The sequence below is a fragment of the Pseudomonas sp. Irchel 3E20 genome (genome assembly GCF_900187645.1).
GTDB lineage: Bacteria > Pseudomonadota > Gammaproteobacteria > Pseudomonadales > Pseudomonadaceae > Aquipseudomonas.
Window position 1 is genome coordinate 1 of record NZ_FYEE01000009.1, and the last position, 57,671, is coordinate 57,671.

A 57,671-nucleotide genomic window follows, 5' to 3' on the forward strand; every position below is an offset into this window, starting at 1 on the left:
GTCACCCAGGCCCTGGACTTGCCACTGCCGGTACTCATCAACGCCACCGGCACCGGCGCCAACGTCACCTATGCGCCACTGCAAGGCGTAAACGGGGCCAAGGTGCGGGTGAGCTACCCGGACATGAGCACCAGCGACAGCATCCGCCTCGTCATGGCCGGCACACCCGGCGCGGGAAGCCCGACCATCGCCCCTAAACCAGGCGAAACCGACAAGACCGTCGAGTTCGATATCCCCGCCAGCGCCATCGCCGCCAACATCGGCAATGCCAACCGTACCTTTACCCTCACGTACGAAGTGACCCGCAGTGGGGAGATAAAACCCTCTGAGATGGTGACCGTGACCGTAACACCGATTCCCACCGACGAACTGTTCAAAACTCTCATCCAAATCAACCAAGCCAGCGGCAATATTCTCGAACTCTCGACCATCACAAAAGGGGCCACCGTGCGCATTGGTGTGTGGCCGTTCATCACCACGGCTTGCCCGGTGTGGCTGGAACTCAAAGGCACGAAGACCGATGGTACGGCCGCCAGCCTGACTCTATGGAATGGCGGGAGCGCGCAGACCAACCCCACTTGGATCAGCGCCGGCCATTACCAGGAGACACATTCTTCCCCGTTCTTCGCCAGCCTCAAGGATGGCTCCACCTTGGAGATTCACTTCAAGGCATCCTTGACGACAAACAACACGGTGACAGAGGCGATTGTCTTCCCGGTCAAGACCTACACCGTAAAAGCGGCTCTGAGCTTACCGCGGCCGGTGCTGGTGCAAGCCACGGGGTCAGGCGCCAATGTCACCTACGCTGCGCTGTTGGGTACCAACGGCGCCAAGGTGCGTGTCACCTACCCCGACATGAACACCAGCGACAGCATCCGCCTCATCATGGTGGGTACATCCGGCGCGGGAAGCCCGACCATCGCCCCTAAACCAGGCGAAACCGACAAGACCGTCGAATTCAATATCCCCGCCAGAGCCATTGCCGCCAACATCGGCAATGCCAACCGTACCTTTACCCTCAAGTACGAAGTGACCCGCAGTGGGGAGATAAAACCCTCTGAGATGGTGACCGTGACCGTAACACCGATTCCCGCCGACGAACTGGTCAAAACTCTCATCCAAATCAACAACACCAACGGCAATATTCTCGATCTCTCGACCATCACAGGAGGGGCCACCGTGCGCATTGGCGTGTGGCCGTTTATCACCACCGGTTGCCCGGTGTGGCTGGAACTCAAAGGCACGAAGACCGATGGTACGGCCGCCAGCCTGACTCTATGGAATGGCGGGGGCGCGCAGACCAACCCCAGCTGGATCAGCATCGGGTACTTCGATCAACCAGCAGCGTACTCACCGTTCTTCGCCAGCCTGAGGGACAACTCCACCCTGGAAATTCACCTCAAAGCATCCTTGACGACCAACAACACGGTCGGCCGGGCGATTGTCTTCCCAGTCAAGACCTACACCGTAAAGGCGGTCCTGGACCTGCCGCTGCCGGTATTGCTGAACGCCACGGGGTCAGGCGCCAATGTCACCTATGCGCCGCTGCAAGGCGTAAGCGGGGCCAAGGTGCAGGTGACCTACCCCGACATGAACACCGGCGACAGCATCCGCCTCATCATGGTGGGTACATCCGGCGCAGGAAGCCCGACCATCGCCCCTAAACCGGGCGAAACCGACAAGACCGTCGAGTTCGATATCCCCGCCAGCGCCATTGCCGCCAACATCGGCAATGCCAACCGTACCTTTACCCTCAAGTACGAAGTGACCCGCAGTGGGGGCATGAAACCCTCTGGGATGGTGACCGTGACCGTGACACCGATCCCCCAGACCAGCCTGCCAAGGCCGCTCATCAATAACCTTCCCCACAACGCAAATCTGGACCTGAGCACCTTCACCGGCAACGCCAAGGCGGCTGTCGCCAAATGGTCATTGAGCAATACCGGGCAACGGGTATGGATGAGCTGTACAAGCCCGGGTGCGTCTAACTTGGTGGTACTTAGCGCCTATTCCATCAGTGCGAGCGAGGCGAACAGTGGTGTGGCAAACAAAGATGTGCTGCGCACTTGGCTGCAGGGGTTGAACAATAACAGCCAGGTCACCATAAGTTGCAAGGTGACGTTTGATGGCAGTACCAGTGAAGCACAGGCTGTGTTGTTTCAATCGACCAACTACACACTGACGGCAAGACCGGCGCTGAACATTGATACTTCGACGGTCATTCGCAACCAGACCTTGTATCTGTGGAAAGATAAAACCCATGAAGTAAGGCCCAGCAATGGTGCCGACCAATTCCAGCGCCAGGCCACTGGAGGGTTACCACCCTACGTCTATACCTCGAGCAATACGGCTTGCGCTGTCGTGGATAACAACGGCGTCGTGGTCATACGCAACAACGGTTCAACCACCATTACCGTGCAGGACTCGGAACACAAGCAAGTGTACTACTCCGTCTCGGTTTCCAACGTCAGGTTCTTCCAAGATACGTTCTACGGAGGCAGCTATAAAACGTGCGCAAGCATGGCAAGTAACCGGGGCGGCCGGCTGCCCAATATGAATGAACTAAGGGCGATCTACGATACGTACAGAGGTAATTGGCCAGGGCAAGCCCACAGCTACTTCTGGTCAACGGACAAAGCCGGAGGCCTGTTACCGCAGTACTGGGGCAAACACTTTCGTGACGGTAACGAAGCATATACCACAGAACACAACACCAGCTTTCTTTGCCTAGTGGTGTTCTAGGCCATGTAAAAGCACCGGAATGGATTTAGCCCTTCATAAATCCATTCCGGCCACCGCTCGCGCTACAGCATCCGCCGCAACCCCACCTGTAGAGGCGGGAAAGCTCGCTTCTACAGGGTCAGGTTGCCTCGTTCCTCCTCAGTCAATTGCAACTGCGCCTGGTCGCTCAAGGGGCCTGCGCCAAGCACTTGCACCGGGCTTTGCCGGTTGTAGGCCGGGGCACGGCTGGCGCCTTCACGGGGGGCGGCCAAGGGTTCCTGGCCGTAGCCCAGCACCTTGACGGTCACCACCGAGGGCAGGTTCTGCCGCGCCGCGGCCTTTTGCTGGCGTGCCACGTCTTCGGCGGCCTGGGTGGCCGAGGTGGCGGCGGAACTGGCCGAGGTGATGGCCCCGGTGTTCACGGCCGCCACCACCGGCATGCCGGAAGCCTTGCCCTGCACTTGGATGTTCGCCGCGTTGACCACTTGCAGGGCATAGAGGTTGATGTTGCCCGACACCCGGATCCCCGCCTCGCCCGCATCGATGGTGCCCAGGGGTGCCAGCAGGTCGATGTCCCCCGCCGGTACTTCGGCAATCGGGGCCAGGGTGGCGATGCCCGCGCCGGAACTGGGCACGCTCGGCGCCAGGGCGACGTTGCCCCATTGGTCGTAGACCCGCTTGGGCGGCGTGTAGACCACCGTGGTTTTCGAGCCACGCCCGGCGTTGATGTCGCCCTGGTCCGACCAGCCGAAGATATCGCCGCCGAAGGTGGTCATGATGCGGCTCTGGCCCAGCAGGATGCTGCCCTGGGCATACAGCCCGATATTGCCGGCGCCCTGGGTGATGACCCCCGAGGTGGACGGTGGCGCCTCCCCTTCGACACCGAACACCTGCTGCCCGCCCGGGGTGAGCAGGTGGATGTCGCCGCCGAACAGGGTGTGGATCCCGGCGCCGCCATACAGGGTGATGTCGCCGTCGTAGACAATCGGGTTGCCCGCCACGTCGGTCTTGGGCAACAGGCTGGCGATAGCGTTGCGGCTGCGCAGGAAGCTGCCAAAACGCGGCCCGTCCACGTCGTTGTACTCGCGCCCACCGGCCCGCAGTTCGGCGAAGTACACATCACGGGCAAACACCCGCTGCTGCTCCGGCGCCAGGCTGGCGAAGTAGGTCGGGGCCTCCTGCGCTGTGCCGGCGTAGGCAAAGCGCGCCTGCAGCCAGGCCAGCAGTTCGGCCTCGTAAGTCTTGGCCACTTTGCCCGGTTGGCTGGCCAGGGCCTGGTCGCTGTGGGCGCGGCTGGCCGGGTCCAGGTAAGGCCGCACGAACTTGAGGTAATCCAGCCCCCCGGCGCCGACACCGGCCTCCATCACAATGCTCGCCCCCTGCCGCGTATCCCCCGGCACCACCGCCCCCAGGCTGGTCACCGAGGCGCGGTCTTCCATCAGGATATTGCGTCCGGCCTGGAGTTCCAGGGTGCCAGGGCCGGCGATGTTGAAGCTGCTGTAGCGGATGTCACGCCCCGCCGAAACCACCGAGATATCGCTGGCGTTGCCATGCACGAAGAGGTTGCCACTGCTGGTACCCGAACCCGAGATATTGCTCGTGGTAGCAGCGATTTTCGTTGGCATCTGGGTCGGCATATTAAGCGCCGTACCCGAGCCGACGATGTCGCGCCCGGCCTTCATCCACACCGGGCCGGCACCCTCATAGCGGGTCTGGCCAATGCGGTCGCCGATGGTGAAGTTCAGTAGTTCACCGCTGCGCAGGCCGACGATGTCACCCGTGGCGGCGTAGAACCGCGCCGGTGTAGCCGAGAACGCGGCCCGCGCGCTGGCGGTGTTGGCACCGAAGGCGAACAGGGAGAACTCGATCTTGTTGGCGGGCACTGATTCGCGGCTCAGGTTATTGACCACCTGCTCAAGGCCATTCCAGCCGACAAAGGCCGGGGCAAACGGCGTTGGCAGGGTATCCAGGCTGGCACCCGACTGGCTGACGGCATAACCGCCGGCATAGATCGAGTTACCCGCCAGCAAAGCCAGGCGCCCGCTGTTGGACGGTGCCAGCAACAGGGAATAGGCAGAGTTGTTAAAGGCACCGTTGGCGCCCAGGGCCGAAGTCCCAAGGAAGATGCTGCCACTGGCGGCTACCGCACTCAATTTCGAGGGAAACAGGAAGCGCCCGTCCGTGGTGGAGTGGTTTTTGCTACCCTCAGGTGTCAACGTAGAGCCACGTACTACGGCACCGCTCTGCACGCTGGGGGTCATGCTGCCGCCGGCCGAGAACAGGTTGATGGCGGTGTGTTCGGTCCACAGGGAGAACCAGCTCTGCCCCTCGCCATACGCCTGGCCGTTGTAGCGGTAGGCCGAGGCATGTTCGGTCTTGATCCGCCCCGGATCGCCGGCCCCCGCCAGCACCAGGTCGCCACGGGTGGAGAGGTTCGCCGTGGCGTCCCCCAGCATCAGGGTCACACCGCCGGTGGCGGCGCCCCGGGTCGCGGTGTACGGCGAATAGGCGCGGCTCTCTTTGTCGTCATGCTGCCCCTCAAAACGGCCATAACTGAGGGCGATACCACCCAGGCTGCCCGCTTGCAGGTTGAGGGCGCCGCGCAGGTTGCTCAGCACACCGTTGAGGCTCAGGAGCTGTTGTGTGTAATCGCCAGGAGCGCCGGATACGTCGGTCCCTGGCAAGGCCGCACGGGCCTTGAGGTCCGGGTTGAGGTCGCCGCCCATGCGCACGTCCAGGTCACCGCCGCCGGTGAGCAGCAGCTCGCCGCCCGGGGTCACGCGCCCGGTGCTGCCCACCGCCAGCGCCAAACCGGCGCTGCGCGGTGCTTTCAAGCCGCGGCTGTCACCGCGACGAGCAAGCATGCCCGCATCGCTGCCCAGGTCCAGGGTCAGGTTGCCGCCGCCCAGGGTGCCGACACCAGTGAAGCCCACCAGCCGCGGCATTGCCTCGATCTCGCTTCTTTCAAGGAGTGGGTAGGCCGTGTTGCCGCCGCCGGATCCCTTGATATAGGTGCCAAAGTTGATCCACCAACTGGTGGGGGTTTCGTCCACGCCCTGGGTGTGCCCGCTGCCCTGGCGCCATAGCCAGTTGCCCAGGTTGGCACTGTCCAGTTGGGTGCGCCCATCGCCGATATACGGCACCACGCCGGTGTTCGGGCTGAGGATGTCGCCACTGAGGCTGCCACCGGCCCGCAGCAGCACGTTACCGCCCTGGTCGGGGTACCAGGCCGCATACAGGCTGTTGGGGTTTTCATTGACCAGGCCTTCATAGGCCTTGCCCGCACTGCCCAGGAGGGTGCCGTCGCTGGCGTTGCTGCGCGGGCGGTCGAAGGCCGGCGCCGCGCTGCCGGCGCGCGAGGCACTGGACACCCCGGCCGTGTAGATGCCGTACAGCGATTGCATCGCCACGTTGCCGGCCGCCACCAGGTCGAGGTCGCCGGTGCCGGTGCGCAGCACACTGAAATGCTGGGTAATCGGGTTGACCCGTTTGAGCGCACCGATAATCACCTGCTCAGGCACTTCAGGGGTGGGCAGGCCGACCACCACGCAGTCGCCCTGCTCCAGGCACATGTCCTCGTCTGGGCCGGAGACCGCCGGGGTGCCGGGCGTGTAGCCGAACTGCGCTCCCGAATCGCCCCACACATAGGTCGTCGTAACGCAGGCGCCCGGCATGTCCGTGCACACGCCCTCGTCGTCCTCGGACACCGGGGTGCCGGATACATAACCGAACTCGGCCCCCAGGTCCGTCCAATACAGGGCACCGCCCGGCTTGGCCGGTTTACCCGGGATGATGGTTTTCTCGTACACCTCGTACAGGCCGTAGTGGGTATCGGCCAGGGTCAGGTCGCCGGCATAGGTGGGTTTGATCGCCCGGCTATCGGCGGCCGTGGTGTCGGCGCCCGACACCAGGCGCAGCGACCAGGATTGCGAGCCTTCGGCCAGCATCGTCGCCACCGCCCAGTTGCTGCGGGTGCTGGCGCCGGTGACGCTGCGCAGCGGCACCGACAGCACGCCGGCTGGCAGTTTGATATCCGTCAGGGACGGGATCAACGCGCCCACCTTGAGCGCCAGGCTACCGGCCAGCCGCACGCCGTCCGGCTCATCGTTGCTGAACTGGGCCCGGCCCGGCAGTGGCACACCGGCCGGCCAGGTCATCGGCCCCAGGCTGGCGGGGCCGGGCAACAGGGTGCCGGCATCGAGCAAGGTGCCCGTGGCCAGCACCAGCGGTTGCTGCAACAGGGTGCCGGCGGCGTACAGCACCTGGCCGTTGCTGTCGCGCACGGCGGCGCTGAGCACGGTGTTGGCCGGCAGGGTCAGCGGCGCTTGCAAGCTGCCCTGCACCGCCAGCACGGTGCCGGAGGCCAGGGTGGTGGCCTTGAAGGGCAACGCATAGTTGAGGGTCTTGCCGGCCGGGAACAGGCTGCCGTCCTCCAACACCACCCCAGGGCCGGGCACGATAACGTCGGCGCCGAAGCCCTGCATACCCGGGGTGAGTACCCAGCCCTTGTCGTCCGGGGTGGCCGGCGGCGGCGCGAAGCCGTCGTTGATGCTGCCGTAGATATCCAGGTTGCCACCAGCACGGATCACCAGGCTGCCCGGTTCGCCTGAACCGTAAACCGAGGTCTGTTGGGTATGGGGGTTGACGCTGGCGTAGCGGTAGCCGGAGAGGTCGAGGTCGCCACTGACCACCAGGTCGCCTTCGGTGAGGATCTGCACTCCGGGGCGCAGGTGGAAGGCCTCGCGGTATGCCGCGTTGTTGAGGCCCGCGAGCTGGCCGTGCATCAGCCCGTTGTTGGCCAGTGCGTGGTCGATGAACTGTTGGCTGCTCAGGTGCTTGGCATTGAGGTACGCCTGGTCGATCATCTGATACGGCCGCCCGCTGGCCGCCGGCACCGGGCCGACCGGGGCGTCGGTGTAGCGCGCCACGGCGTTGAGGCCAATGGAACGCGCACCGAAAATGCCCAAGCGGCCGCTGGCGTCGATGGCGATGTCGCCCTGGGTCGGGTCGCCCGCATTCAGCCGCGGGGCGTTGAGTTCCAGGGTGCCACGGGCCTGGCCGTCGTGTTGGCCGGGGCCGCTGCCCACGGCCGCCGCAGTGCCGTGGCGCAGGTCGATGCGTGCGCCATCGGCCAGGGTCAGGGTGCCCAGGCCACTGTTGAGTTCAACGATGGCGCGGTTCGGCGAGTCGATGATCTTGCCGTAGCTATCGACCCGCAACTGCGTGCCATGGGCGTCGAGCAAGGCACTGCCGGCGAGGGTCAGGCCATGCTGGCCGGCCAGGCGAATGCTGCCGACCCGCTCGCCGCTGGCGTCGAGGGTGCCCAGCACCGTGAGGCTGCCGTTGTCCACCGAGACGTTGATCTGGCTGGCCTTGAGTTCGTTGCCGATCACCAGGTTGCCCTGTTTGAGGGTAAAGCTGCGCGCACCAAATACCTGGCCGTCGTTCAGGCGCTGGTTCAAGGCCACAAAATCGCCCAGGTATTGGCCGCGGATATCCACCCCCCCGGCCTTGTACGGCACCAGGGTGCCACCGGCGTCGTAATAGCCGCTGCTGCCCGCGAGAATGCGGCCCTGCAGATCGATCACACCGGCGCCCGCCTCGACCGCCACGGCCTTGAGCAGGCCACCCTGGTTGTTGTGCGCCGACAGGTCGATCACCGCACCCGCCCCCTGGCGGATATTGCCGTGGCGGCTCTGCAGGGTGACGTCGCCGCCCCAGCTATATTGTTTCTCGTCCAGCAGGCCCACGGTACGCCCGGCCAGGTCCAGCCGTGCGGCGTCGCCCAGGTGGATGTCCTGTTCAGCGCTGAGGGTCAACTTGCCGCTGGGCAGAACCACGGCAGTGTCCAGCCCGATGCTGCGGGCCGCCAGCAGCAGTTCGCCGCCCAAGGCCTGCACCGCCACGCCATTGGCCGCGCCGTTGCCATTGACGCGCAGGTCGCCGCCCACGGTGATGCGGTTCACCGAACCCGCTTCGCCGGTCAACAGCGGTGTGCTGATGGTCAGGTTGCCGCCGCTGTGGGCGTAGCCCTTGCCCGCTTCATAGGCGCCACGGGCCTGGTACACCGCCAGGCTGCCCTTGTGGTTGGCGGTGATGCGCTCGCTGGCCGTGAGGTTGACGTTGGCAAAACCCAGGGTGCTGCGCCCGTAATCCCCCAGGCTGTCGGCCTGGGTGTCGGGGCCGTGGCCGAACTCGATGCGCCGCGCCTGGACCTGCAGGGTGCCGCTGCCGGTTCCGGCCCCCTGGGCGATCACCGGCGCAGCCGCGTTCGGTGCCCCGCTCCAGATCAGGTTGCCGGTCTGGATCAGCGCCACGTCGTCAGCATTGCCCGCGCCGTAGATCGCCGGGGTGCTGAGGACCAGTTTGTCCAGCAGCGACTTGCCGTTGCTGTCCAGGGTACTCAGGGTGCTGCTGCCAAAGAAGTTCAGCGATTGCCCGGCGGTCAGCCCCAGGCTTTCCAGAGCCGGCGCGCCGCGTGAGGTGTCGCCGCGCAGCAGGCGTTCCATCACCTGCTGGTCCAGGGTCAGGCCCAGGGGCAAGGTGTTGCGCTCGGCCGCAGCGGCCAGGGCCTGCGGGGTGCCGACGTTGATGGCGCCCACCGCCAGCGCCAAGTGGCGGGTGCCGTAGCGCACCGCATCGTCGAGGGTGAAGGTGTGGTTAGTGGCAAAGGCGATCGTGCCTTCGGAGTACAGCCGCGTTTCATTGCCGCAGGCCGCCAGCGCACACTGGCCGACGAGGATACTGCCCGGCGCGCGGTCGCTGGTGGCCAGCGGGGCCAACATCTGCAAGCGACCATTGGAGACAGCCACCACCGTGTTGACGCCCGGTTGGTAGATGAAACCGTCGCCGGAGTCGTAGGCAGCCTTGCCACGCCCCAGGGTATTGATCGACGCACCCTGCTCGATGTGGATGCCGCCGTTCTCCATCCCAAGCGGCGCGTTGGCGATCAGGAACACCTCCGGTGCCACCAGGGTCGCGCCTTCACGCAGGGCCACCGACCACGCTCTTTGCGCCCGGTCAAAGTCGACGAAGTTGCCGCCCTGGCCATACGTCACCGTGGTCGCGCCGCCCAGGGTCAGGCGGGCCGCGCCCAGGGCATTGAGGGTGTCGGCGTACAACGAAACCGTTTGCGGGTTGCTGCTGACGGGCGCGCCGCTGGCGAGGATCTCTAACCCCTGACTGGCGGTGACGGCAACGGTGGCGCCAAAACCGCCCTCGGCAGGTTTGAAGCGCGCCTCGCCCGCGAAGTTCAGGGCGTTTTGCGCCTGCACGCCCCGCGACAGCTCCAGGCGCAGGTTCTTGGCATCGGCCTCAAGCGCGGCACGGGGCACGCCGACCCGCACCTGGTCGGCGCGCACGAAGTCGGCATAGGAGGTTTCGTTGTACTGGGAATAGCGGCGCAACACAGCCGCCGGGGTGACGATCACCTGGCTGGCCTGGCTGTCGCGGATGCCGGTATGGGCAATCGACAGTTGCCCAGCCGTGGCCCAGGAACCATTGCGCAGGGCCACCGCACCCGGTACCGCGCCGGCGCTCAAGGCCTGGGCCAAGCCATTGACCTCCACCCGGAAGGCCCCCGGCAGCAAGGCATAGGTGGACGGCAACAGGGTGTAGGTGCCCGCCGGCAGGCCCGGCACGCCGCTGCCGATGCTGATCTGCTGGCCCGCCAGCGGCTGGCTCGCGCCACGCTCGCCATCGCTGGGCGCCACGTTGGCCTGCACCCCGGGGACGATAGCGTACACCGGGTTGGTGGCCAGCCCCGGCAGGGTGAAATGGCCGTCGGCGCTGATCTGCACCAGGGGGTTGTAGCGCGCATCGGTAGAGCCACCCCGCCCGGAAACAAAAGCCGCACCGAGCAAAGCGCCGCCGCCGGACAGGTCCAGGACCGCCCCCTGCTGCACGTCCAGGGTTTGCCCCAGCAACCGGGTTCCTACCTTCAGGTTGCCGGCGATGTCGGTGCCGCCCACGCCGAGCAATTGCACCTGCTCGCCGTTGTAGCGCCAGGTCACGCCGTCCAGCGTGCCGCCATAGGGCAGGGTCAGGCCGCCGGCGCTGACCGAGGTCAGGCTGCCGGGCAGTAGGTTGACCGAACGCGTCGCCCGCTGCACGCCTGAATCAAAGCCCAGGGTCAGGTTGCCCATGGGCGCGCGCAGCACCCCTCCCTGCTCGATATGGGCCGCCGCCAGCGACAGGCTGCCGAACACCGAATAGGGTTGCGCCGGGTCAAGGGGGCTGACACGGCCAATGCTCAGGGTGCGCTGCACATCGAAATCGACGTTGGGCCCCAGATAGCCTGCCCGCACCCGCGCAGATGCGCCGGTGGCCGGATAGATTTGCGCGGCGGCCAGGTGCAGGTCGCCCGGGGTGGTCAGTTCAGTGAGGGCCGTTTTGCTGGTGCCGGCCAAAAAGCGCAAATCGCCCTGGCTGACCCACTGCGTCTGAGCGAAGCCACGGCGGTCGAACACACCCGCCACGTGCTCATGCTGGCCGGCGTGGCCACCGAGGGTGACTCTATCGCGCACCTCCAGCAGCGTAGCAGCCGCCACCGACAGGTTGCCCGCCGCGGCCTGCTGGGAAACCGTGTCCTGGACCGTGGGGCGAATCTCGTTCGCCGGCCCCCCTCCAACATTGCCGACACCCGCCAGACGCACGTGTGGCGCCGCTAGGCTGACACGGGCCTGGCCCGCCGCGTTCTCACCCAGGGCCAGCACGTTGGCATACAAGCTCAGGCTCTGGCCCAGGCGCAGGGACATATCGCCGTCGAAGCTGATAGCGCCATTGCTCAGCAGGTTGAGGTTATCGAAACCACCCTGCTCGACCTGGGCCACCGTCAACCGCCCTTGGCCGTACACCAGGGTATCGGCCACCTGCGCCGCCGTCGCGCCGGCCAAGGCCGGGGCCTGGGTCGTGCTCAGCAGCAGTTCCCGGGCCTGGCGCACCCGTTGCGCGGCATCGGGCAGATAGAGGGGCGTTTCCAGGGCCATGCTCAAGGTGCCGCCCGCCGCACCACTGCCACCGGCACTGGCCTTCAAATCCCCCGCCAGGTACAGGCCATTGCTGGAGGCCAGGGAGATGCTACCGCCGTCGCTGGCCATCAGGGTTGGCCCGCCGCCCGCCAGGTCCACCCGCGCCTGGGTGCCGGACGCATCCAGCCGGGCGCCTTCGCGCACCACCACAAACAGCTTGGCCGCATCGGCCTTGCCGGTGGCCGGGTCGATGGTACCACCCACCACTATGCTGCCGCCCTTGGCCACCGTGCCATAGTGCCGGCCCCGGGCATCCACCGCCGTGCTGGCGCGTGCGGCCACATCCAGCAACGCATGCTCGCCAATCCAGATGGAGCGGCCATGCCCCACCGCTTCTACCGGTTCGGTCACCGAGGCACTCGGTGCAATAGCGCCCAGGGTGATCTGCCCGCCCCAGGCGCTGAGGGTGCCGTCCACCGTCAACTGGCCAATGCTGCGCACCTTGATGGCCTGTCCTGGGTCGACACGGATCAGCGCACCCTGGCCGATCTCGGCCTGCACCCTGGCCATCTGCGCCGCATTGGAGATCAGAGTGCCCGCCTGCAAGCTCAGGCTGGCGCCCTGGCGCTGGGTGAGCCGGCCCTTGATCGGGTCCGCCAGGGCCAGGGGCGGGGTCCACAGCTCCAGCGCCGCCCCTGGCGCCGAACCTACGGCCAGGCCCTGGGCCGATTCCTTGAAGCGATACACCGGCGTCGTCACCTCGACCTGGGTGCCGTCGGCCACCCGCAGGCCCTCGTTGCCGGTGATGTCGTAGGCGGAGAAACCCTTGTTGAAAAAGCCACCGCCCAGGTGCAGGGCGGTAGACGCCGGGTCGCGGGCCTGGTCGCTGATAAGCACTTCGCCGGCCTGCACACTCATGCGCCCGCCCCCCTTCACGCCGTAGCCCTGCAACTGGCCATCGAGGGTCAGGACGCCGCTGGCGCCTGCAGTGTTGGCGTTGGCGGCCAGGCTCAGGTCGCCGCCCTTGCCACCGAGCAACTGGCCCTTGACCCCCAGGCCCGCGCCCGAGGACACATCCACCGAGGTGCCCGCCGCCAGCGTGACATCGCCACTGCTGCGCAGCGCCACGCTGCCACCGTTGAGGTAGGGCAAGCGGCTGATGTCGCCCGGGGCGAGCACTTGGTTGCTCCACAGCCCGCTGGCATCCAGCCGCGCCGCGTTCTGCACCAGCAGGGTGCCGCGCCCGCCGAGGGTAAAGTCCTGCTTGCCTTGGTCACCGAGGGTGGTGACCTGGGGCTGTACGTTGCCCAGTTGCAGGCGCCCGCCATGGGCGGTCAGGTTGGCGTTGACCTCGATATCCGGGCCATACAGGGTGATTTCCCCGCCGCTCGCCACCTGCAGGGCGGCGTCTACCTGGATCGCGCCCGTGGCCGCGACCTTGAGCGTGCCCAGGCCCATGGCGTTGAGCCGGTCGCTGTCCAGGTGCAAGGTGCCACGGCGCTCTTCGGGCAATACGCTGGCCAGGTCGAGGCCGGCGGCGATGGCCTGGGGGCTGTGGCCCAAGACGACGTTCTTGAGCGTGCCGGCGTTGGCCCCGAGGGCATATTCCAAGGCGCCGCGGTCCTTGATGTACCAGGGCACATAACTGCCCACCACCAACTCGGCGCCGCGGGCCACGGCGGTCTGCGTCTGCCGGTAGCCTTCGAGCCCGGCCTGGGCGGCCTGCACTTGGCGGTCCCCCTGGAAGGTGTCGCCGATGACCTGGCCTTCGAGCACCGCGTTGGTGGTGCCGATGACCAGGCGCCCGGCATCGCGCCCGACGGTGTAGCCGGCCTCTGCCCGCTCACGCGGGGCAATCAGCGGGTTGTAGTAGTAATCGGTCACGCCCCAGCGCGGGCTGTGGTCTTCATAGCCTTTGTAGAGGCCGCTGTAGAGGATGTCGCCAGGGGCGCGGGACACCTCGAACAGGCGCCCGTTCGCCGCCCGCAGCCAGCTCTGTTTAAGTTTGCCGCTCTGCACATCGAGGGTGCCGCCAGACAGGTTGATCTGCGAGCCTTGCTGGGTTACCACGTCGGCGCCGCTGAAATTCACGCTGCCGCCCTGGGCCATCCACTCGCCCACGCTGTGGTTGCGGGTGCCCAGGTAGCCGCCCACTTCCAGCAGGCCACCGGCGGTGTACCAGCGGTCGGTGGCGTAGCCGTTAGTACCTGCGGGCACGCGCACCAGCTCACGCACATCCACCCACACATCGGTGCTGTTGAGCTGCTTGCTGTCGCGGTTGACCGAAGCGTCGCGCTGCTCGTTGCCCTGGATATTGACCTTGACGCTGTTGGCCTCCATCGCCACTTTGACGCCCACGGCGCCGGAGACGTCGATCACCGCGCCGTCGCGCAGCAACGCGCGCTGGCCGGCCTTGACCGCCACCTGCCCGCCGGTGGCCAGGGTCACGGAACCTGCACGAAAGTCCACGGTACCGGCGCTGTTGATCTCCACGAGGGACTGGTCGCGACGGTAGGTGTCGGCCGACACCACGTTGCCTTCCTGGTTCAAGACCGGGGTTATCAACCCCGCGCGCTGGCTGTCCAAGGCGTTGCTGCTGTCCAGCAGGATGGCGCTGGTGCTGCCCTCCCCCAGGCTCACACTGGCGTCGCTGCCTGTGGCGTTGAGGTGCAGGGTGCCACGGGCGTCCACCGAGGAGCTGGACAGCAGCACACCGTTTTGCCGCACCTGGCGCCCGGCCAGGGTGATATCGCCGGTGGCCGCCTGGATGCTGCCGCTGTTGCTCACCTGGCCGGCGCCGCTGACGCTGACTTCATTGCCGCGGGTGGTGGAGCTGGCGTTGCCGTCCGTGCCGTAGCCCTTTTTGATAATGAAACTGTCGCCCGCCGCCAGGGTGGTCTGGCCCCGCGCCGTGTTGATGGCACCGGCGTTTTCCACGTCCTTGCCCAGCAACAGCACGTAGCCACCGCCGGCCGTGGAGGTGGCCGGCGCGTGGGTCTGGATCTGCGCGCCCTGCTCCACCAACACCTTGCCAGCGGCCTGGGTGAAACTGGGGCTGGTCGTGTTGGTGCTGTACAGGCCACGCTGGGTGAACTGCTCGGCAGTGAAATCGGTGGCGGCGGCCACCAGGTTGCGCACGTTGACCTGGCTGCTGCCGCTGAACACGATGCCGTTGTTGTTGACGATCAACACCGTGCCATTGGCCTTGAGCGCGCCCTGCACCTGGCTGGGCGCGGTGCTGTTGTTGACCCGGTTCAACGCCGCCCAGTCGGCCTGCTGTTGCAGTTCCAGGGTGGTGTTGCGGCCAATGTTGAAGGTGTCCCAGTTGAGCACGGCCTTGTCTGCCGTCTGTTTGATGGTCACCAGGGTCTTGCCATTGGCATCGGTCTGCACCGGCCCCTCGGCATTGACGAACAGCGGCTTGCCGTCGGCGCCGATGACCACATTCAGGCCATTGCCACCCAAGCCGTTGTGAATGGTCTCCAGCCCCGCCTTGGCCCCCGCCCGCCCGGCCGCTTGCGCCGCCTGTTGCGCGGCAATCGCTGCCACCGTGTTGTTCAGCGTGCTCAAGGAACGCTGCAACTGGGTGTTGGCCCGTTGCTGCTGGGACAGCGGTGGCGGCGTGCCCGGCAAGCCGGCCCCCGGGCGCGCCACACCGGCCGCCTTGGCCGCGCCCTTGGCCGCGAACCAACCCGAACTGAACGCCTGGGGCTGCGCCCCATAGGCCGAGCCCGCGAGCATCAGCAAGGCAATGGCATGGGCCAGCGGCTTGAGCCGCAACACCGGCTGCGCGGCAGCTTCACGGCGGTGGGCAACAGGAGAGGCAGTCGGTTTGGGCTGGGAACGCATCACTTACAGGTCCTTTTCACGGGTCTGGCGAACGACGGGCGCACGGCGGGGCCGCGGGCACGCGCTGGGGTTACTACCTAGGCGGTTGGGCAGCGGCGCGACCGAACTCTTGTCATGCAATGTTCATGTGCCGGGCGTGCGCCTGAAACGAAAAAGCCGGCAATGGCTTGCGCCATTGCCGACCCTGGAACCCAACCTGCCCAACGGCAGGTTTTTACAACGGACGGCCCAAACCGGCGCACAGGCTGGTGTTGCCCACGCGCAGCGGGCTGGCAGCCTTGTAGAACGTGTCGTGGACGGCTTGCTGCCAAGTGCTGGACAGCGGGATGAAGGAGTGATCGACCACAGCGGCATTGTTCAAACCGGTGTAGTGACGGTTGATGAAGTTGCGGATGCGCAGGTTATCGCCGCTGTCCTTGTAGCACTGGCTGAACACCAGGTTGGTGGTGCCCACGATGGGGTAACCGGCAAATGGGTTGGCAAACGTCGGTACCCAGTCCAGTGGGTTGGCGACGTTTCTGGAGGAGTCCAGTGTTGGTGGCAGAACGCTGTCCAAACCCCCTAGATTGACCTCGCTGGGCAGGTAGCCGTTGATGAGCGCGACGGCCTGGGGGTTGTCATAGTCGGAGAAGTCCGGACTGTTGTAACCGATGGAACCGTTGTTGGCCACGATCGCGGCGGCAACGCCGTCACTGCCGGTCACGCCGATGTAGGTCGAGCCCACTGGCGCGCCGGTGGCTGGGTTAAAGCCCACGGCGGCGCTGAAGTTGTTGCTGGCGCCAGGCACCGACACCGGTTTTACCGCTTTGAGGTGAGTGGTGAAGATCTCGGTGGTACCGCTGTTTTCGGTGCGGTAGATCACTTTGATCGGCAGGTTTGGACCGGCGGTGCCGTTGAAGGTCACTTGGTTCCAGTTGGTGGTTTTACCGGCGAAGATATCGGCCAGTTGAGCGCTGGTCAGTTTCAGCGAAGTCTTGCCGTCCAGGTGAAAAGGCACGGTGACCGAGGTAGCAGCGATAGGCACTTGGATCAGCGCGCCGAAGCTCGCTTTGCCCAGGGTGGCATGAGCGTCATAGGCAGTCAGTTCGGCGGCGCTGACCAGCGAATCGCTACCGGCATAGTCGACGGTGATACCAGGCGCCAACTTGATTTTGGCGGAGTCGTTACCGAAGAAGGCTTTTTTGCCGTCGCCGCTACCCACACCCTTGTACGCTACAAAGCCTGGGTTCGAGGACGCCAGGATGCCGGTGCCGGCGGTGGTGCCGTAGAGTTTTTCCGGCAGGGTGGCACCGCCACCGACAACAGCGGCCATGGATTGGGCCGAGGCCAGTGCAGCAACACCCAGGGAGGCCGCGATCAGAGTGCGCTTAAACATGAAGATTCTCCTTTCGTCGTGTTCATACGTTGACTGAGTTGTTCTTGCATGACGCCATATGGCGCTCGGTCTCCGGGGCTGTGGTGCAGGTGTTCCGGTCGAGGCCATGGGTTAGAAGTTCGCAGTTTGCGGTGACAGATAAAGGAAAAAACCACGGGAGGAAGTGGTTGCTTTTGAAATGTTTCAAGGCAGGGGGGATACGGGGACTGGCGTGGGAACCCTAATCAGTTGGGCAGCGGCGCGACCGAACTCTTGTCATGCAATGTTCATGTGCCGGGCGTGCGCCTGAAACGAAAAAGCCGGCAATGGCTTGCGCCATTGCCGACCCTGGAACCCAACCTGCCCAACGGCAGGTTTTTACAACGGACGGCCCAAACCGGCGCACAGGCTGGTGTTGCCCAGGCGCAGCGGGCTGGCAGCCTTGTAGAACGTGTCGTGGACGGCTTGCTGCCAAGTGCTGGACAGCGGGATGAAGGAGTGATCGACCACAGCGGCATTGTTCAAACCGGTGTAGTGACGGTTGAGGAAGTTGCGGATGCGGGTGTTATCGCCGCTGTCTTTGTAGCACTGGCTGAACACCAGGTTGGTGGTGCCGACGATGGGATAACCGGCAGATGGGTTGGCAAACGTCGGTACCCAGTCCAGTGGGTTGGCGACGTTTTTGGAGGTGTCCAGCGTAGGCGGCAGAACGGTGTCCAGGGTGGTCTGCACGTTGGCCTGGCTAGGCAGCAGGCCGTTGATGGAGGCAACAGCCTGGGCGTTGTCGTAGTCGGCGTAGTCCGGGCTGACGTAGCCGATGGAACCGTTGTTGGCCACGATCGCGGCGGCAACGCCGTCACTGCCGGTCACGCCGATGTAGGTCGAGCCCACAGGTGCGCCGGTGGCTGGGTTAAAGCCCACGGCGGTGCTGAAGTTGTTGCTGGCGCCAGGCACCGACACCGGTTTTACCGCTTTGAGGTGAGTGGTGAAGATCTCGGTGGTACCGCTGTTTTCGGTGCGGTAGATCACTTTGATCGGCAGGTTTGGACCGGCGGTGCCGTTGAAGGTCACTTGGTTCCAGTTGGTGGTTTTACCGGCGAAGATATCGGCCAGTTGAGCGCTGGTCAGGTTCAGCGAAGTCTTGCCGTCCAGGTGAAAAGGCACGGTGACCGAGGTAGCAGCGGTAGGCACTTGGATCAGCGCGCCGAAGCTTGCTTTGCCCAGGGTGGCGTGAGCGTCATACGCAGTCAGTTCGGCGGCGCTGACCAGCGAATCGCTACCGGCGTAATCGACGGTGATACCAGGAGCCAACTTGATTTTGGCGGAGTCGTTACCGAAGAAGGCTTTTTTGCCGTCGCCGCTGCCCACACCCTTGTACGCTTCAAAGCCAGGGATCGAGGACGCCAGGATGCCGGTGCCGGCGGTGGTGCCATAGAGTTTTTCCGGCAGGGTGGCACCGCCACCGACAACAGCGGCCATGGATTGGGCCGAGGCCAGTGCAGCAACAGCCAGGGAGGCCGCGATCAGAGTGCGCTTAAACATGAAGATTCTCCTTTCGTCGTGTTCATACGTTGAGTGAGTTGTTCTTGCATGACGCCATATGGCGCTCGGGCTCCGGGGCTGTGGTGCAGGTGTTCCGGTCGAGGCCATGGGTTAGAAGTTCGCAGCTCGCGGTGACAGATAAAGGAAAAAACCACGGGAGGAAGGCGCTGTTTTCGAGGTTTTTTTCACGGGTGTGCAGGGTGGTTTGCGAGGCTCTGGCGCGGGGTGTGAGGGTGTTTGTGCGACGTGCCGGGCTACAGGCCTGGGCCGCTGGTGAGGGCTTGGCGCGACATGAAGCAATGATGAACCCGAGGTTGAACGGGCTAATGCTGGGGAGTGCGGGCGCGCAAGGCATCGGCAATCGGCATGTAGCAAGCAGGCTTGCCTGCGCTGGGGTGCGTAGCGCCAACGGCCACTGCGTGCCCGAGCGCGGGCGCGCCCGCTTGCTACAGAGCGGGTGGGCGGGAGGGTGCATTCACTGCACCAACTGATTGATCTCGATGATCGGCAACAGCACCGCCATGACAATCACCAGCACCACCGCGCCCATGATGACGATCATCAGCGGTTCGAGCAGTGCGGTCATGCCCATGGCGCGGCGTTCGATGTCGCGGGACAGGGTTTGTGCGGCGCGTTCGAGCATGGGCGGCAGGCAGCCGGTTTTTTCGCCGCTGGCGATCAGGTGAATCAGTACCGGCGGGAAGACTTTTTCCACCCGCAGGGCCGAGGCCAGGTTGACCCCTTCGCGCACTTTGGCGGTGGCGTCGCTGACACTCTGGCTCAGGCAGTCGTTGGACAACGTCTGGCGCGCCGCTTCCAGGGCCCGTAACAGCGGCACCCCGGCGCCGCCGAGGATCGCCAGGGTGGACGCGAAGCGCGCAGTGTTCAGGCCCAGCACGAAGCGCCCGATCAGCGGCAGGCCCAGCACGCGGCGGTGCCAGGCCAGGCGGGCGTGGGGGTTGCGCAGGTACAGGCGCCAGCTCCACACCGCCGCCGCCAACACGCCAAAACACAACCAGCCCCAGGCGCGGATAAAGTCGCTGGCGTTGAGCATCACCAGGGTCAGCCCCGGCAGGTCCTGGCGGGCCTGGGAGAAGGCGCTGACCACCTGCGGCACCACGTAGCTGAGCAAAAAAATCACGATGGCCACCGACACCAGCCCCACCACACCGGGGTAGATGAACGCGGTGAGGATTTTGCCGCGCAGGTTGTTACGCTCCTCGATGTAGTCGGCCAGGCGTTCCATGACCTGGGCCAGGTCGCCCGACTCCTCCCCCGCCGCGATCAGCGCCCGGTAGATGTCGGGGAAGTCCCGGGGCCGCGCCGCCAGGGCTTCGGCCAGGCGCATGCCGCCGCGCACATCGGCGCGCACGGCGCTGAGGGTCTGGGCGATGTGCTTGCGCTCAGCCTGCTCCACGGTGGCGCTCAACGCCGCTTCCAGGGGTAGGCTGGCGCCCAGCAGGCTCGCCAGTTGCCGGGTGGCCCAGGCCAGGTCGTTGTCCGAGAGCTTGGCGCCAAACAACCCGGCGCCGCTGCTGGGCTGGCTGTCCAGTTGCACCTGCAGGGCAATCAGGCCACGGCTGCGCAAGGCGGCCAGGGCCGCGCCCTGGCTGTCGGCTTCCAGGTGCCCGGTCTCAAGGTTGCCCTGGGCGTCGGCGGCTTCAAAACGGTAGCGATTCATCAGGTGTCCCGTGTCACGCGCAGGATTTCTTCAGGGGCGGTGGCGCCACTGCGCACCCAGCGTTCACCGTCCTCGCGCAGGCTGAACATTCCCGCCACCCGCGCGGCGGCGCGCAGGGCCTGTTCGCCGGCGCCTTGGTGGATCAGGGTGCGGATGTCGTCGTCGATGCAGAACAACTCGTGGATGCCCGTGCGCCCGCTGTAGCCCGTGTGGTTGCACGCCGCGCAGCCCACCGGGCGCCAGGTGCCGGGTGCGCTGGGGTCCTCTTGCTTGCATTGGTTGCACAGGCGCCGCACCAGGCGCTGGGCGAGCACGCCGAGCATGGACGAGGCCAACAGGAACGGCTCCACCCCCATGTCGATCAGGCGATTGACCGCCGATACCGCATCGTTGGTGTGCAGCGTCGCCAGCACCAGGTGCCCGGTGAGGGAGGCCTGCACGGCGATTTGCGCCGTCTCCAGGTCGCGGATTTCGCCGATCATGATGATGTCTGGGTCCTGGCGCAGGATGGCGCGCAGGGCCAGGGCGAAGGTCATGTCGATCTTGGCGTTGACCTGGATCTGGCTGATGCCCGGCAGGTCGTATTCCACCGGGTCTTCGACGGTGAGGATGTTGCTGGTGCTGGCGTCCAGGCGCGCCAGGGCGGCGTAGAGGCTGGTGGTCTTGCCGCTGCCGGTGGGGCCGGTGACGAGCACAATGCCGTGGGGCTGGCGGATCAGGCCATCGAGTTTGCCCAGTACCTGGGCGTCCATGCCCAGGGTTTCCAGTTGCAGGCGCCCGGCCTGTTTGTCCAGCAGGCGCATCACCACCCGCTCGCCATGGCCGGTGGGCACGGTGGACACACGAATGTCGATGGGCCGCCCGGCCACGCGCAGGGCGATGCGGCCATCCTGGGGCAAGCGTTTTTCGGCGATGTCCAGTTGCGCCATGATCTTGATCCGCGACACCAGCGCGCCGTGCAATGCCTTGCGCGGCGAAACCACGTCGCGCAGGGTGCCGTCGACGCGGTAGCGCACCACCGAGTGGGTTTCGTAGGGCTCGATATGGATGTCGCTGGCCTCGTCCCGCGCGGCTTGGCTGAGCAAGGCGTTAATCATACGGATCACCGGGGCACCGTCCTGGGTGTCGAGCAGGTCGGTGATTTCCGGGATGTCCTGCATCAGGCGGTCGAGGTCCACCTCGTTCTCGGCCGCGCCTACCACTGCCGCGGCGCTGCCAGTGTCGGCATAGGCGCTGGCGAGCAGGCCGTCGAGTTCGTCGTCGCGCACCCGCACCAGCCGCGCCGGGCCGAACTGACGCCGCGCTTCGCCGATGCTCCAGCCCGGTGTGGACGGGCAAATGGTCAACACCGCGCCCTGCTCGTCTGCCCCCAGCAGGATGCGTTGGGCCTTGGCCCAGGCGTAGGGTAAGGCGCTCATCTCGCGGCCCTCGTCAGGGTTGGCGTAGCAAGCGGGGCGGTCATGGGGCAGGCACCGCGCGCAGGGTTGCCCGCACCGGGGTGGCGGGCGGTACGCCTTGGGCGGCGTTGGGCAGTTGCGGGGCTTGCATGTCGGGCATGGCCCAGCTGCGTTCCGGTTGCAGGCCGCCCTGGGCGCGGCGCATGAAGTCGTAGCGGTTGAGGGTGATACCGCGCCCCGCCGCGCTGTCGCGGATGATGTAGGGCCGCAGGAAGACCATCAGGTTGGTTTTGTTGATGGCGCGTTTTTCGTTGCGAAACAGTGCGCCAATGCCCGGCAGGGTGCCCAGCCATGGCACGGCGTCGTTGCTCTGGCTGTAGCCGTCCTGGAGCAGGCCGCCGAGGACCATGATCTGGCCGTCGTCCAACAGGATGCTGGTGTCGATCGCCCGTTTGTTGGTGACCGTGCCGCTGGAGGCGGCGGTGGCCCGTTCATCGACGCTGCTGACTTCCTGGTAGATGTCGAGCTTGACCGTACCGCCCTCGGAAATCTGCGGGCGCACGTTGAGCTTGAGCCCCACTTCTTCGCGCTGCACGGTTTGAAACGGGTTGTTGCTGGTGCCGCCACCCCCGGTCACGTAGCTGCCGGTGACGAAGGGGATGGTCTGGCCGACGAAGATGCTCGCCGCTTCGTTGTCCAGGGTCAGCAGGTTGGGCGTAGACAGCACGTTGCTGCCGCCCTTGGCCTTGAGGGCGTGGGCCAGCACCTTGAGGTCCAATACCTTGCCCACGCCGGGGATGTCCACAGTGCCGTTGACCAACCCCAGGCTCAGGCCGCCGGGTAGCACGTCGAGGCTGGTCTTGCCGCCGGTATTGATGCCGCTGCCGCCCAGGTTGGCACCGCCGATCACGCCTTTGCCGCCCAGGTTGCCGGTTTGCCATTGCACGCCGAATTCGCTGGCGTCGTCTTCGTTGACTTCCACGATCAGGCTTTCGATCACCACTTGGGCGCGGCGCTGGTCGAGCAGGTCGATGACTTCGCGCAGGTTGCGGTACAGCGGGTCGGGGGCGGAGATCAGCAAGGTGTTGGTGGTGGCGTCGGCCTGGATGGTCACGCCGCCGGCGGTGAACGCCACGCTCTGCTCATTGGCCGTCGCCCCGCCACTGCTGCCCGGTGCGCTGGCGCCCTGGGCATAGCCGCTGCTGGCCGGGGTGCCCGCGGGCGGTGGGCTGCTGCCGTTCTGGCCGCCACTCTGGCTGGCGCCGGTGGTGGCGCCCATGGCGCCGAGCTTGGCCCGGGCATCGTCGCTCAGGCCGCTGTCGCTTTCGCCGGTGAGCAAGCCGCGCAGGGCCTGGGCCAGTTTGCCGGCCTGGGCGTTGCGCAGGTACACCACGTGCAGGTTGCTGGGGTTGCTCTGGGCGTTGTCCAGTTTGTACACCAGGTTGCGCGCCAACTCGGTGCGCTCCGGGCTGCCGGCGCGAATGATGATGGCGTTGGAACGCGGGTCGCCGAGCACGGTGATTTTTTGGGTCGGGTCGTTACCCTGGCCTTCGAGCAACTCGGAGACCATGGCGGCGATATCGACTGCGATGCCGTTCTGCACCGCCACCACATCGGTGTCGATGGCGCTGGGAGTGTCGATGCCGTCGATGATGCGCGCCACCCGCTCGAGGTTTTCTGCGTAATCGGTGATGACCACCGTGTTATTGCCCGGGTAGGCGTTGATCGGGTTGTTGGGCGAGACGATGGGGCGCAGCACCGGGATCAGGTTCACCGCGTTTTCGTATTGCAGGCGGAAGGTGCGGGTCAGCATGCCGTTACCGGCCGGTTGGTCGGCGCTGTAGAGCGGCCCGCCCAGCAATTTGGCGTCGGCCTCGGGCACCACTTGGGCGACGCCGCCGACCTCCACCACGCTAAAGCCCTGCATGCGCAGCGCCGCCAGCAGCATGTCGTAGGCCTGGCGCGCCGGCACCTGGCCCTCGGACACCAGGGTCAGGTTGCCCTTGACCCGTGGGTCCACCAGAAACTGCTGGCCGGTGGAACGGGACAAGGCGCGCACCACGGCTTGGATATCGGCCTCGACGAAATTGAGCTGCACCGGTTGCTCGCCCAACGGGTTGCGCGCCGGAGCCGGGGCGTTGCTGGCCGCGCGGCTGCGCCTGGGTTGGCTGATGGGGTGCTGCACCCGGGGCTTGGGCGCCAGGTCCGACTGGTTGCGCAAACGGTCGGCCAGGGCGTCGCCGCTGCGCTGGGTATTGGCCAGGGGCCGGCCCAGTTCGCTGTCCACCAGCAAGGGCGGTTGCGGCGTGGGCGGGTTGCTGCTGCATGCGGCCAGCGCCAAGAGGAACACGGGCGCGACCTTGCGGTACTGACGGCGCAAAACTGACTGCTTCATGAAGCTTCCTTAGCGCCAGGCGCCTGATCCATGCGTACGGTTCCGGACAATGTGCTGCGCGTGTCATCGAGCGCCGCGCCGCGCTGCAAGCGGGCCTCGATGACGTTCAGGGACAGTTGCCGGGGGTTGCCCAGCAGCCAGCCGACCAGCGCATCGGCGGGGGCTTTGTCGAACGTCAGTTGCCAGGCCGGGTTCCCAGAGTCGGGCGGCTGGAGTTGGTAGTGCTCGCCCAGGCCGCTGGCGTGCAGGGACTGGCGCAGTTGTTGTTCCAGGCCCGGGCCGGCGCCCTGCCCCAGGTCGCCGAGCAAGGCGTCCAGGGCTTCGGCCTGGGCGCGCACCTTGGGGGTTTCGGCCTGCCAGTAGGCGAGTTTTGCCAGGGCCGGCCCGATCAGCACGCTCCAAACCAGCAGCGCCGCGAGGGCCAGGGCAGCACCGGCCAGCAGGCGCTTTTCGCGCAGCGCCAGGGCCCGCCAGAACGCCTCGGCGCGGGCCGTGAGGTGGCGCAGGCGCGCCTGGGGTGCAGCGAAGGAAACCTTACTCATCGTCCACTTCCTTGGGGCCGTCGGGGGTTGGGGCGGCGGCCATGGGGCGCAGGGTCCAGCCGGCGTCGCTGGCACTGGCCTGAATGCCCGCCTCGGCCAGGGTGGCCTGCCAGGCGTGGTCGGCGGGTTTACGGCTGTCAGCCAGCAGGGTCAGTTGCAACTCGCCATTCTCGAACACCAGCTCTTGCACGCTGGCGGCGATAAACGGCATGGCCGTGGCGGCGTGTTGGATCAACGGGGTGAAACCGGCCTCGCCCGCCACGCCGCTCTGCCGCGCGGCGAGTTGCTGGCGGGCCTGCTGCAAGGGGTTGAGGATCACCGGTAATTCGGGAAAGGCCTGCTTGACCCGCTGGTGGATCTGCGCCTTGAGCTGTTGGCCCCGGGCGGCTTCGCGGGCGGCGTAGAGGTTCAAGCCCAGCGCCCACACCGCCACCGCCAGGGCGCAACAGGCCAACGCCTTGCCCCACCCTTGGGCCGCGTGCCCACGGCCCAGCACCCCGGCGTGCAAGCCCCAGCCCGGCGCCGGCCCAGCCCAGCGCTGCTGGCTGGGCAAGGGCGCGGGCAGGCCTGCGGGGGCAGCGTCCCCCAGCCACTGCACGTCGGGGCCGGCGAGGGTCAGCAGGTCGGCGTCAGCCGCCTCGGGGTACACCTCGGCGTGCAGCAGGCTGTGGCGCAGCAGCAGGTAGCCGTCCCAGCGGCACGCCACCGAGGCGCCGCTGGCCACTGTCGGCAAGGCGTAGGCCGCCGGGAAAAGGCCGCGCAACGTCAGCCCACACTGGCGCAACAGGGCCCCGAGCCGCGCCAACGCATCACGGGGCAGCCAGGCCAGGGCCACCCGGCCGTGATCGTCGCGGCGGCCATGGGCAATGAACATTTGCTGCGGCGCGCCGAGGATCAGCCCCGCCACCGCGCACTGCACCGCCGCCGTGACCTTGGCCGCTGGCAACGGCGGCAGTTCGAGGCTGGCGAGCACGCTGTCCTGCGGGTGCAAGTAGGCCTCCAGCGCGGGCAACTTGGCGCGCTGGCCGAGTTGGGCCAGGGTGCAACGGCCCTCCTCACGCACCTGGCCGTTACGCTCCAGCCAGGCGAAGGTCACTTCGCTGTTGGCCTGCAAATCAGCCAGGGGCGGCAAGGCCATGCGCAACAGGCTCATACCCCCACCCGCGACCAGATCACCCGGGGCATGGCCTCTTCGCTGCGGTACAACAACACGTCGAGGCTGACCCGGCGCCGGTCGCTGCGGGCCTGGCCGCGCAGGCGGAACCACTCGCTGGTAATGCCGACCCGCACGTCGTCGACCACCAGGTGCGGCATGCGCAAGCGGTTGACGAACTCACCCCGGTTGATAAACCACTGGCCGCTGTCGCGCTCTGCGATCAAACCTTGGGCCCGGGCCAGCGACAGCCCCGGCACCACCGCCGCCAGCACCGTGGCGCTGGCGGTGTTGCCATTGACCCAGGTGTTGGCCGGCAGAATCGTCAGGTACGGCGCCAAGCGCGCCAGCAAGGCGTCGTCCACCCCTTCGACACCACGCAGGTCATCGAGGCTGCGCAGCATGCTGTATTGCGCCCGCTCGGGTTTGGCCGGCGCGTTGGGTGAAGTGGCGCGAGCACCTGGACTGACGGGGGCTGCGGGCACCGGCTCACGCTTGGCAACACGGGGATAGGCATTAATGACCCGCTGGCTGATGCGCTGGCCCACCGCCGGGCTGACGCCGAGCAATTGGCACAGGCGCTCGAAGTTCTGCAACTCTTGCGGGTCCGGGCGCTGGTTGGCCATCAAGTTGCGCAGGTTGAACTTGCCCTGCTCGTCCTGCAATTGCCCGGCGAAAGGGCCAGCGCCCTGTTGCAACACGATGGGCCTGGCCCAGGGCTGGTCGAGGCGGGTCGCCGCTTCCTGGAGGCGGGCATCGCGCAGCACCTGGCGGCTCAGCTCCACCGCGCCGAGCAGGCGCCAGGTGCCCTGGACCCGTTGTTGTTCGGCCTCAAGGCTGCGGGTGAACAGGGTCTGGCGGTTGAGCATACCGCCGGCGATCACCGCAACCACGGCGGCGATCAGCAAGGCGCTGATGATGGCCATGCCCTGCTGCCCGGCCGGTGCTGGCGTAGGACGCTTCATGGCCGGCCCTACAACTGCCAGGAGCCGATATCGGCATTCACGCCCTCGCCGTCGGGCTGGCCGTCGGCGCCCAGGGAAAAGATGTCCACTTCACCATTAGCGCCGGGGTTGAGGTAGTTGTAAGGGCGGCCCCAGGGGTCATTGGGCAAGCGGTCCAGGTAGGCGCGCCAGTTGCTGTTCTTGGCATCGGCGGGGCGTTCCACCAGCACCTTGAGGCCCTGGCTCATGCTGGGGTAGGTGCCGTGGTCGAGGCGGTAGAGCTTGAGGGCTTGCATCAGGCCGCCGATGTCCTGGCGCGCGGCGGTGGCCCGGGCCTGGTCGGGGCGGTCGAGCACCTTGGGCACCACCATGGCCGCGAGAATCCCGAGGATGACCACGACCACCATGATTTCGATCAGGGTAAAGCCGCGCTGGCGGCGCCCATGGCCCTGGGAGTTGATGCGTGCGATATCCATCTCGACGTTCCTTGGCTTGATTCGATTCGCCGCGAAGTGTTGCAAGAAGATATGTCAGAGGTATTGAAAAACCTCGGGAGGTTCGGTCAGCAAGCGGTCAAGGGCCGGGGCTAGTGTGCAAGGCTCTCCCCTGCCCTGGAATGCCCATGCAGCGCCCTCGCCGGCAAGTTGGCTTTACCCTGATCGAAGTGCTGGTGGCCCTGGCCATTATTGCCGTGGCCATGGCCGCGGCCGTGCGGGTGGCGGGGCTGATGACCCAGAGCAACGGCCTCTTGCGTGACAGATCCATTGCCCTGCTCGCGGCCCAGAGCCGCATGGCCGAACTGCGCCTGCAAGCGCGCCTGCCCAATGGCCTGAGCCGCGTCGATTGCGACCAGGGCCGTTTGCTGCTGCGCTGCGAACAACGCATCGCACCGGCCACCGACCCGCGCTTGTTGAGCATCAACCTCACCGTCCTGGACCGCAGCCGCGAGGCACCGCCACTGGCAAGGCTTGAGACCCTGCTGGTGCGCCCGCTGTAGGTACAACCCGTGGGAGCAACGCTGTGGGCCCTGCTCGCGATAGCGGTATTTCCACCGCGATAAATGCATTGCCTGGGCCGGCCTCATCGCGGGCAGGGCCCGCTCCCACAGGGGAGCCGCGGGCCAGCCAGCATAGGTGATCGACACCAGGTCCTGTGGGAGCGAGCCTGCTCGCGATGCCAGCCAGCACCTTTGCCGCCTCAGGCACCGCTGTCGCGAGCAGGCCCGCCCCCACAGGGGGCGTTTTGAGGTATGTGGATTAGATGACCAACTCCCGCAGTTTGGCCAGTTCTGCCGTCGGCAACGGGATGCCCGCGGCCAGCGACTTGGCCCGGGTGCGGTAGCGGCGGTCGCCCGGCAGGCGTTCCAGGCCCACGGCGTGCATCTGCCGGACCAGTTCGGCGCTGCGCTGGGCGAAGCTGTTGCCGCCGGATTTGCTCGGGTCGATCACGATAACCAACTGCCCGGTCCAGGGCGTTTGCGCACCGGGGTGCTGGGACCAGTCGAACTCGAATGAGAAGTTGCCCCCGGTGAGCGCCGCCGCCAGCAGTTCCACCATCATCGACAGCGCCGAGCCCTTGTGCCCGCCAAACGGCAGCAAGGCGCCGCCATTGAGGATGGCTTTGGGCTCGCAGGTAGGCTGGCCGAGGCTGTCCACGCCCATGCCTGGGGCCAGTAGCTCGCCCTTGCGCGCGGCGATCTGCACGTCGCCATGGGCGATGGCGCTGGTGGCCAGGTCGAACACGATGGGGTCACCCCCTTCGCGGGGGGCGGCGAACGCAATGGGGTTGGTGCCGAACAGCGGCCGCTGGGCGCCGTGGGGCACCACGCACGTCATGCTGTTGACCACACTCAGGGCTACCAGGCCTTCTTCGGCGAACGGCTCGACATCCGGCCACAACGCCGCGAAATGGTGGGAATTACGAATCGCCAGCACCGCGATCCCGGCGCTGCGCGCCTTCTCCACCAACAGCGCGCGTGCTGCGGCCAGGGCCGGTTGGGCGAAGCCATTGGCGGCGTCCACGCGCACGAAGCCCGACGCCACGTCTTCGACCACCGGCAGCGCTTGGCCATCGACCCAGCCGCTGGCCAGGGACGACAGGTAACCGGCGATGCGGAAAACGCCATGGCTGTGGGAACCGTCGCGCTCGGCGCGGGCACAGTTGTCGGCCAGCACCTGGGCCACGGCCGGCGAGGTGCCGTGGCCCAGGAAGATGCGTTGCAGCAAGTGGCTCAGCTCGGCCAGGCTGAGGTGGGCCGTATCGGGGGATGAAGGCATTCTGAGGCTCCGGTGCATTGTTATTGGAAGTGGGCTACAGCGGTTCGACTATCCAGTCATGCCAGTTAGCTGTCAAATATTGACTTAATGACAGAAAACATTCACCTTCTGCCTCAAGTGCTGAATAACAACAGGAAGCAGCCTTGAGCCAGCCTATCAAACAACGCCTTGAAAGCAGCTTGTCGACCGCCGCCGCGTCGGGCCGGGCGATTGCCAGCTACATGCTGGCCAACCTCTATGAGCTGCCGTTCCAGACCTCGGCCGATATCGCCGCCAAACTGGGCGTGAGCGAATCCACGGTCGGGCGCTTTTGCCGCTCCATCGGCTACCGCCACTTCAAAGCGCTGAAAAACGACCTTAAGGCCGACCTGGGCGAAGGCCCGTGGCTGGTGGGCGATCGCCTGCAAGAATTCCGCCAGCAGGCGAACAACAGCCCCCAGGGCCTGCCGCGCAGCTTCGAGCTGGAAGTCGGCGCCCTGGTCAAAGTCTACGAATACAGCCTGACCCCGGCCTGGCAAGTGGTCAGCCAACGCCTGGCCACGCGGCCCAAGGTGTTTGTCGCCGGGTTCCAGACCGAACGCGGCATCGCCGCCTCCATGGTGCACTTACTGCAATACCTGCGCGACGGCGTGCAGCAGGTGGACGGCTGCGCGGGCAATTTCGCCGACGTGCTGCTCAGCGTGCCCCAGGAATGTGCCCTGGTGGTGTTCGACGCCCGCCGCTACTCGCGCCACGCCCTGACCCTGTGCCGCAAGGCCCGCGAGGCCGGGATCGCGGTGACGCTGGTCACCGACACTTTCTGCGACTGGGCCGAGCAGAACGCCGACGAGGTGTTTCGCGTGCCCACCGAGTTCAACCTGTTCTGGGAATCCACCGCCACCATGCTTTCGCTGGTGCACCTGATGGTCAATGAGGTGTGCAAGCAACTGGGCCCGGACGTGGAGAAACGCCTGGAAGCCACCGCCGCCCTGCATAACGAGTTCGTTGGCTACACATCGTCACCCGCTCAAAAACAATAATCGAGGTGCTACATGAAAAACGTCGTCCGCTTTGCAAGTGCTTGCGCATTGGTCGTGGCCGGTCTGTCGACCGCCCAGGCCGAAGTCCTGAAAATCGCCACCGAAGGCGCCTACCCACCGTTCAACTACGTGGACTCCGACAACAAACTGCACGGCTTTGACGTGGATATCGCCAACGCCCTGTGCGAGCGCATGAAGGTCGAGTGCACCATCGTCGCCCAGGACTGGGAAGGCATCATCCCGGCGCTGATTGCCAAGAAATACGACGCGGTGGTTGCCTCGATGATCGCCACCGAGGAGCGTAAACAGAAAATCGCCTTCACCAACCACTACTACCGCACGCCGTTGTCGGTGGCCGTGGCCAAGGACTCGGACATCACCGACGCCCAGACCCAGTTCAAGGGCCGCACCGTGGGCGCCCAAGCGTCTTCGACCCAAGCCATCTACGCCGAAGACGTCTACGACAAGGCCGGCGCCGACGTGAAGCTGTACCCGACCCTGGACGAAGCCAACAGTGACCTGGCGGCTGGCCGTGTGGACGGGGTGATCGCCGACAAGTTCCCGCTGCTGGCCTGGGTCGAAACCGCCGGCAAGGACTGCTGCAAGATCCTCGGCGACGTCGCGGGCACCACCGCCGACGCTTCCATCGCCGTGCGCCAGGGTGACGATGCCCTGCGCGAACGCCTGAACAAGGCCCTGGACGAAATCGTCGCCGACGGCACCTACAAGAAAATCTCCAGCCGCTATTTCGCGTTCGATATCTACTGATCGAGACCACGATCACCTGTGGGAGCGGGCTTGCCCGCGATGAGGCCGCTAGCCCCCGGCGCTGAGTGCCAGGTACAGCGCAATCGCCGGCAGGCCCGCTCCCACATTTCCACACCCCGACTGCGTGCCTGAACAGGCACAAGGCCGGCGTGTGCTCCCAATACCGCGTATGCGAAGGAGTTCGACCATGTTCGAACAGTTTTCCTTGTTATCGTTTGCCAGCGGCGGCTGGGGCGCGGCGTTGCTTGCCGGGGCCCTGGTAACCATCGCCCTGGCACTCAGTTGCGTGCCCATCGGCTTGCCGCTGGGCCTGGGCGTGGCCCTGGCAGCGCGCTCCAAAAAGCGTTGGCCGCGGGCGATGGCGACGGTGTTTTCCACGGTATTCCGTGGCCTGCCGGAGCTGTTGACCCTGCTCATCATTTACTACGGCTGCCAGATCGCCGCGCAGAAGATCCTCGGCGCCATGGGCTACGAAGGCCAGGTGGAGATCAACACCTTCGTCGCCGCCATGATCGCCTTCAGCCTGGTGTTCGCCGCGTTTTCCAGCGAGATCTGGCTGGGCGCGTTCAAGACCATCCCCAAGGGCCAGTTCGAGGCCTGCGCGGCCTTGGGCCTGTCCAAGGCGACGACTTTTCGCAAGGTGATCCTGCCGCAACTGGCGCGCATCGCCCTGCCGGGGCTGTCGAACAACTGGCTGTCGCTACTCAAGGACACCTCCCTGGTGTCGACCATTTCCCTGGTGGACCTGATGCGCCAAACCAACCTGGCGGTCAGCGTGACCAAGGAGCCGATGTTCTTCTACCTGGTGGCGTGTTTCGGCTACCTGTTTTTCTCGGCGTTGTCCGGGCGCCTGTTCCATTTCCTTGAGTCGTATTTCAGCCGCCATCAACGGAGTGCCCGGCCATGACCTTCGATGACGTGCGCAACCTGCTGCTCAACCCCGACCTGTTGGAACGCTACGGCCCGCGCTTTATCGACGGCCTGCTGGTGACCGGCAAACTGGTGGCGATTTCCTTCACCCTGGGGGCGATCCTGGGGCTGCTGCTGGCCTTGGGCAGGCTGTCGAAAAGCCGCGTGCTGCGTGGTTTCACCGGTGGCTACATCTACTTCTTCCGCGGCTCGCCGCTGCTGGCCCAACTGTTTTTGCTGTACTACGGCCTCGGTTCGTTCAAGGGCCTGTGGCAAGACCTGGGGCTGTGGTGGTTTTTCCGCGATGCGTGGTTCTGCACCCTGCTGGCGTTCACCCTGAACACGGCGGCGTACCAGGCGGAAATCCTGCGCGGCGCGATGCTGGCCGTGGCCCAGGGCCAACGCGAGGCATGCAAGGCCCTGAGCCTGTCGCGCTGGACCACCTTTCGCAAAATCATCCTGCCGCAGTCGTTGCTGGTGGCCATCGGGCCTTTGGGCAACGAGTTGATCCTGATGATTAAGGCCAGCGCCATTGCTTCGCTTGTGACCATTTACGACCTGATGGGGGTGACCAAACTGGCGTTCTCGCGCAGTTTCGACTTCCAGATCTACCTGTGGGCCGCCGTGCTCTACCTGATTATTGTCGAGGTGGTGCGCCGCAGCCTGAAACTGATCGAAGGCCGTCTGGGCCGTCATTTGAACTGAACCAAGCGGGGCCGCCACGCCGGCCCACGCACCAAGGATTCCCCCATGCACTGTCAAACCCTAGTTCTGGGCGCCGGCATCGTCGGCGTCAGCACCGCCCTGCACCTGCAAGCCCGCGGGCGCAACGTGGTGCTGCTGGACCGCCAGGCCCCCGGCAACGGCACCAGCCACGGCAACGCCGGGTTGATCGAACGCGCCAGCGTGATCCCCTACTCGTTCCCGCGGGACATCAGCAAACTGCTGCGTTACGGCCTCAACCAGCAATCGGACGTGCGCTACAGCCTCAAGCACCTGCCCAAAGCCGCCGGTTGGCTGCTGCAATACTGGCAACACTCTTCGCCCAAGGGCCTGGCGGCCGCCACCCGCGCCATGCTGCCGCTGGTGCAGCGCTGCGTGGTGGAACACGATGAACTGGCGACGCCCGCCGGCATGGGCGCGTTGATCCAGGGCGACGGCTGGGTCGAGGCGTTCAACGACGAAGCGGCGTTCGCCAAAGCCCGGCACGACGCCGAAGGCCTGGCCGAGTACCAACTCAACTACCGCGTGCTCGACCGCCAACAGATGCACGCTCTGGAACCGGGCCTGCACAGCGATATCGTCGGCGGCCTGCACTGGTTGGACCCCAAAACCGTCAGCGACCCCGGTGGCCTGACCCGTGGCTACGCCGAACTGTTCCAGCAACGCGGCGGCACCTTCGTACTGGGCGATGCCTTGAGCCTGTGCCAGCACAACGGCCAGTGGCAGGTGGACAGCGAGCAAGGCGTGATCTGCGCCGAAGAAGCGGTGATCGCCCTCGGCCCCCAGGCGCCGGCGCTGTTCGAGCCCCTGGGCTACAGGATCCCGCTGGCGATCAAGCGCGGCTACCACATGCACTACGCCGCCCTGCCCGGCACCCATTTGCATCACCCGGTCCTCGACCCGATTGGCGGCTACGTGCTGGCGCCGATGGTGGGCGGCATTCGCTTGACCACCGGCATCGAGTTCGCCGACAGCGACGATCCGCTCAATGAAATCCAGTTGCGCCGCTGCGAAGCCCTGGCGCGGCGTTTCTACCCCCTGGGCGAACGCCTCGACGCCGAACCCTGGCTGGGCCGGCGCCCCTGCCTGCCGGACATGTGCCCGGTGATCGGCCCGGCACCAGAGCACCCGGGGCTGTGGTTCAACTTCGGCCACGCCCACCACGGCTTGACCCTGGGCCCGGTGTGCGGGCGCCTGCTGGCGGAAATGATGACCGGCGCCACACCTTTTACCGACCCGACGCCTTACCGCGCCGACCGCTTCCAATGATCGCTGGAGACCTGAGCATGCCTAACCCCTCTGCCCTGCTGGAGACGCCAGCGATGCCCCACCCCGACACCCGCAAAGTGGTGGTCGATATCGCCGGGCTGAACAAGTTCTATTCGGCCTTCCATGTGCTGCACGACATTGACCTCAAGGTGCGCGAAGGCGAACGCATCGTCTTGTGCGGGCCTTCGGGCTCGGGCAAGTCGACCTTGATCCGCTGCATCAATCGCCTGGAAATCGCCGAAAAAGGCACCCTGCTGGTCAACGGCACTGACCTCTCGGACAACACCCGCCAAGCCGCCCAGGTGCGCAGCGAAGTGGGCATGGTGTTCCAGCACTTCAACCTGTTCCCCCACATGAGTGTGCTGGACAACTGCTCCCTGGCGCCGATGTCGGTGCGCGGCCTGTCGCGCAAGCAAGCCGAAGAGCGGGCGCGCATGTACCTGAACAAAGTGGGGATCGAAAGCCAGGCCGACAAATACCCCAGCCAACTCTCCGGCGGCCAGCAACAGCGCGTGGCCATCGCCCGGGCGCTGTGCATGGAGCCGAAAATCATGCTGTTCGACGAGCCGACGTCGGCCCTGGACCCGGAGATGGTCAGCGAAGTGCTGGATGTGATGGTGAAGCTGGCCGGCAGCGGTATGACCATGCTGTGCGTCACCCACGAGATGGGCTTTGCCCGGCAAGTGGCCGAGCGGGTGCTGTTTCTCGATGGCGGCAAAATCATCGAAGACGCCCCGCCCAACGACTTCTTCAACGCCCCGCAAAGCCCAAGGGCCAAAGCGTTTCTAGCGCAGATCGTGCACTGACCCGTGGGCGCGAGCCCTGCTCGCGATGGCGGCGTTCCCGCTACGATAAATGCATTGCCTGGACCGGCCTCATCGCGGGCAAGGCCCGCTCCCACAGGAGCCAACATAGGTGATCGACACCAGAACCCGTGGGAGCGAGCCCTGCTCGCGATGGCGGCGTTCCCGCCGCGATAAATGCATCGCCTGGACCGGCCCCATCGCGGGCAAGGCCCGCTCCCACAGGGGCTCACTCCACACAGGCTTGCTAGTTCTTGAACGCCGAGTGCTTGCGGCCCTGGTCGCACAGGGCAAACACCACCACCAGCACCGAGGCGATGGCCAGGATGATGACCACGCCATCGGTGGAGTTTGTGGCCGAGGCCGCAACCAGGGACAAGGCGCCCAGCGGCGCGAGGCCGCCGGCCACTGCGGTGCCGATTTCCCGGCCGGTGCCAAAGCCCGACGAACGCGTCTCGGTAGGGAACTGACGGCTGAGGAACGACCCCTGCGGCGCGAACATCATCGGCGCGAGGATGCCTGTGCCGATGCCGATGGCCACGTAGATCATCAGCGGTTCCCCGGTATTGAGCAGCGCCAGGAACGGGTACGCGAACACCAGCGAAAACACCCCGCCCAGCATCAGCACCATTTTGCTGCTCCACTTGTCGCACAACCAACCGAAGCAGGGCACCGCGACGATGGCGATCAGGCTGGCGATGGTCACCGACAACGAGGTGACGTGCACATCCACGCCTTTGAACTGGGTCAGGTAAGCCAGGGAGAAGGTCTTGAAGATGTAGCTCAGGGCGTTGTAGCCAATCGCTACGAAAAACACCACGGCCAGGCCCTTGAGGTCGTTCTTGAACAGCGCCTTGAGGGGGGAGACCTGGGGTTTGTGTGCTTCTTTGTTCTGCTCTTTATTGCGCTCGAACTCCGGGGTTTCCGGGATACTGTTGCGCACCCACAGGCCCACGCCCACCAGGGCGATGCTGCAAATGAACGGGATGCGCCAGCCGCCATTGAGCAAAAACTCATTGCCGTTGATGGTCAGCAGGTACACCGTCAGCGACGACAGCAACAGCCCCAGGTTCAAGCCCAACGCCGGCCAGGCACCCTGGCTGCCGCGCTTGCCTTGGGCCGCGTGCTCGTAGGAGGTGACCGCCGCGCCGGACAACTCGGCGCCCGCGCCCAGGCCCTGGATGATGCGCACCGCCACCAGCACGATGGGCGCCCAGATGCCGATGGAGGCGTAGCTGGGGATCAGGCCGATCAGCGTGGTGCACACGCCCATCATGCAGAACGTCACCACCAACACCTGTTTGCGGCCGAAGCGGTCGCCCAGGTAGCCGAACAGAATGCCGCCGAACGGGCGGGCGATAAAACCGATGGCGAAGGTGGAAAACGCCAACAGGGAGGCGGTTTTCGGGTCGCTGTTATCGAAGAAGATCTTCGAGAACACGATGGCGGCCATGGTGGCGTACAGGTAGAAGTCGTACCACTCCAGCATGGAGCCGAAAATCGTCGCCGCAGCGACTTTACGCAGGCGTTTTTTGGTTTGTAGCGGGGTCTCTGCTGCCAGGGCAGCGGCGGTGATTGCCGTCATGGGTGTTTCCTTATGCGTCTTTATAGTTATGTGCACAGGGTGCGTAGGGGCTTGCGTCAGCGGTGGGCCGGCGCAAGGTCTGGGTTCGGGGTGTCAGTTGGCGTTGAACATGCGGTCGGCGATCATCGCGCCGATGGGAATCGCCGAAGTGGCCGCCGGTGATGGCGCGTTGCACACGTGCAACATGCGCGGGGTTTGGGCGAACAGGAAGTCGTGCACCAGGGTGCCGTCGCGCATCACGGCCTGGGCGCGGATACCCGCCTCGAACGGCAGCAAATCGCCGATTTCCAGAGACGGGCAGTACTTGCGGCACTGCTCCAGGTAGCCAGACTTGAACAGCGAATTCTTCATTTCCACGCTGCCGGAACCCAGGTTCTGCCAAATGGTTTTCCAGAACCCCGGGAAACTGGCGTACTGCGCCACGTCGCGCCAGTTCACGGAAAACTTCTTGTAGTTCTCACGGCCAAAGCCCAGCACCGCATTGGGGCCCACGGTGACGCTGCCGTCGATCATGCGCGTCAGGTGCACGCCCAGAAACGGCAGCTGCGGGTCGGGAATCGGGTAGATCAAGTGGTTGACGATGGTGTTCTTCGCCGCCGGCAAGCGGAAGTATTCGCCCCGGAACGGGATGATCTGGTGGTCGATCTTGACCCCGGCCATGGTCGCCAGGCGATCGGACTGCAAGCCGCCACACACCACCAGTTTTTTTGCCAGGGCTTGGCCGCGGGCGGTGCGCACGGTGACGTGGTCACCGCCCTCGACGATGGCTTCGACGGTGCGTTGCAGCTGAATCTCGCCGCCCTTTTGCACGATCACCCGGGCCATGGTTTCGCACACCTGGCGGTAGTCGACGATGCCGGTGGCGTCGAGGAACAGGCCGCCCAAACCCACGATGTTCGGCTCGCGGCGTTGCAACTCCTGGGCGTCGAGGCGCTCGACCTTCATCCCGTTGAGCTGGGAGCGCTCGTACAGGGCCTGCATGCGCTGCATTTCCAGGGGCGTGGAGGCCACCAGCAGCTTGCCGCACACCTCGAACTTGATCCCATGCTCCAGGCAGAACGCCTTGGTCGCCGCCGCGCCGCGCTTGCACAGGTCAGCCTTGAGGCTGCCCGGCGCGTAGTAGATGCCGGCGTGGATCACCCCGCTGTTATGCCCGGTCTGGTGCCGGGCCAGGGTGCTTTCCTTTTCCAGCAGCAGCAACGAAGCGCCGGGTTGGCGGTCCAGCAGCTCCATCGCGGTGGCGAGGCCGACGATGCCGCCGCCGATGATGCAAAAGTCATAAATCATTGTGGTTACCTTGGATCGGTTACGTCCGGTTATCAGGTTGTCAGACTAATACATTCATGAAAAACCCGCGTACCAGGGCACACGGGGTTTAACAGGGGTTTGGGGTGGCTTAATCGGTGGCGGGCAGTTCCAGCTTCAAGCGCTTGGCCGAGGCCCGCAGGTGGGCGTCGGCACAGGCACTGGCGGCTTGCCGGTCGCCATCGGCGATGGCTTGGAACAAGGCCTGGTGCTCACGGGCCGCGTCGGCCGAGCCGCCGACCTGGGGGCTGGCCGAGTTTTCCCATGCGGTACGCCGGGCGCTGGCCAACTGGCTGCGCAAAAAGTCGTGGAAGGCGACGAAGTAGTCGTTCTTGCTGGCCTCGGCGATGGCGCGGTGAAAGGCCACGTCCGCGGCGGCAGCGGCAACGAAGTCGGTGCGCTTGTCATGCATTTGCTGCAGGGCTTGCTGCATGCGTTGCAGGTCATCCTCGTCGCGGCGCTGGGCGGCAATGGCGGCAGCCTGGGTTTCGATCCACAGGCGCATCTCGAACATCTGCGCCAAATCCGGGCGCCGGCCCTGCGGCTCGGGAAAACGGAACACCGTGCCGGCAGGTGTCTTGGAAATGTACGAACCCAAGCCACGGCGGGCGATCAGCACACCATCGGCCTTGAGCTGGGCAATCGCCTCGCGCACCACCGAGCGGCTGACATTGAGCTGCTCAGCCAATTGCTGTTCGGTGGGCAGGCGGGCTTCGGGGCCCAATTGGCCGGAGTCGATTTCGGCACGGATCGCGCTGACCACACGCATGACCAGCGAATCGGGGCGTTGGAGTTCGAGCATGGTTCTATTCTTATAAGTCAGGTTGTCGGACAATGCCGTTCGCTCGCAGGGATGTCAAGGCTGGGATGAATGTGGAAGCCCCCCACAAAAGCCACAGCCACACGGCCACCCTTCCCTTCAAGCCCCCGCCCGATAGCGCCCCGGCGTCTGCCCGGTCCACTTACGAAACGCCCGGTGGAACGCACTGGGCTCCTGGAACCCGGTCTGCTCGGCGATTTCACTCACGCTCAATGTGCCTTGGCGCAGCAGCTCGAACGCCAGGCTGCGGCGCACTTCGTCCTTGATCTGCTGGAACGAGCCATGTTCGCGGGCCAAGGTGCGGCGAAAGGTGCTGGGGCTCATTTGTTGTTCCGCGGCCAGGGCCGGCAGGGTCGGCCACTGCCCATAGGCGGTACCGCGCAGGCGCTGTTGCACCCGCGCCACCAGGCTTTGCTGGTTGCGAAAGCGGACCACCAGCCACTGTGGGGCGCTGCGCAGGAACACCTTGAGCGAGGCCAAATCCTGCACCACCGGCAGTGCCAGGTAATGGCTGGAGAATTCGATCTCGGTGCAGGGGGCGCCAAAACTCAGGTGGGTGCCCCACAGCAAGGGGTCGTCGCGCAGGGATACGCGCTGATGGGCGAACGCGGCGCGGTCGATGCTGATGCGCCGCCCGCCCAGCCAGCACAGCAGGCTAATCATCAGCACCAGAAAGGTTTCGTCGCCATAGCCCCGGGCCGCGGGGTCGGCGCTGTCGCTGTGTACCCGCAGTACCGCGCGCGGGCCGCGCACGCTGAGCTGGCCGCGAAAGTCGTGCAGAAACAGGCCGAAGTTGCCCAGGCACTGGCCCAGGGCCTTGCCCAGGTTGGGTTCCTGGATCAGCGCGCGGCAGATCAGGGCAAAGGCACCGGGTGGCATGCCGTGGCGGTCAAGGCGAAAAAACTCGTCCTGCAATTCGTCGATCTGGATCAGCCACAGCGCCGCAAAAGCACTGGCCGGCACCCGTGCCTGCGGCTGGCCCAACAGCGCCGGATCGATTCCCGCTTGCGCCAGTACGGCGCGCAGGCGCTGGGGCTGCGCGCCCAAGGCGTGGAGCATGATCTGGGCAAAATACAGGGCGACTGAGTCTTTTTCGTCCATGGCGGCGGCGCTCCCCCGGCGAGCGGAAAAAGTGGCAAAAAGCGTCATGCCGGGTGACTGCTTATGGCATAGGCCTGAAACGCGTACGCACCTAGACTGGCGCCATCACCCGGCATGGCAAGCAGCCATGGTACGCCAAGGGGCGCGCCCCTTCTGAACAAAAAAGAGACTTTCTGATGAACCTACACCGCATCGGCGTGATTGGCGCCGGCACCATGGGCAACGGCATTGCGCAAGTCTGCGCGGCGGCCGGTTTCGACGTGACCCTGCTGGACATCGCTGAACCGGCGCTGCAACGGGCCCTGGCCACCATCGACAAGAACCTCGACCGGCAAGTGGCCAAGCAGGTACTCAGCGCCGAGCAAAAGGACGCCGCCCTGGCGCGCATCCGCCTGAGCACCGACTACACCAGCCTGGAAGGCGCCGACCTGGTGATCGAAGCCGCCACGGAAAACCTCGACCTCAAGCTGCGCTTGCTGCAACAGATCGCCGCCCAGGTCAGCACCGAGTGCGTGATCGCCTCCAACACCTCGTCACTGTCGATCACCCAGTTGGCCGCCAGCGTCAGCGTGCCCGAGCGTTTTATCGGCCTGCACTTTTTCAACCCGGTGCCGATGATGGGCCTGATCGAGGTGATCCGTGGCCTGCAAACCAGCGATGCCACCCACGCCTTGGCGCTGGAGCTGTCCACGCGCCTGGGCAAGACCGCCATCACCGCCGGCAACCGCCCAGGCTTTGTGGTCAACCGCATTCTGGTGCCGATGATTAACGAAGCCATCCTGGTGCTACAGGAAGGCCTGGCCAGCGCCGAAGACATCGACGCCGGGATGCGCCTGGGCTGCAACCAGCCCATCGGCCCGCTGGCCCTGGCGGACCTGATTGGCCTGGACACCCTGCTGGCGATCCTCGCGGCGTTCTATGAAGGCTTCAACGACAGCAAGTACCGCCCTGCGCCACTGCTCAAGGAAATGGTCGCCGCCGGCTACCTGGGGCGCAAAAGCGGGCGTGGTTTCCATGCCTATGGCTGAGCGCTGCGCGCGCTTTGCCCAAAGCCGGGAAAAAGCCCTGGAGCTGTTCGCCAGCAAGGGGTTCGGCCAGGTCGGCATGCGGGAATTGGCGAGCCACTTGGGCCTGGCACCTGGCTCGCTGTACCACCATTACCCGAGCAAACAGCATTTGCTGCTGGACTTGATCGAGGAGTTCTACGACGAACGCCTGGCCGCCCTGCGGCGCATCGCCAAGCGGCCGGGGGCGATGGCGGCGCGGGTGCCGCGCATCGTCCAGGCCCACGTGCAACTGCACCGCGAGCTGCCGCTGCACTTTCGCCTGGTGGAGCGCGACAGCCCTTGCCTGAATGAGGAGCAGCAACAACAAGTGGCCCGCTTGCGTGACGCCTACGAAGGCCAGTTGCTCAGCCTGCTCGGCCAGCAGACCCGTTTGGACGACCCGGCGGTGCGGGCCGCGGGCCATGCCCTCGCGGCGCTACTCAACAGCGCCCCGGCATGGTTGACAGAGCATGTGCCGCATCAGGATGGCTTGATCGAACACTGGGTGGCGGCCGCCATCGAGCGCCTGCTGCCCTGCCCCAGGCCGCAGGCGCTGGCGGGTTAGTCGTCCAAGGGTTTGGGCGGCGCGGCGGGCTTGGCCGGTTTGGTGTGCTTGCCGGGCGTAGCCGGCACGGCTTCGGCGGGCGGCGCCACGGTGGCGGTGAGTTGTTTTTCGCTGGCGGGGAGTTGGTCGACGGCGGTAAAGATGTCCTTGAGTTCGATGGCGCCTTCGTCTTCGAGTTTTTTCTCGCCGTCCTTGCCCAGTAAAACCACCTTGATCTTCGAGCCTGCGCCCAACTTCAAGGTACGGATCAAGGCCATGGTGCTTTGCGGGTCCAGCGCCTTGTCGTCCCGTTTGCCGGTCATGCCCACCAGGGTGTAGAGCACCAGGTTGCGTTCCTTCGCGGCGCTTTGGTTGGCCGGCTCCTTGAGCGCCTGCTCCAACCGGATCAGGGTCGGGTCCAGGCTATCGCGAGCGATGACGACCAGTGGCCGGGACTTGCCGCGATCCATCGCCAGGGGATTGTCGTCACCAGCCGCCAGGGCTGGAGCCGCAACGGCCACCCACGTGGCCAGCATCAGGGAACGGATCAACATGGCTACCTCCATTTCATTTTTTTTCAAGCGTAGTCCAGAGAAGCAGCTTCAAGCTTACCGCTAGGCCGTTTGCCGCTTGCCCTGCCACTCCTGTAAGGCAAATTCGACAAAACAGCGCAGCTTGGGCAAACGGTAGCGGTCTTGGGCGTACACCAGGTGCATCGCGCGGCTGGGCAAGCGGTAGTCCGGCAACAGGCGCACCAGGCGACCGCTGTGCAGGTCATGGCCCACCTGGGCATCGGGCAGCATCACCACGCCCATACCCGCCAACGCGGCGTGGTACAGGCCCGCGGTGCTGTTCATCACCATGGGACCGTCCACCGGCACCAAAATATCCCCGTCGGGGCCGTGCAGGCGCCATTGTTTTTCCACCGAGGCCCAGTCATCCCCCGCCGGGTAGCTGAAGGCCAGGCAATCGTGGGCCTGTAGATCCGCGGGCGTGCGCGGCGTGCCCCGGCGCGCCAGGTAGGCCGGCGCGGCGCACAGGCTCAGGGTGTAATCGCGCAAGGGCCGGGCGATCAGGCTGCTGGGTTCCAGGTTGCCCAGGCGCAGGGCCACGTCGAAGGCACTGTCGATCAGGTCCATGCGCCGGTTGCTCAGGGTCACGTCCACCTTCACCTGCGGGTAGCACGCCACGAAGCGGCTCAAGGCCGGGGCCAGGCAGGTGGCGCCGAAGGTTTCCGGGGCGGTGACGCGCAAGGTGCCCTGGGGCGCGGCCTGGGTTTGCTCGGCCAGGCGCTCGGAGTCGGCCACCAAGCCCAGCACTTCCAGGCAGCGCTGGTAATAGCCGTGGCCGAATTCGGTCAAGCGCTGGCGCCGGGTGGTGCGGCTGAGCAGGCTCACCCCCAGGCGCTGCTCCAGGGCGCGCAAGTGGTTGCCGACCATGGTGGTGGACAGCCCGCACTCCTGAGCGGCCGCGGTCATGCTGCCGGTCTCGACCACTTTGACGAACACCGTCATTGCCTGGAACAGATCCATTATCAACCCTGACTTTAAAATGTTTGAACTCGGCCCATGTTTATCCAGCCAATGTGGCTAACCATACTGCAAGCACCCCGCTCAATCACCCTCGGAGAGTGCCGACATGAGCCACGCTTGCCTGATGAACACTTACCAGCCCCTGCCCATCAGCTTCACCCATGGCCTGGGCACGCGCCTGTGGGACCAACACGGGCGCGAGTACCTCGACGCCATGGCCGGCGTCGCCGTGACTGGCATCGGCCACGCCCACCCCCGACTGGTGGCGGCGCTGCGCGAACAGGTCGGCCTGCTGTTGCACACCTCCAACCTCTACGCCATCGACTGGCAGCAACGCCTGGCGCAAAAACTCACCCGCCTCGCTGGCCTGGACCGGGTGTTTTTCAACAACTCCGGCGCCGAGGCCAACGAAACCGCGCTGAAACTGGCGCGCCTGCACGGCAGGCAAAAAGGCATTGCCGCGCCCTTGGTGGTGGTGATGGAGAACGCCTTCCATGGCCGTACCCTCGGCACCCTGTCCGCCAGCGACGGCCCGGCGCTAAGCCCGGGTTTCGCCCACTTACCGGGGGATTTCCTCAAGTTGCCCTTTGGCGACCTGGCGGCACTGGAGCACGCCACGCAGTTGTATGGCCAGCGGATCGTCGCCGTGCTGCTGGAGCCGATCCAGGGCGAAAGCGGCATTCAACCGGCGCCGCCCGGTTACCTCAAGGCCGTGCGTGAACACTGCACCCGCCACGGCTGGCTGATGATGCTCGACGAGATCCAGAGCGGCATGGGCCGTACCGGGCAGTGGTTTGCCTACCAGCACGAAGGCATCGTTCCCGATGTCGTGACCCTGGCCAAGGGCTTGGCCAATGGCATTCCCATTGGCGCGTGCCTGGCCAGCGAAGCGGCGGCCAGCCTGTTCACCCCCGGCAGCCACGGCAGCACCTTCGGCGGCAACCCGTTGGCGTGCCGCGCCGCGTGCACGGTGCTGGAGGTGATCGAGGACGAAGGCCTGCTGGCCAACGCCCAACTTCAAGGCGGGCGCTTGCTGGCGCGGCTGCGGGTGGAGCTGGGCGCGCACCCGCAGGTGGTCGCGGTGCGTGGCCAAGGCTTGATGATCGGCATCGAACTGGCCCGGCCCTGCCGCGAGCTGATGCTCATCGCCGCCCGCGACCACGGGGTGCTGATAAACGTCACCCGCGGCACCACCATCCGCCTGCTGCCGCCCCTGACCCTGGATGAGCGCGAGGTGGAGATGATCGTGCGCGGCGTGAGCCGGGCGCTAGAGGCCCTGCCTGTGCTGGCTTGACTACGGCTGTGGGAGCAGGCGTTCAAGCCTCTAACGGCACCGCAAACACCCCATTGGCCCGGGCCACCGTCCGCTCGCCGACTTCCAGCACCACGGTGGCGAAGGCCATTTGCCGGCCGCGCTTGGCGTGCTCCAGGCGCACGCTCAGCCATTCGCCGATTTTCACCGAGCCCAGGTAATCCAGGTGCATGCTCGCGGTTATCAAGGGCAGCGGTGGGTCGCTGGAAAACGCCATGGCGTAGCCCATGCCCACGTCCGCCAGGGTCGCCAGCACCCCACCGTGCAAGGTGCCGCGGCCATTGGCGTGGCGCGGCTCGATGAGCAGGCCGACTTCCAGTTGCAGCCCAAGGCCCCGGCAGTACACCGGGCCGATCAGGTCGAGCAAGGGGCTGCTGCGGGGCAACGCGACAAAACCTTCGGGGATGGTACTCACGGGCAGGCACTCCACTGGCGACAAAGCCTCACCATGAATCCCCCGAGGCCCGCCCGACAGCCTTATCCACGGCGCAAATCCCCGTTCATTTGCGCGGCTGTGGCACGATGGCAGCCCTTCGCGCCCCAAGAAGGACCTTGCGCCATGATCGAAACCCGCCTGCTGCGCCAATTCATCGCCGTCGCCCAAGAGCTGCATTTCAGCAAGGCCGCCGCTCGCCTGCACATGGCCCAGCCGCCCTTAAGCCAGGCCATCAGCCGCCTAGAAGACAAACTCGGGGTGGCGCTGTTCATCCGCAGCAAACCCGGCGTGCAACTGACGCCGGCCGGCCGGGCCTTTCTGGACACGGCCTATACCACCCTGCGCGGCCTGGAGCTGGGCATCGACCACGCCCGGCAAGTGGCCCGCGGCGTGGCCGGCACCCTCACTGTCAGCGCCCTGTCCCTGGCGTGCTACGACACCTTGCTCGACAGCCTGCAAGGCTTTCGCCAGGCGTTGCCCCAGGTGCGGCTGGTGCTGCTGGAAATGCCCTCGGCAGAGCAGGCCCGGGCCCTGCTGGCCGGCGAGGTGGACATCGGGTTTCTGCGCCAGGTGCGCTTTGACAGTGAGCAGATGGAGTGCGTCGAGGTGCTGCGCGAACCCCTGCTGCTGGCCCTGCCCGCCACGCACCCCAAGGCGGGCGTCACGCCCATCGAACTGCGCGACTGTGCCGACGAGGACTTTGTATTCACCCCCCAGCCTCTGGGCAGCGGTTATCACCAACAGCTGATCGGCCTGTGCGAAGCCGCCGGGTTTTACCCACGGGTGGTGCAGGAAGCAGCGCAGATGCACACCCTGATCGCCCTGGTCGGCCGGGGTTTCGGCGTGGCCCTGGTGCCCGCCTCCATCGCCAGCGCCGTGGCCCGCAGCGATGTGGTGCTGCGCCCGCTGGCCCAGGTCGGCGCCCAGCCCAACCCGGGCATCAGCCTGTTCATGTGCTGGGCCCGCAGCAACCCTTCGCCTTTGCTTGAGCCCCTGCGGGCCTTGGTGCTGGCGCCACGCTGAAAAGTATCAAGACGCCACTTATTTAATATTTCCCGCAGCGGGCGCGGGTGGCCACTCTGTAGGCCGAACTTATGGGCGCGAAACCTGTGGGGCTCTGCCCGCGATGGGGCCGGTACAGCCACTCAATCTCCAGCGCCAGGGCCGCCGCTATCGCGGGCAAGCCCGCTCCCACAGGTTCGGTGTGCACAGTCAATTCCTTTGTCTTGCGGAAGCCCCCTATGCCTGCAGTGATCTACCTCTTTTCCCTCTGCACCTTCGCCTTCGGCCTGTCCGAGTTTGTATTGGCCGGGTTGGTGTCGGTGATGGCCGATGACCTGCACGCCCCGGTGGCCGAGGTCGGCTCAGCGATTGCCGCCTACGCCTTGGGCGCGGCCATTGGCGCACCGATCCTCACGGCGCTGGCCCATGCCTGGAGCGACAAGGCCCTGCTGCTGACCACCCTCGGCGTGCTGGCCCTGGGCAGCCTGGCGATTGGCGTCGCCCCGGACCTGCTCACCCTGCATGGCATCCGCTTTGTCATTGGCCTGGCCCACGGCGTGTTCATGGCCGTGGCCTCCAACGTGGCGGTCAAGTGCGTACCGGCGGATCAGTCCGGGCGGGCCTTGGCGCTGGTGTGGTTGGGCCTGACCCTGTCGGTGGCCCTCGGCGTGCCGCTGGGCACCTACCTGGGCAGCGTCTGGTCATGGCGGCTGGTGTTTGTCGCCATCGGCGCTTTGGGCTTGCTCAGCAGCCTGGGCCTGGTGTGGCTGATGCCTCGCGCGCCGGCCACGCCTGCGGGTGCCGGGGCGCTGGCCGGCCTACGCGCTGCGCTGCACCGGCAACTGCTGATGGCAGCGGCCCTGGCGATGCTGGTGAGTGTGGCGACGTTCGCCTTCTTTACCTTTGTCTCGCCGTACCTGCTGCACATCAGCGCCGTCAGCCACGCCACCCTGAGCCTGGCGATGCTGCTGTTTGGCGGCTGTTCGATTTTGGGCAATATGCTCGGTGGCCAGTGGGCCGACCGCTACTCGGTGACCCATTGCCTGTACCTGGCGCTGGGCGCCTTGGCCCTGGACATGGTGGGGCTGTACCTGTGGCGTGAGCAGCCCTGGGTGATGTTGCTGCTGGTGGGGCTGCTGGGGGTGTTGTTCTTCGCCATCGTCACCCTTTCCACCCTGCGTTTGCTGCGCCTGGCCAACCACTACATCCCGCGCTACAGCGCCGTGGCGGCGGGCCTGAACATCGCTTCGTTCAACCTGGGCACCGCCATTGGCGGTGCGGCCAGCGGCGTGCTGATCCACCTCGCGGGGCTGGCCTGGGTGCCGCTGCTCGGTGCGCTGGCAGCGTTGGCGGCCATGGCCCTGCTATGGGTGCAGGGCCGTTGGCTGGTGCCTCAGGAACATCCCGCCGTTGGCTGACTGACCCAGGCCCGCGCCGTGCGGGCGATGCGCGTGGCCAGTTGCTCGACCAGTTGCTGGTGGGCTAACACCAACGCCTCGATGCCCACCCCGGCGCTCTGGCGCAGGGTGCTGCTGCACGTCAGAGTGCGCCGCGGCTGGCCATCGCCGCGCAGGCTCAGGCTCCACACCACATCCACCAGGGCGTACTGCCCCGGCAACGAGTCGAAGCGGCGCACGTCGGTGCGCAGGGCCAGGCGTTCGCGCCCCGGGGCAATGGCCAGGCCCGCGAGGTCGCGGGTGCCGAGCTTGTTTTCCATCTGCAAGGCCAGGGCATCGTGCAGTTCATCGGCCAGGGGCGCGCTCCAGCGCTCGGTTTCAAGGATCGCCAAGGCCCCGCCGCCCTGGCGCACCACCACTTGCGGCTGGTCTACCTGCACGGGGATGCGCACGCTTTGCATCTCGAATTCAAAGCCCGGCGCCGGGGCCGCGACCGCGCCTTCATGGGCGGCGGGGATCAAGGTGTAGTAATGGGTCGGCGCCGAACTGCACGCACTCAGGGCCAGGGCGGCGGCCAGGGTCAAGGAACGGGTCATCATTGCGGGTCGCTCTGGCGGGAAGTCGAAGACGGCGCTTGATAAGCGTCGGGTTGGTTGTCCTTGAGGCGGCCCCGGATCAACGCCTCGGGGTGGCGGCCGAGGAAGTCGGTAAGCACCCGCACCGAACGGGCGGTGCGTTGCACTTCATCCATGGCCTGGCCCAGTTGCTGGCGTTGAGGCGAGTCCTCGGCAAAGCTGTCGTTGGCCGTGGCCACGGTCTTGCGCGTTTGCTCCAGGGTGTCACGCAGTTGCGGCAACACCTGGCCATTGACCTGTTTGAGGGTCTTTTGCATCTCGCCCAGGCTGCCGTTGAGGTTGCTGGCGATCTGCTCGATCGGCAGCTTGCTGATCTTGTCCACCACCGCTTGCAGTTGCTCCTGGAGCTTGTCGAGGCTGCCGGGCACCGTGGGGATCTCCACCGGCCGCGCGGCCAGGTCGAATTGCACCGGTTTGGCCTTGGGGTCGAAATCCAGGGCGATGTACAGCTGCCCGGTAATCAGGTTGCCGGTGCGGGCCTGGGCGCGCAGGCCGCGGGCCACCAGTTCGTCCATCAATTGCGAGGCCCGCGTCTCGTCGTCGGCGCCGCCGCGTTCAAGCATCTTGGCGTGGGCCTTGCCCAGGCGCGTGGGGTAGATCACCGCCCCGATGATAGTGGGGAAGGTTTTTTTCACTTCGTCGTAATCCAGGTCCACCGAGACCACGCGGCCCAGGTTGACCCCGTGGAACTCCACCGGGGCATTGACCACCAGCCCGCGCAATGGCTGGTCGAAGCGCATGCGGATGTAGCGCGGCTGGCCATCGGCCGGGGCCATGGCGCTTTGCTGGTCGTCGAACAGGGAAAACGCGGTATTTTCCGCCGCCACCTCCGGGTTGGGGCTGTACTTGGGCTCCACGAAGGCAATGCCGCCGGCGAGGATCGAGGACACCGATTCGGTGTTCACCTTCAAGCCATCGGCGGCCAGGCTGACGTCGATGCCGCTAGCGTTCCAGAACCGCGTGTCGCGGGTGACGAAGCGGTCGTTGGGGGCGTGGACGAAAATCTCCACGTCCACACCCTTACCGTCCTCAGACAACCGGTAGGCCACCACTTGCCCCACGGGGATACGCCGGTAATACACGCTGGAGCCAATGTCCAGCGAGCCCAGGTTGTCGGTGCGCAGGGTGAAGCGCTTGCCTTTCTCGCCGTAAGTGATGGCGGGCGGGGTTTCCAGGCCGACGAAGTCCTTGCGGGCCTTGCTCGATTCCCCGGCATCGGCGCCGATAAAGGCCCCGGACAGCAGCGTATCCACCCCGGAGATGCCATTGGCGCCGATGCGCGGGCGCACCACCCAAAAACGCGCATCGCGCGAGGCGAAGGACTTGGCCGAGGCGTCCAGCTCGATGCTCGCCTGCACATGGCTGCGGTCATCGGCCAGGGCGATGGCGGTGACTTTGCCGATCACCACGTTCTTGTACTTGACCTGGGTCTTGTTCGCCTCCAGGCCCTCGGCCGTGAGAAAGCTCACGGTGATCTGCGGCCCGGCGTTGCGCGCGTTGTGCACCACCATCGACAGGCCCACCAGGGCCGCGACAATGGGCACCAGCCACACCAGCGAAACGTTGAAACGCCGGCGCTTGACCGCCGGGCTGCCCGGCGCGGGCGGTGTATGGGTATCAGGCATCTTCAACCTCTGCGTCCCAGATCAATCGGGGATCGAAACTCATGGCGGCCAGCATCGTCAGCACCACCACCAGACCAAAAAACAAAATGCCGATCCTGGGCTCGATGGTGCTCAGGGACCGGAACTGCACCAACGCGGCAATCAACGCCACCACCAGCACGTCGAGCATCGACCAGTAGCCGATCACCTCGATCAGCCGATACAGCCGCGCCCGCTCGGCCATGGCCCAGCGGCTGCGGCGCTGGCAGGTCACCAGCAACAGGCCGAGCACGACGAACTTCATGCATGGCACCACCACGCTGGCGATAAAGATCAACGCGGCCAGGTCCCAGGCGCCTTCGTGCCAGAACTCCAGCACACCGCTGAAAATGGTGTTTTCACTGCCGCTGCCAAAAATATCGGTGAACATCACCGGCATCAGGTTGGCCGGGATGTAGCAGATCAGGCTGGCCAGCAACAGCGCCCAGGTACGGTTGAGGCTGTCGGGTTTGCGCCGGTGGACGATAGCGTCGCAACGCGGGCAGCGCAGTTGGCCGCTCAGGCAAGCCTGGCCGCAGGTGTGGCATAGCAACAGGCCCAGTTGCGAGGCGTAGGGCGGCAGGTTCACGGGATCACGCCCTCCAGGTCTTTCCACAAGCGCCGGATGCCTTTGCCGGAGATCAGGATAATCAGCACCGTGAGCATCGCCAGCGCCCACAGGCCCAGGCCGGGGTGCACGTCGAGCATGCCGGCCAACTTGACGATCGCCACGAGGATGCCCAGCAGGCACACCTCCAGCATGCTCCACGGCCGCAGGTGCTCCAGGGCGCGCATGCACGCCTTGAACCCCGGCGCGGCGCGGCCCACCAGCGCGTAGCTGAGCAGCCAGCACAGCAAGGCGATTTGCAGCATGGGCGCGAGGATGATGGTCAGCCCGGCCACGGCGGCGATAGGGCTGATATCGCCCTGGGCCAGGGCCTGCACCGATTGCCACAGGGTCGCCTGGTTGCTCAGGCCCTTGAGGCTGATGGTGATAACCGGGAACGCATTGGCGAGCACGAACAGCAGCGCCGCACCGATAGACAGCGCCAGCAGTTGCTGGATGCTCATCTGCCCGCCCCGCTCCAGGATTGCCGCGCACCGCACGCAACGGGCGATTTCGCCCTGGCCCAGGGGCACCGGGCTGTAGACCGAGTCACAGTGCTCGCAAATGATCCACTGGGGGTTGGACGTCATGGAGGGCAAAGGCCTGTGGTGAGGATGGCGAGGGTTTGGGCGGCGACAGAGTCAATCATAGACACAAACTCGGTGGGAGCGGGCGCTGCCCGCGATGGCGATCTTGGGGCCGCCATCGCGGGCAGCGCCCGCTCCCACAGGGGGGTTGGCGGTGTAAGAGGTATCACGCCAACAGGTCCAGCGCCACGCGGCCCTCCTGCCCAACCGTGGGAAAGACACAACGGTAGTTCCATTTCTGCATCAGCGCCGGCACGTTCCAGCACAGGGTCTGGGGTTGGCGGAAGTTGAACACCAGGGTCTTGGGCCGCTGGGGGTCGGCCTTGAGGATGCGGGCGATCAGTTGCGGGTCCGGGTGGCCGTGGCGCGAGCCGTCGGTGGAGAAGGCAAAGCAGGTGCAGTCGATGATGCCCAGCAGCCCTGGCGAGGTGTTGCCCTGGCTGCCGTGGTGGGCGACTTTCAGGCACGCCAACCGGTAGCGCTGGGTTTCACTGGCGCCGAGGCGGCGCAGGGACGCCTCGACGATATCGGAGTAAGCATCCGCGGCCATCAGCACCCGCGCGCCGTTGTATTGGGCGATGAAGGCGATGCTGGAACCATTGGGCTTTGTCTGATCGGGTTTGAAGTCCATCGCCGCCAAGGCTTCCACGTCCAACCCGCCCAGGTGCACATGGCCGTCAGCGGGCGGTGGCGGCGGCGCCACCAGATCTTCCAGGCGCAGGCCGGCGCGGATGAGTTCCTTGAGCCACACCGGCAACAGGTTGGCCAGGCTCTGGTCCGTGGGCGAGAGCAAGGTCAGTTGCAGGCCACCGGCAAACGTCAGCGGCGCCGCGCCTTCGGGGCTGTCCACCGAAACCACGCGGCTGGCAAAGCGGCTGTTGAGCGGCCAACCACTGGCGGCCAGGCCCTCGCTGACCTTTTCCGCCTGTTTGGAACCCAGCGGCACCCGTTGCTCCGGCGCCAGGCGTGCATTGGCCGCCAGCAATTGGGCGCGGGCGTTGAACCACACCTCGCGGGCCTTGAACGGCAGGTCCGGGGCCTTGAACAGGCTCACGGCGCCTTCGATGTGGTCGGCGTCGATGTGGCTCAACGCGAACAGCTCGACCTCCCCCAGGCCTTGCAGCAATGGCTTGAGGGGCTTGTAGTCGCCGCCACGGCCCAGATCCACCAGGGCATGGCGCAGGGCCGGGGCCTTGCCCCAGGTGAGGATCAAGGCATCGCCTTCGGACGCCGGGTGCAAGGTCAGGGTGAAAGTGGCCATGGGCTCAGGCTCCAGCGTTGCGCAAACGGATTACGGTAAAGGTGCGGGCGGGGTCGACGCGGATCGACAGTTCCCGGGCGATGCGGCGTTTTTCCAGGAGTTCGGCGCTGTTGCCGGGCACGCTTTCCAGGCCCTGGGCCAGCCAGTCCAGCGACAGCGAGTAATAGGGCACGCCACGGCGGTAGCCTTCGAGGAACCAGGCGCCGGCTTCGTCGATCTGTGCCTGGCTGCGGGCACGGCTCATCAGGCGCCGGCCAAGGATGATCGGCCCGTCGGGCAACCCGGGGAACCACTGGCACAGGTTGCGCAGCCAGGGGTCCCAGTGCTCCTCCACCTTCGGGCTGGCAGCCCCCACCGCCACCAGCGCCCCGGCGGTGGCGGCCACATTGTTGAGGACTTTGTTGCGGATGGCGCCCAGGACGTCCTCGGCCAGGCCTTCGTCGAGGAGTTTTTCGCCCTCGACAAAGTTGCGGGCGGCCACACAGCCCAGCAGCTTGCTCCAGCGCCGGTCGTCGATATGCACCCGGGTCATCGCTTCGTAACGGGCCGCGCCCAGGTCGATGCGCACCTCGGCGCACCAGCGGCTGTCGCCCAAGGGGCCAATGTGCTGGCGGGCGGGCACGGCGGCGTATTCCTCATAGCCGTCGGCGTGGCGAACCTTAATGAACACCGGCGTGCCCGGGGCCACGCTGCTGTCGAAGTCCCCCAGTTGGTTCTCGCCCAAGGCGACCGTGTTCGAGCGCTCGCGACCAATGTCGAAGGCTGGCGTGGCATGGCCATTGGCGGGGCGAGCCTCGTCAAGGCCCATGGACAGCGCGCCCACCACCCGCACGGTGGCGCTCAACGACGGCGGTGGCTTGCCCGCGCCGGCCCGGGGCCGAATGACCGTGCCGAATTTCAGCGCCTGGAACAGGTCATCGCGCGTTGGCGTCCATTTTTGTAGGCCCAGCATGGGCGGCCGTTGCTTGTCTTCCCGTGGCGGTGAGACCTGCAAAAACAGCACCGGCGCCCGAACCCTGGCGGTGTTGCTGCCCAGGGACTCGCCATCGTGCTCGGCACTGACACGAACATCGGCTTGGTCCTTATAACGCGCCAGGTAGAACGGCCCGGCCCCGCCCTGGTGGGCAATGGTGCCCTGGGCCACGCCATCGACCGTCACGGTGAGGGTGCTGTCGGGCCACAGGCTGGGGTCGTACAGGCTGATGTACACCGGCACATCGCTGCTTTCCCCGGGCAAAGTGATATCGAAACTGCCGCTGATCCGCCCCGCCGGCAGTTGCACGCTCTCGTCGGGGCGCCGGTACAGGTCGAGGATGCGGGTCACCCGGTCCACCAGGGTGCCGGGGCGCACCGGCCAACCTTCGGCGCTGACGTCGCTGGCCACGCCGTTGAGGGCATCGAGCAGGGCCAGGTTGAACAGCGTCGGCCCCGCCGCCAGCCCCGTGGCGACCTGGCCCAGGGTGGTGGAGCAAATGCCCCATTGGTTGCGCGGCTGGCCGTGGTCCTTGGGGTCGCGCGGCAAGACCACCAACGGCGTGCCGAACATTTCCTCAGCCGCCAGTTTCACGTCCGTGGCGTTGCGGCAGCAGTCGATCAGCAGCAACTGACGGGTGGCCCAGGCGTTCTCCAGGGTGCCGAACAACTGCTCGACATTGACCAGGCCAAAGGTGGCGTTTTGCGGCGCACTGCCGAAATCCTCCAACAGGAACGCGGTGCGCCCGTTCAGGCTCTGGCCATGGCTGGCCACATAGAGGATCGCCAGGTTGTCCGGGTGGCCGTGCAGGCGCTTGAGCCATTTACCCAGGGCTGCTTTGACTCTGGCACTGGTGGCCCGTGGCACCTCGCCACCGCCGTAGGTGGCCAGGGGTGCTTGGGAGGGTTGGGTGGTTTCCGAGAGCAACAGCGCCACGCTGCCCAGAGGCTGCCCAGCGTTGCTGAAACGCGCCTTGCCCGGGGCCAGGAACCAGTCGGCCAGGTGACGCGCCGACAGGGTGGCGGTGGTCAGGTTGAGCGGAAAATTGGCCGAGCGCAATGCCGCCACGCCCACCACCAGCACATGGGTGGCCGGGGCCTTCGCCAGTGCCGGGTCGTGATAGACCAGGCCTTCGCCGAGACGACGCGGGTCGTCGCCCGCCAGGAAGCAACTTGCGTGTGGCATGTACCCCATCCCTGAGACTGATGCAGGAAAAAAGTGGCGAAACGCCTTGGACGGGCAAACCTACACCGCCTATCGGCTTTTTTCGACGCTCGATGTACGAAATTTCTATCGACCCCCTATCCGACCACGTCAACCGCCCACCAATCGGGTAGCAACTGGCGCACCCGGGGTTCGGCAAAACGGTCGTCGATCAACATCACCATGCCTTGGTCCTCGGGCGTGCGGATCACCCGCCCGGCGGCCTGCACCACTTTTTGCAGGCCGGGATAGAGGTAAGTGTAGTCATAGCCGTTACCGAATATTGCCGTCATCCGCTGGCGCAACTGTTCGTTGACCGGGTTGACCTGGGCCAGCCCCAACGTGGCGATAAAGGCGCCGATCAACCGCGCGCCCGGCAGGTCGATGCCCTCGCCGAACGCCCCACCCAACACGGCGAAGCCCACGCCTTGGCTGCTGGCGGTGAACTGCTGCAAAAAAACCTGGCGCTGGCCCTCGTCCATGCCCCGCGATTGCGGCCACAACGGGATGTGGGGGTAGCGCTCGGCCAGTAGCTGGGCCACCTGTTGCAAGTAATCGAAGCTGCTGAAAAACGCCAGGTAGTTGCCCGGGCGCTGGCCAAAGCGTTCGGCGATCAATTCGACAATCGGCCCCAGGGACTGCTGGCGGTGGGTATAGCGGGTGGAAATACGGCGGATGACCTGCACCTGCAACTGCTCGGCCTTGAACGGCGATTCGACGTCGATCCACACCGTGTCGGCGGGCAGGCCCAGCAGGTCAGCGTAATAGCGCCGAGGGTTGAGGGTGGCGGAAAACAGCACGCAACTGCGCGCCGCTTTCAGCCGCGGGCCGATGAACCCGGCCGGCACCACGTTGCGCAGGCACAGGCGCGACAGGCTCTTCTTGGCGCTGAGGTCGCGCTTGCTGATGTCGAACAGAAACTGGCCGTCGAACAGCTCACCCACGCGGATAAATTGCAGCGCCTCGAAATAGAGCCCTTGCAGGGCGCTGTCCAGGCCCTGGGGGTGGTCGTTCTGGTAGTCGCCGATGGCCGTCACGCAAGTGCCCAGCGCCGCCAGCAGTTTGCCCGGCGCCTCGGGGTAGGCCTGGTACGGCGCGATTTGCGCCTTGTGCAGGGCGTTCCATTCCCGGTTCAGCCGCTGCAAAGGCTTTTTCAGCACCTGGGGGGCGCTGCGCCGCACCTGGTCGAGGCTCGATTGATCGAGGCTCGCGCTGTACATCTGCCGCGCCCGCTCCACCAGGTTATGGGCCTCGTCCACCAGCACCGCGACGCGCCATTGGTTGAGCTGGGCCAGGCCGAACAACAGGGCACTGAAATCGAAGTAGTAGTTGTAGTCCGCCACCACCAGGTCGGCCCAACGCGCCATTTCCTGGCTCAGGTAATAGGGGCAGACCTCATGCGCCAAGGCGATGGCCCGCAACCCCGGCTGATCCCAGCAACCGCTGGCGGTGGCCGCTTGCCGGGCGGCGGGCAGCCGATCGTAGAAGCCCCGGGCCAGGGGGCAGGACTGGCCGTGGCAGGCTTTATCCGGGTGCTCACAGGCCTTGTCCCGGGCTACCAGCTCCAGCACCCGCAGCGGCAACGCCGGGTGGCTGTGGCGCAGCACCTGCGTTGCGTCCAGGGCCAGGGCCCGGCCCGGGGTCTTGGCAGTGAGGAACAGCACCTTGTCCAGGCGCTGCGGCGCCAGGGCCTTGAGCATCGGGAACAGCGTGCCCAGGGTCTTGCCAATGCCCGTGGTGGCCTGGGCCATCAGGCAGCGCCCGGTGCTGACAGCCTTGAACACCGACTCGGCGAGGTGGCGCTGGCCGGGGCGGAAATCGCCATGGGGGAAGCGTAAGTGGGCGGCTTCGCGGTCACGGGCGGCGCGGTGGTCGCTTTCCTGGGCGGCCCAGTGCAGGAACACCGCGCACTGGCGGTTGAAGAATGCCTCCAGGGCCTGGGCCGTCCAGTGTTCGCTCAAGCAGGTTTCCCGCTCGTTGGTGACATCGAAGTACACCAGGGCCAGGTGCAGGTCGGGCAATTGCAGCTGCTGGCACATCAACCAGCCATACACCCGGGCCTGGGCCCAGTGCAATTGCCGATGGTTGTCGGGCATGGCCGCCAGGTCGCCGCGGTAGGTTTTCACCTCTTCGAGGCGGTTTTGCTGCGGGTCGTAGCCATCCGCCCGGCCCCGCACCCGCAGGCCTTGGTACTGGCCCTCCAAAGCAATTTCGCTTTGATAGCCCGGTGCCCGCCGCGAGGCCACCGTGCGGTGCCCGGCCATGCCTTCCAGGGCCGTGGGCGATGGCGTGAAGCGCAGGTCGAGGTCGCCGCACTTGGCGGTGAATTCACACAGGGCGCGCACCGCCACGCTGTAGTTCATGGCGCCCCCGGCGCCCATTGCACGTAGCACACCGCCACGGGCATGGCGTGTTCTTCGCAGAACGCCAGCCAGCGCAGCTGGTTGTCTTGCAGGCGATCGCCGGGGCCTTTGACTTCGATCATGCGATAGGTTTTTTGCGCGGGGAAAAACTGGATCAGGTCCGGCATACCGGCGCGGTTGGCGCGGATATCCAGCAGCAGGCGATTGAACCACAGCTTCAGGTGCTCAGCCGGCAGGCACGCCAAGGCCTGCTCCAGCAGCGCTTCGCTGAGCGCGCCCCAGAACACGAACGGCGACTGGATGCCGAATTTCTGCCGGTAGCGTTCACCGATAGTGGCCAGGTAGCGGCCATCGTCCAGCTCCGCCAGGCAGGCGCGCAGCAACTCACTGCGCCGCTCATGGAAGTCTTCGCTGAGCAGGTCTGCCGGGCCGCGCTGGAACGGGTGGAAGAACGCCCCCGGCACCGGGGCGAAAATCGCCGGCCAGCACAGCAGGCCGAACAGCGAGTTGATAAGGCTGTTTTCCACGTAATGCACGGGTGCGGCGGCAGCGTCCAGGTGAGCCTGCACGCAGAACTCCACCGCCAGCCCCGCTTCGCTCCTGGGCAGGCACAGGTCCAGGCGTTCGGCCGCCTGGGTTTTGCGCCGCGGCTGGGGCGGGCCGCCCAGTTTGCGCCGCAGGCGCGGCAAGGTGCGCAGCAATTGCTGCTGTTCGGCGCCGCTGTGGGGTTGGGCGGCGATGGCTTCGGCCAGGGCCAACGCGGCGCCTGGTTCGCCACCGCGCTCTAGCACGCGGATCAAGCGCAGCCGCGCCCCAGGGTAACTGCTGGCGCGGTACAGCGCCTCGGCGGCGGGCCAGTCGGCCAGGCGCTCGCAGTGCTGGCCGACCTGGAACAGCAACTTGGCCTGGCGCCGTTGCAGCCAGGGGTTGGCGGTGTGCAAGCGGTTGATCCCTTCGATCACTTCCGCCAGGCAGGCGCCCTCTTCAAAGCGGCGCTGGTGCTCGTACAGGTGCAGGTAGCCGTCAACGTCTTCACGGCAGCGCAAACCCCGGGATTCGCTGCAAAATTCGACCTTTTCGTAGACAAACACCCCAAGGTCGGCCAACACGAACTCGGACCAGTCCTGGTGCAGGTTGCCGAAGAACATCAGCCGCAGGCGATCGCACAGCGCCATGATGGTCAGGCCAAACAACCGGTCCTGCACCTGCGGGGCCCATTGGCCGAAGGTTTGTGCGGTGTGGAAGCTAGCTTCCAGGTCTGCCAGCCATTGGCTTTTTTTGCCCTTGGGCCGGGGGATGGCCTCCTTGAAGCACTGGAGGATCTCGGGTTTGAGCAATACCTCGAACAGCTCGGCCAGGCTCAGCGGCACCTGTTCATCGACCCAACCCAGGGCCAGCAAGGGCGCCACGGCTGTGGCGGTGTCGCCGATTTCGCTGTAGCTGAGCTTGCTGGCACGAAAGTGCACGCCCTTGCGCATCACCATGCGCACCAGCAACCCCTGGGCCGGTTGAGGCAATTGCTGGAAGTCGGCGATGAATTGCCGCTCGGCTTCGCTGAGCACGTCGCCATAGCGCTGCTCCAGCCAGGCCAGCACTTGCAGGAAGTTGTGCAGGTAATAGAACGGATGGTCGAGAGGGTTGGACATCACGGATCGAAAGCGCCACGGGTCGAATACTGGTTATACATACAGATAGCAGTTTGTCGCCGTACCTGGCAAACCCAAATGGATGGACGGCTTCACAGTTTTCCCTCGCCGCCGCGAACTTTCTGACACTTTTCAGGACAAAGTGCCATCAATGCTCAATGGTTTTTCCACATGCACGAGGCATATCCATGAAGATCAAGACCCTGGCCCTGGCTGTTCTCGCCACGGCGGCGCTGGCCGGTTGTGCGTCGCCGACGGTGGTCACCCTGCAGAACGGCACCCAGTACCTGACCCGGGATGTACCGGACACCAAGACCGCCGACGGTTTCTATGAGTTCGAGGATATTTCCGGGCGCAAA

40 protein-coding genes (1 of these 40 running past the window's edge) are annotated in these 57,671 nt (G+C 65.8%); 14 read left to right on the forward strand and 26 right to left on the reverse strand.

Annotated features, from left to right (window positions below):
- On the forward strand, nucleotides 1-2,742 hold a 2,742-nt coding region (locus tag CKW13_RS24465), incomplete at its 5' end, for a DUF1566 domain-containing protein (RefSeq protein WP_176465126.1).
- Nucleotides 2,743-2,852: 110 nt separating this feature from the next.
- Here the strand turns inward: CKW13_RS24465 and CKW13_RS16745 are convergent.
- The 10 genes from CKW13_RS16745 to gspG all read right to left on the reverse strand — a co-directional run bounded on the left by CKW13_RS16745 (nucleotide 2,853) and on the right by gspG (nucleotide 27,023).
- A complete protein-coding gene (locus CKW13_RS16745; protein WP_095109708.1) occupies nucleotides 2,853-15,539 on the reverse strand; it encodes a filamentous haemagglutinin family protein in 12,687 nt (4,228 codons plus the stop codon).
- Nucleotides 15,540-15,753: 214 nt separating this feature from the next.
- On the reverse strand, nucleotides 15,754-16,914 hold the full coding sequence (locus CKW13_RS16750; RefSeq protein ID WP_095109709.1) for a substrate-binding domain-containing protein: 1,161 nt from the start codon (nucleotides 16,912-16,914) through the stop codon (nucleotides 15,754-15,756).
- 357 nt (nucleotides 16,915-17,271) lie between these two features.
- The gene (locus CKW13_RS16755) at nucleotides 17,272-18,435 is read right to left on the reverse strand and encodes a substrate-binding domain-containing protein (protein ID WP_095109710.1); all 1,164 of its coding nucleotides are present in this window, start codon (nucleotides 18,433-18,435) and stop codon (nucleotides 17,272-17,274) included.
- 475 nt (nucleotides 18,436-18,910) lie between these two features.
- Nucleotides 18,911-20,116, reverse strand: coding sequence for a type II secretion system inner membrane protein GspF (gene gspF / locus CKW13_RS16760; protein WP_095109711.1), 1,206 nt, complete (start codon nucleotides 20,114-20,116; stop codon nucleotides 18,911-18,913).
- Complete coding sequence (gene gspE / locus CKW13_RS16765) at nucleotides 20,116-21,534, reverse strand: type II secretion system ATPase GspE (protein ID WP_095109712.1); 1,419 nt, start codon at nucleotides 21,532-21,534, stop codon at nucleotides 20,116-20,118. Before gspE ends, gspF begins: the two co-directional genes overlap by 1 nt.
- Nucleotides 21,535-21,574: 40 nt before the next feature.
- Nucleotides 21,575-23,908 carry a type II secretion system secretin GspD gene (gene gspD, locus CKW13_RS16770; protein WP_095109713.1) on the reverse strand — a complete coding sequence of 778 codons (2,334 nt, stop codon included), beginning with the start codon at nucleotides 23,906-23,908 and terminating at the stop codon, nucleotides 21,575-21,577.
- Nucleotides 23,905-24,450, reverse strand: a complete 546-nt coding sequence (gene gspM, locus CKW13_RS16775; RefSeq protein ID WP_095109714.1) for a type II secretion system protein GspM — start codon at nucleotides 24,448-24,450, stop codon at nucleotides 23,905-23,907. Before gspM ends, gspD begins: the two co-directional genes overlap by 4 nt.
- Nucleotides 24,443-25,603 (reverse strand): type II secretion system protein GspL, encoded by a 1,161-nt coding sequence (gene gspL / locus CKW13_RS16780; RefSeq protein WP_095109715.1) that lies wholly within the window; start codon nucleotides 25,601-25,603, stop codon nucleotides 24,443-24,445. The genes gspM and gspL overlap by 8 nt, the downstream gene beginning before the upstream one ends.
- Nucleotides 25,600-26,568 carry a type II secretion system minor pseudopilin GspK gene (gene gspK / locus CKW13_RS16785; protein ID WP_095109716.1) on the reverse strand — a complete coding sequence of 323 codons (969 nt, stop codon included), beginning with the start codon at nucleotides 26,566-26,568 and terminating at the stop codon, nucleotides 25,600-25,602. Before gspK ends, gspL begins: the two co-directional genes overlap by 4 nt.
- An 8-nt stretch (nucleotides 26,569-26,576) precedes the next feature.
- Nucleotides 26,577-27,023, reverse strand: coding sequence for a type II secretion system major pseudopilin GspG (gspG, locus tag CKW13_RS16790; protein WP_095109717.1), 447 nt, complete (start codon nucleotides 27,021-27,023; stop codon nucleotides 26,577-26,579).
- A gap of 146 nt (nucleotides 27,024-27,169) precedes the next feature.
- On the opposite strand from gspG, the gene gspI reads away from it, so the two are divergent.
- The gene (gene gspI, locus CKW13_RS16795; RefSeq protein WP_095109718.1) at nucleotides 27,170-27,544 is read left to right on the forward strand and encodes a type II secretion system minor pseudopilin GspI; all 375 of its coding nucleotides are present in this window, start codon (nucleotides 27,170-27,172) and stop codon (nucleotides 27,542-27,544) included.
- A 259-nt stretch (nucleotides 27,545-27,803) separates the two neighbouring features.
- Here the strand turns inward: gspI and CKW13_RS16800 are convergent, their stop codons facing one another.
- Nucleotides 27,804-28,823: an Ldh family oxidoreductase gene (locus CKW13_RS16800; RefSeq protein ID WP_095109719.1), complete on the reverse strand. Its 1,020-nt coding sequence runs from the start codon at nucleotides 28,821-28,823 to the stop codon at nucleotides 27,804-27,806.
- Between the two features lie 143 nt (nucleotides 28,824-28,966).
- On the opposite strand from CKW13_RS16800, the gene CKW13_RS16805 reads away from it, so the two are divergent.
- From CKW13_RS16805 to CKW13_RS16830, 6 genes are all read left to right on the forward strand, one after another.
- Nucleotides 28,967-29,842, forward strand: coding sequence for a MurR/RpiR family transcriptional regulator (locus tag CKW13_RS16805; protein ID WP_095109720.1), 876 nt, complete (start codon nucleotides 28,967-28,969; stop codon nucleotides 29,840-29,842).
- 12 nt (nucleotides 29,843-29,854) lie between these two features.
- Nucleotides 29,855-30,610: a transporter substrate-binding domain-containing protein gene (locus CKW13_RS16810; protein WP_095109721.1), complete on the forward strand. Its 756-nt coding sequence runs from the start codon at nucleotides 29,855-29,857 to the stop codon at nucleotides 30,608-30,610.
- Nucleotides 30,611-30,797: 187 nt separating this feature from the next.
- A complete protein-coding gene (locus CKW13_RS16815; RefSeq protein WP_095109722.1) occupies nucleotides 30,798-31,517 on the forward strand; it encodes an ABC transporter permease in 720 nt (239 codons plus the stop codon).
- A complete protein-coding gene (locus CKW13_RS16820) occupies nucleotides 31,514-32,224 on the forward strand; it encodes an ABC transporter permease (RefSeq protein ID WP_095109723.1) in 711 nt (236 codons plus the stop codon). The genes CKW13_RS16815 and CKW13_RS16820 overlap by 4 nt, the downstream gene beginning before the upstream one ends.
- Before the next feature lie 45 nt (nucleotides 32,225-32,269).
- On the forward strand, nucleotides 32,270-33,511 hold the full coding sequence (locus CKW13_RS16825; protein ID WP_095109724.1) for an FAD-binding oxidoreductase: 1,242 nt from the start codon (nucleotides 32,270-32,272) through the stop codon (nucleotides 33,509-33,511).
- 53 nt (nucleotides 33,512-33,564) lie between these two features.
- On the forward strand, nucleotides 33,565-34,317 hold the full coding sequence (locus CKW13_RS16830) for an amino acid ABC transporter ATP-binding protein (protein WP_095109725.1): 753 nt from the start codon (nucleotides 33,565-33,567) through the stop codon (nucleotides 34,315-34,317).
- A gap of 244 nt (nucleotides 34,318-34,561) precedes the next feature.
- Here the strand turns inward: CKW13_RS16830 and CKW13_RS16835 are convergent, their stop codons facing one another.
- The 4 genes from CKW13_RS16835 to CKW13_RS16850 form a co-directional block, all read right to left on the reverse strand.
- Complete coding sequence (locus CKW13_RS16835; protein ID WP_095109726.1) at nucleotides 34,562-35,899, reverse strand: MFS transporter; 1,338 nt, start codon at nucleotides 35,897-35,899, stop codon at nucleotides 34,562-34,564.
- Nucleotides 35,900-35,992: 93 nt separating this feature from the next.
- Nucleotides 35,993-37,186 carry an L-2-hydroxyglutarate oxidase gene (gene lhgO, locus CKW13_RS16840; protein WP_095109727.1) on the reverse strand — a complete coding sequence of 398 codons (1,194 nt, stop codon included), beginning with the start codon at nucleotides 37,184-37,186 and terminating at the stop codon, nucleotides 35,993-35,995.
- Nucleotides 37,187-37,295: 109 nt separating this feature from the next.
- A complete protein-coding gene (locus tag CKW13_RS16845; RefSeq protein ID WP_095109728.1) occupies nucleotides 37,296-38,006 on the reverse strand; it encodes a FadR/GntR family transcriptional regulator in 711 nt (236 codons plus the stop codon).
- Between the two features lie 117 nt (nucleotides 38,007-38,123).
- A complete protein-coding gene (locus CKW13_RS16850) occupies nucleotides 38,124-39,125 on the reverse strand; it encodes an AraC family transcriptional regulator (RefSeq protein WP_095109729.1) in 1,002 nt (333 codons plus the stop codon).
- 176 nt (nucleotides 39,126-39,301) lie between these two features.
- Here CKW13_RS16850 and CKW13_RS16855 point away from each other — a divergent pair, with 176 nt between their 5' ends.
- Nucleotides 39,302-40,153, forward strand: a complete 852-nt coding sequence (locus CKW13_RS16855; protein ID WP_095109730.1) for a 3-hydroxybutyryl-CoA dehydrogenase — start codon at nucleotides 39,302-39,304, stop codon at nucleotides 40,151-40,153.
- Nucleotides 40,140-40,736, forward strand: coding sequence for a TetR/AcrR family transcriptional regulator (locus CKW13_RS16860; protein ID WP_176465128.1), 597 nt, complete (start codon nucleotides 40,140-40,142; stop codon nucleotides 40,734-40,736). The genes CKW13_RS16855 and CKW13_RS16860 overlap by 14 nt, the downstream gene beginning before the upstream one ends.
- On the opposite strand, the gene CKW13_RS16865 is transcribed toward CKW13_RS16860, so the two are convergent.
- On the reverse strand, nucleotides 40,733-41,269 hold the full coding sequence (locus CKW13_RS16865; RefSeq protein WP_095109732.1) for a DUF4174 domain-containing protein: 537 nt from the start codon (nucleotides 41,267-41,269) through the stop codon (nucleotides 40,733-40,735). The genes CKW13_RS16860 and CKW13_RS16865 overlap by 4 nt on opposite strands.
- Nucleotides 41,270-41,329: 60 nt before the next feature.
- Complete coding sequence (locus CKW13_RS16870; protein WP_095109733.1) at nucleotides 41,330-42,247, reverse strand: LysR family transcriptional regulator; 918 nt, start codon at nucleotides 42,245-42,247, stop codon at nucleotides 41,330-41,332.
- 106 nt (nucleotides 42,248-42,353) lie between these two features.
- On the opposite strand from CKW13_RS16870, the gene CKW13_RS16875 reads away from it, so the two are divergent.
- Nucleotides 42,354-43,541: an acetylornithine transaminase gene (locus tag CKW13_RS16875; RefSeq protein WP_095109734.1), complete on the forward strand. Its 1,188-nt coding sequence runs from the start codon at nucleotides 42,354-42,356 to the stop codon at nucleotides 43,539-43,541.
- A 22-nt stretch (nucleotides 43,542-43,563) separates the two neighbouring features.
- On the opposite strand, the gene CKW13_RS16880 is transcribed toward CKW13_RS16875, so the two are convergent.
- A complete protein-coding gene (locus CKW13_RS16880; protein WP_371856239.1) occupies nucleotides 43,564-43,974 on the reverse strand; it encodes a PaaI family thioesterase in 411 nt (136 codons plus the stop codon).
- A gap of 144 nt (nucleotides 43,975-44,118) precedes the next feature.
- Here CKW13_RS16880 and CKW13_RS16885 point away from each other — a divergent pair, with 144 nt between their 5' ends.
- Complete coding sequence (locus CKW13_RS16885) at nucleotides 44,119-45,018, forward strand: LysR family transcriptional regulator (RefSeq protein ID WP_095109735.1); 900 nt, start codon at nucleotides 44,119-44,121, stop codon at nucleotides 45,016-45,018.
- Between the two features lie 218 nt (nucleotides 45,019-45,236).
- Entirely contained in the window at nucleotides 45,237-46,415 is a 1,179-nt protein-coding gene (locus CKW13_RS16890; protein WP_095109736.1) for an MFS transporter, read from the forward strand.
- On the opposite strand, the gene CKW13_RS16895 is transcribed toward CKW13_RS16890, so the two are convergent.
- From CKW13_RS16895 to CKW13_RS16930, 8 genes are all read right to left on the reverse strand, one after another.
- Nucleotides 46,391-46,993, reverse strand: coding sequence for a membrane integrity-associated transporter subunit PqiC (locus CKW13_RS16895; RefSeq protein ID WP_095109737.1), 603 nt, complete (start codon nucleotides 46,991-46,993; stop codon nucleotides 46,391-46,393). The two genes, CKW13_RS16890 and CKW13_RS16895, sit on opposite strands and share 25 nt — an antisense overlap.
- Nucleotides 46,990-48,654 (reverse strand): intermembrane transport protein PqiB, encoded by a 1,665-nt coding sequence (locus CKW13_RS16900; RefSeq protein ID WP_095109738.1) that lies wholly within the window; start codon nucleotides 48,652-48,654, stop codon nucleotides 46,990-46,992. Before CKW13_RS16900 ends, CKW13_RS16895 begins: the two co-directional genes overlap by 4 nt.
- Nucleotides 48,647-49,261: a paraquat-inducible protein A gene (locus CKW13_RS16905; RefSeq protein ID WP_095109739.1), complete on the reverse strand. Its 615-nt coding sequence runs from the start codon at nucleotides 49,259-49,261 to the stop codon at nucleotides 48,647-48,649. Before CKW13_RS16905 ends, CKW13_RS16900 begins: the two co-directional genes overlap by 8 nt.
- Entirely contained in the window at nucleotides 49,258-49,869 is a 612-nt protein-coding gene (locus CKW13_RS16910) for a paraquat-inducible protein A (RefSeq protein ID WP_095109740.1), read from the reverse strand. Before CKW13_RS16910 ends, CKW13_RS16905 begins: the two co-directional genes overlap by 4 nt.
- A 163-nt stretch (nucleotides 49,870-50,032) precedes the next feature.
- On the reverse strand, nucleotides 50,033-51,127 hold the full coding sequence (locus CKW13_RS16915; RefSeq protein ID WP_095109741.1) for a hypothetical protein: 1,095 nt from the start codon (nucleotides 51,125-51,127) through the stop codon (nucleotides 50,033-50,035).
- A gap of 4 nt (nucleotides 51,128-51,131) precedes the next feature.
- On the reverse strand, nucleotides 51,132-53,285 hold the full coding sequence (locus CKW13_RS16920) for a caspase family protein (protein ID WP_141233985.1): 2,154 nt from the start codon (nucleotides 53,283-53,285) through the stop codon (nucleotides 51,132-51,134).
- Nucleotides 53,286-53,401: 116 nt separating this feature from the next.
- Nucleotides 53,402-55,666 (reverse strand): ATP-dependent DNA helicase, encoded by a 2,265-nt coding sequence (locus CKW13_RS16925; protein ID WP_095109874.1) that lies wholly within the window; start codon nucleotides 55,664-55,666, stop codon nucleotides 53,402-53,404.
- Nucleotides 55,663-57,312 (reverse strand): VRR-NUC domain-containing protein, encoded by a 1,650-nt coding sequence (locus CKW13_RS16930; protein WP_256576608.1) that lies wholly within the window; start codon nucleotides 57,310-57,312, stop codon nucleotides 55,663-55,665. The genes CKW13_RS16925 and CKW13_RS16930 overlap by 4 nt, the downstream gene beginning before the upstream one ends.
- 188 nt (nucleotides 57,313-57,500) lie before the next feature.
- Here CKW13_RS16930 and CKW13_RS16935 point away from each other — a divergent pair, with 188 nt between their 5' ends.
- Nucleotides 57,501-57,671, forward strand: partial view of a YgdI/YgdR family lipoprotein gene (locus tag CKW13_RS16935; RefSeq protein ID WP_095109744.1) — the 5' portion only. The gene runs 48 nt beyond the window's last position; 171 of the gene's 219 nt are visible here — the first part of the coding sequence; the start codon lies at nucleotides 57,501-57,503; its stop codon lies beyond the right edge, outside the window.

Bases quoted from the DNA above. Each gene is read 5' to 3' on its own strand.
- CKW13_RS16745 (WP_095109708.1), bottom strand. From the start codon at position 15,539: ATGCGTTCCCAGCCCAAACCGACTGCCTCTCCTGTTGCCCACCGCCGT.
- CKW13_RS16750 (WP_095109709.1), bottom strand. From the start codon at position 16,914: ATGTTTAAGCGCACTCTGATCGCGGCCTCCCTGGGTGTTGCTGCACTG.
- CKW13_RS16755 (WP_095109710.1), bottom strand. From the start codon at position 18,435: ATGTTTAAGCGCACTCTGATCGCGGCCTCCCTGGCTGTTGCTGCACTG.
- gspF (WP_095109711.1), bottom strand. From the start codon at position 20,116: ATGAATCGCTACCGTTTTGAAGCCGCCGACGCCCAGGGCAACCTTGAG.
- gspE (WP_095109712.1), bottom strand. From the start codon at position 21,534: ATGAGCGCCTTACCCTACGCCTGGGCCAAGGCCCAACGCATCCTGCTG.
- gspD (WP_095109713.1), bottom strand. From the start codon at position 23,908: ATGAAGCAGTCAGTTTTGCGCCGTCAGTACCGCAAGGTCGCGCCCGTG.
- gspM (WP_095109714.1), bottom strand. From the start codon at position 24,450: ATGAGTAAGGTTTCCTTCGCTGCACCCCAGGCGCGCCTGCGCCACCTC.
- gspL (WP_095109715.1), bottom strand. From the start codon at position 25,603: ATGAGCCTGTTGCGCATGGCCTTGCCGCCCCTGGCTGATTTGCAGGCC.
- gspK (WP_095109716.1), bottom strand. From the start codon at position 26,568: ATGAAGCGTCCTACGCCAGCACCGGCCGGGCAGCAGGGCATGGCCATC.
- gspG (WP_095109717.1), bottom strand. From the start codon at position 27,023: ATGGATATCGCACGCATCAACTCCCAGGGCCATGGGCGCCGCCAGCGC.
- gspI (WP_095109718.1), top strand. From the start codon at position 27,170: ATGCAGCGCCCTCGCCGGCAAGTTGGCTTTACCCTGATCGAAGTGCTG.
- CKW13_RS16800 (WP_095109719.1), bottom strand. From the start codon at position 28,823: ATGCCTTCATCCCCCGATACGGCCCACCTCAGCCTGGCCGAGCTGAGC.
- CKW13_RS16810 (WP_095109721.1), top strand. From the start codon at position 29,855: ATGAAAAACGTCGTCCGCTTTGCAAGTGCTTGCGCATTGGTCGTGGCC.
- CKW13_RS16815 (WP_095109722.1), top strand. From the start codon at position 30,798: ATGTTCGAACAGTTTTCCTTGTTATCGTTTGCCAGCGGCGGCTGGGGC.
- CKW13_RS16820 (WP_095109723.1), top strand. From the start codon at position 31,514: ATGACCTTCGATGACGTGCGCAACCTGCTGCTCAACCCCGACCTGTTG.
- CKW13_RS16825 (WP_095109724.1), top strand. From the start codon at position 32,270: ATGCACTGTCAAACCCTAGTTCTGGGCGCCGGCATCGTCGGCGTCAGC.
- CKW13_RS16830 (WP_095109725.1), top strand. From the start codon at position 33,565: ATGCCCCACCCCGACACCCGCAAAGTGGTGGTCGATATCGCCGGGCTG.
- CKW13_RS16835 (WP_095109726.1), bottom strand. From the start codon at position 35,899: ATGACGGCAATCACCGCCGCTGCCCTGGCAGCAGAGACCCCGCTACAA.
- lhgO (WP_095109727.1), bottom strand. From the start codon at position 37,186: ATGATTTATGACTTTTGCATCATCGGCGGCGGCATCGTCGGCCTCGCC.
- CKW13_RS16845 (WP_095109728.1), bottom strand. From the start codon at position 38,006: ATGCTCGAACTCCAACGCCCCGATTCGCTGGTCATGCGTGTGGTCAGC.
- CKW13_RS16850 (WP_095109729.1), bottom strand. From the start codon at position 39,125: ATGGACGAAAAAGACTCAGTCGCCCTGTATTTTGCCCAGATCATGCTC.
- CKW13_RS16855 (WP_095109730.1), top strand. From the start codon at position 39,302: ATGAACCTACACCGCATCGGCGTGATTGGCGCCGGCACCATGGGCAAC.
- CKW13_RS16860 (WP_176465128.1), top strand. From the start codon at position 40,140: ATGCCTATGGCTGAGCGCTGCGCGCGCTTTGCCCAAAGCCGGGAAAAA.
- CKW13_RS16865 (WP_095109732.1), bottom strand. From the start codon at position 41,269: ATGTTGATCCGTTCCCTGATGCTGGCCACGTGGGTGGCCGTTGCGGCT.
- CKW13_RS16870 (WP_095109733.1), bottom strand. From the start codon at position 42,247: ATGGATCTGTTCCAGGCAATGACGGTGTTCGTCAAAGTGGTCGAGACC.
- CKW13_RS16875 (WP_095109734.1), top strand. From the start codon at position 42,354: ATGAGCCACGCTTGCCTGATGAACACTTACCAGCCCCTGCCCATCAGC.
- CKW13_RS16885 (WP_095109735.1), top strand. From the start codon at position 44,119: ATGATCGAAACCCGCCTGCTGCGCCAATTCATCGCCGTCGCCCAAGAG.
- CKW13_RS16890 (WP_095109736.1), top strand. From the start codon at position 45,237: ATGCCTGCAGTGATCTACCTCTTTTCCCTCTGCACCTTCGCCTTCGGC.
- CKW13_RS16895 (WP_095109737.1), bottom strand. From the start codon at position 46,993: ATGATGACCCGTTCCTTGACCCTGGCCGCCGCCCTGGCCCTGAGTGCG.
- CKW13_RS16900 (WP_095109738.1), bottom strand. From the start codon at position 48,654: ATGCCTGATACCCATACACCGCCCGCGCCGGGCAGCCCGGCGGTCAAG.
- CKW13_RS16910 (WP_095109740.1), bottom strand. From the start codon at position 49,869: ATGACGTCCAACCCCCAGTGGATCATTTGCGAGCACTGTGACTCGGTC.
- CKW13_RS16915 (WP_095109741.1), bottom strand. From the start codon at position 51,127: ATGGCCACTTTCACCCTGACCTTGCACCCGGCGTCCGAAGGCGATGCC.
- CKW13_RS16920 (WP_141233985.1), bottom strand. From the start codon at position 53,285: ATGCCACACGCAAGTTGCTTCCTGGCGGGCGACGACCCGCGTCGTCTC.
- CKW13_RS16925 (WP_095109874.1), bottom strand. From the start codon at position 55,666: ATGAACTACAGCGTGGCGGTGCGCGCCCTGTGTGAATTCACCGCCAAG.
- CKW13_RS16930 (WP_256576608.1), bottom strand. From the start codon at position 57,312: ATGTCCAACCCTCTCGACCATCCGTTCTATTACCTGCACAACTTCCTG.